We start from the raw sequence: 55,367 nt of genomic DNA, 5'->3' as shown, positions 1-55,367 counted from the left end.
TCCGGGTCGACATCCACCGTCGCCAGATAATCCGGCTTTTCCACCCCCGTGCCAACGTACAGAGCGACCGTGTAAAGCAGCTTCTCCCGCTGAGCCTGCATCGCCTCCTTGGGCGAGGCATAGCCCGGCCCGCAACAACCATTCTCCGCCATCGGATCCTCCCGGTTCCACGGTGCCGCGATTTACCTTACGTCATAGAGAAAGATCCCGCCAGTCGGCAGCATAGCCAACTGGCCGCGACGATGCGCCTTCTGTCGTCTCCCCGCCGCTTCCGCACGGCCGGCCTGTACCGACGCCGCGCCGCGGTTTAGAGCCACGGGGACCGCTGCGGCGAGTAAAGCAGTCTGAGGGGAGTCACGTGATGGAAGAAGGCCTGCGCACGAACGACGACGATCCGCGCTTGCGCCCGTCCGAACCACGCATCCACCCGTCGGCGGAGCTGAAGGAAACCCGTCTCGGGCGCTTCGTCGAGATCGGTCAGCGGGTGCTTTTGCGCGACGTCACGGTCGGCGACTTTTCCTATTTCGAACGCGGCGGCGAGGCGATCCACACCGACATCGGCAAGTTCTGCTCGATCGCCGCCAATGTCAGGATCAACGCGCTGGACCACCCGATGGAGCGGCCGACGACCCACAAGCTGAGCTACCGGCCGAACGAGTATTTCCGCTATCTGCCGATCGACGCCGACTGGCGCGAACACCGCAGCGCGAAGCGGGTCGCGATCGGCCATGACGTGTGGGTCGGTCATGGCGCGGTGGTGATGCCGGGGGTCCAGATCGGCGTCGGCGCGGTGATCGGCGCCAATGCGGTGGTGACCAAGGACGTCGCACCCTACGCCATCGTCGCCGGCGTGCCGGCAAGGCTGTTGCGCGCGCGGTTTTCCGCCGGGATCGCCGAGCGGCTCCGGCGCCTCGCCTGGTGGGACTGGTCACCGGAGGTGCTGTTTGCCGCAATCCCGGACATGCAGGCGCTGCCGATAGAAACCTTCCTCGACAAGTGGGAAACGGCCGACCTCGCCGCTCAGTCCGCCTCGTCGGCCACCAGGAAGTAAATCAGTGCCGCCGCCGGCATGGCGATGCCGATGACGCAGACGCCGACCCAGCCGAAGGCTTCGAGCACCGGGCTCGACAGGGCAGATCCGATCGCCCCGCCGAGGAAAAACGTCGTCATGTAGACGGCGTTGAGCCGGTTCCGGATGGTCGCGTCGAGCTGGTAGATTTCGCGCTGGCCGAAAACCAGATTGGCCTGCACGCCGAGGTCGATGAGGATGCCTGCGGCGACCAAGGCAGCCAGCGATACGCCGCCGAACAGCGCCGCGACGAAGGCGGCGATCACCGTCGCAATCGCCGCGATAGTGCCGATGCGGGTGTAGCCGCGATCGGCGAGCCGTCCGGCGACGGGTGCGGCGAAGACGCCGAGGACGCCGGCCAGCGTGAACAGCGCCACGCCACTCGGAGTGAAATTGTAGGGTGCGCGCAGAAGGATCACCGGCGCGGCGGTCCAGAACAGCGAAAACGCCCCGAACATCGCGGCATGGTAGATCCCGCGCCGGCGCAGCACCGGCTGGCGCATGAACAGCTTGCCGAGCGAGCCGATCAGCACGGCATAGCTCCGTTCGCCGTGGGGCTCGCGGCGCGGCAACAGGATCAGGCCAGCCAGGCCAAGCGCCGCGATCAGCCCCGCGGACAGGCCGAAGACGCCGCGCCAGCCGACATAGTCGGCGAGGAAGCTGGAGACCGGCCGGGCCAGCAATATGCCGCCGAGAAGCCCGCTCATGACATTGCCGACGACTTTGCCGCGCTCGGCGGCGGGCGCGAGATTGGCGGCGAGCGGCACCAGCATCTGCGCCGCCGTCGAGGTGATGCCGACGACCAGCATCATGGCGAACAGCATCGTCAGGCCCGGCGCCAGGGCCAGGCCGGCGAGGCTGACGACGTTCGCCGCCATCGTGACGAGGATCAGCTTGCGGTTCTCGATCAGGTCGCCGAGCGGCACCAAGAGGACGAGGCCGATCGCGTAGCCGATCTGCGCGACGGTGACGATCATGCTCTCGGTGGAGGGTGACAGGCCGGTGTCGTCGCCGATCAGCGCGACCAGCGGCTGGGCGTAATAGAGGTTGGCCGCGAGCGCGCCGCAGGCAAGCGCGAACAACACCGTCAACACGGTGCCGAGAGCGCCCTGGCCGGTGGCACCCGATTGCGCGGCATAGCTCGGTTGGGTCATGGACGATGAATTCTCCTGGAGCATCACGCGGGCCGGCGCTTCGCAGCGGCAACATAGGGCGGCATGGCCATACGATAAGCCCGACTGACGGATGGGATCGCCAATGCCCCCCGCTTGCCACCGCCTCGCCGGACCTTATGGTTGCCGGCAACAGCAAAACAGGATGACACGCATGCGCTTTACCGGAACCGACGCCTATGTGGCCGGCAAGGATCTGATGGTCGCGGTCAACGCCGCAATCACCCTCGAACGTCCATTGCTGGTCAAGGGCGAGCCGGGCACCGGCAAGACCGAACTCGCCTTCCAGATCGCCGAGGCGCTGGGGCTGAGGCTGATCCAGTGGACGGTGAAGTCCACGACGCGGGCGGCGCAGGGGCTTTACGAATACGACGCCGTCTCGCGCCTGCGCGACAGCCAGCTCGGCGACGAGAAGGTCAACGACATCCGCAACTATATCCGCCGCGGCAAGCTGTGGGAGGCCTTCGCCTCCGACGAGCGAGTCGTCCTGTTGATCGACGAGATCGACAAGGCCGACATCGAGTTTCCCAACGATCTCCTGCAGGAGCTCGATAAGATGGAATTCGATGTCTACGAGACCGACGAGACGGTCAGGGCCAGGCATCGGCCGATCGTCGTCGTCACCTCGAACAACGAAAAGGAGCTGCCGGACGCGTTCCTGCGCCGCTGCTTCTTCCACTACATCCAGTTTCCCGATCCCGAGACGCTGGCGAAGATCGTCGAGGTGCATCATCCCGGCATCAAGAAGGAACTGGTGCGCGCCGCGCTGACCCAGTTCTACGAGCTGCGCGAGCAGCCGGGCGTCAAGAAACGGCCGTCGACCTCGGAGGCGCTGGACTGGATTCGCCTGCTCGTCGCCGAGGACATCGAGCCCAAGGACCTCAGGGAGAGCCCGACCAGCGCCCTGCCGAAGCTCGCCGGCGCGCTGTTGAAGAACGAACAGGACGTGCATCTGTTCGAGCGATTGGCGTTTTTGGCGCGGCGGAAGGGGTGAGCATGACCATTACGGTCCGCCCGTTGGAAGCCACGGACGAAGCCGACTGGCGACGGCTCTGGACCGCCTATCTCCAATTCTACGGGACCACGATCACCGAGGAGGTCTACGCAACGACCTTCGCGCGATTGCTCGGCCAGGCGCTCTACGACCCATGCGGCCTACTGGCGGTCCGTGACGGCCAGATTGTCGGTCTCGTACACTACTTGCAGCATCGCCATTGTTGGCGCAGCGAGAACGTCGTCTATCTGCAGGATCTCTTCGCCGACCCGGCCGCACGAGGCCTGGGCGTCGGCCGAAAACTGATCGAAGCTGTCTATGCGGCGGCGGACGACGCCGGTTGTCCCGCCGTCTACTGGATGACGCAGGAGTTCAACTACACGGGCCGCCAGCTCTATGATCGAGTCGGGAGCAAAACGCCGTTCATCAAATATCAGCGCTGAGACCGACATGACAGCAACCCGCCTCCCCCTCTATCAGGTTGACGCCTTCACCGACCGGCTGTTTTCCGGCAATCCGGCGGCCGTGGTGCCGCTCGAATCCTGGCTGCCGGACGCAACGATGCAGGCGATTGCCGCCGAGAACAACCTCGCCGAAACCGCCTTCTTCGTGCCGGCCGGCGAGGCACGCTGGGAGCTGCGCTGGTTCACCCCGGCGATCGAGGTGCCGCTCTGCGGCCACGCGACACTGGCCACCGCGTTCGTCCTCACCGAATGCCTCGGGGAGACCGCGGCGACGCTGACCTTCGTCACACGGGAATCGGGCGAGCTCACGGTGACGCGGGGCGCTGACGGCTGGTATGTGATGCGCTTCCCGCGTCGTCACGAGGCCGGAACCGTCGACGCAATCGATATCGACAGGCTGGCCGACGCCCTCGGCGCCCGGCCGCAGGCGGTGGTCTCCTTCGCCGTCCCCGGCGACACCTCCTACCTCGCCGTCTTCGAGACCGAGGCCGAAATCGTCGGTCTGGCGCCGGACATAAGAGCGATCGCGGCTTTGCCACCGCGCAACGTCATCGCGACGGCGCCCGGCGACGCCGTCGACTTCGTCTCGCGCATGTTCGCGCCGAAGGCCGGCATCGACGAGGATCCGGTCACCGGCTCGGCCCATTGCTCGCTGGTGCCCTATTGGGCCGGGCGGCTGGGAAAAACCCAGTTCACGGTCCGGCAGGTGTCGAGCCGCGGCGGCGATCTGCGCTGCCGGCTGGACGGCGAGACCGTCGTCGTGGCCGGCCAGGGCGTGCTCTATCTCAAGGGTGAGATCTCTCTGCCAAGCTGAACCGCGCCGGTCCGCCTGACCGATCCGGACGGCGCCGTTCTCCAGAACTTCGTAAGGCGGCACATCAGGGTTGCGCAGCCCGGAATTGATGTGGATCAACGCCCTACCATTTGTTCGACGCTACATCATCGTTGCGGCCACGGTCTCGGCTTTCGGATGAGATTATGGTGTGTTTCCTGAACCGACGGCGTCCTTTGCAGATCCTGAAGGCGCGAGACGGTGCTTTTGCGATAATCTGAAAGGACTATGACGATGTCCCATGTCACCCTTGCCATGGCGGCCGTGGCCGTATCCATGGCACTCGCGCCCGCCGGCGCCATGGCTGCTGCCGGTCATTCCTCGGAGACGAAAGACGACGATCACGGCGCGTCCGCTCCGCTCGAACAGATGCGCGAAATGCATCAGGGCCATGAGCACGGTCACGATTTCGAGGCGATCGAGGAGATGCCGCCCGAACAGGTCAACCGCATGATGGGCTTGATGCGCGACATCGGCATCGCTCTTCCCCCGCTCGACGCCGAACGCGGACGCAAGCTGTTTGTCGACAAGGGCTGCGTCGTCTGCCATTTGGTCAACGGTGTCGGGGTCGAAGTCGGCCCTTCGCTCGACGCCGCCGAGATGCCGTCGCCGATGAACGCGTTCGAATTCGCCGCCCGCATGTGGCGCGGCGCATCGGCCATGACGGCAATGCAGGAGGCGGAATTTGGCGCGGTCATCGATTTGACCGGCCAGGAACTCGCCGATCTTGTCGCCTTCGCGCACGACGCCGAGGAACAGAAGAAACTGACGCTCGATCAAGTGCCGGAGAAATTCCGCGACAAGCTCGCCCAGTAGGACGCTCCTTCATCTTCGACCCGACCTCCACCAATGGCAAGGCCGGGCGGAGCACACGGTTTAGGCACGTCTCCGTCACGAGGCTGTTATTCCGCCGCCTCGACCGGCTGGGAGGCTTCGATCGCCTCCATCACCAGATCGGGCCGCCGCGCCAAAACGTTGAGCAGCACTCGCGCCGGGCCGGTCGGGTAGCGCCGGCCTTGCTCCCAATTGCGGAGCGTGGCCACCGGCACCCCGATCTTCAGGGCGAAATCGGCCTGCGTCAGCTTCAGCTTGCGCCGCAGCTTGGCGACGTCCGGCACCTCGATCGTGAAGGTGTGGACGGTGACATCGGAATCATCGCCCTGAAACCATTTCAACGCCTGTTCGAGGGACTCGACGAGATGGACGTCGGCCTCTTCCTGCGTTTCGATCCTCATCTTCTTTGACATGGCTCACAATCCGAACAGGCGTTTGATCTCGTTGATAGTTCGTATCAGCTTCATGATCTGTAGCAGGCGGCTGGCCTTCGGCGCCTCTGCGGGAGTTAGTCGCAGCAGCACCAGCCGCGAGCAATCGTCTGACAAAGCATAAGTAATCCGATTGCCGCTGAACTCCCAATCCCACAAGGAAGGTGACCCAGGTCGCTGACGACCGACAACCGGGTCTCCTTTCAGAAGGCGCAGCAGAGCCTCATGCTTTTCCGCATTCACGCCATACATCGCGCAATCAAGGAGAAAGCGTCGGGTTTCACCGACTTCAATATCCAACGCCATCCCCACCCCACATATACGCCACTGACGTATCGCGATCAACCGATCCGATCTTAGATCGCCGATTTCCGCGAAACAACGCCGCCGGCTGACAAGCGCCGCTCCCTGCCCTACCTTCCGGCCATGTTCCTGACCTTCTTCCTCAAGCTCAAGGCCGCCGGCGTGCCGGTCACGCTGCGCGAGCATCTCGCCTTTCTGGATGCGGTGACGGCCGATCTCGTCACCTACGACGTGGAGGGCTTTTATTATCTCGCTCGCGCCAGCCTCGTGAAGGACGAGCGTTTCATCGATCGCTTCGACCGTGTGTTCTCCGAAATCTTCAAGGGCATCGAGGCGGTGTCGGGCGAGGCCGGCGGCGTCGATATGCGCGAATTGCCCGAGGAATGGCTGCGCCGCCTGGCCGAAAAGCACCTCACCGACGAGGAGAAAAAGCTCGTCGAAAGCCTCGGCGGCTTCGACAAGCTGATGGAGACGCTGAAGCAACGCCTGGAAGAGCAGCAAGGGCGCCATCAGGGCGGCTCGAAATGGATCGGCACCGGCGGCACGTCACCGTTCGGCGCCTATGGATACAACCCGGAAGGTATCCGTATCGGCCAGAAGGAAAGCCGCCACCGCAAGGCGGTGAAGGTCTGGGACCGGCGCGAGTTCCGCAATCTGGACGACAGCGTCGAACTCGGCACGCGCAACATCAAGGTCGCGCTGAAGCGGCTACGCCGCTGGGTTCGCGACGGGGCCGAGGAGGAATTCGACCTTCCCGCCACGATCCGCTCCACCGCCGAGCACGGCTATCTCGACGTAAAGACCCGGCCCGAACGGCGCAACGCGGTCAAGGTGCTACTGTTTCTCGATATCGGCGGGTCGATGGACGACCATGTCCGGGCGGTCGAGGAGCTGTTTTCCGCCGCCCGCTCGGAGCTGAAGCACCTCGAATTCTTCTACTTCCACAATTGCCCGTATGAGCGGCTGTGGAAGGACAATCGCCGCCGCCATGCCGAGACGATTTCCACCATGGACGTGCTCCACACGTTCGGATCGGATTACAAGGCGGTGTTCGTCGGCGACGCCTCGATGAGCCCCTACGAGGTTGCCATGGCGGGCGGTTCGGTCGAGCACTGGAACCCCGAGCCGGGCTTCGTCTGGCTGCAACGCTTTACCGCCAAATGGCCGAAGACCGTCTGGCTGAACCCGGTCAAGCGCGAACACTGGGACTGGACACAGTCGATCCAGATGATCCGCGAGGCGACCGGCGACCGGATGTTCGAGATGACGCTGAAGGGCATCGAGGAGGCAACGCGCGAACTCGCGCGCTGACAGAGGCTTGCGTCAGACGAGAGCCGTACGGCACCGCGGCACGGCGGGCTGTTGGTGCAATGCCGGCCAACGATCTCGATCATCAGGATTTCATCTGGGCCGAGGAACGCAATAAGCGCCGCCTGCAAATGGCACAGCGCAAGCTGGGGCTCTGGCTTGGCATTTGCCAGCCACCTGCGGGCTCCGTTGTTTCTGGAAGCCTGCAGGCACCGCTACGGCCACGTCGGTCGCTTCTGGTGCCGGATCGTGACTTAGTCCTTAGCGCTTATACCAACCTGCGGTGATAGGGACCTATTCGATGGCGCTGGACGGGCTTGTCCGGCCAGGAGCGCCGCGCGGTTCGATGCGGCGCATCGGGCAAGCGGTGCGACGCCGTCCGGCAAGCCCGTACAGCCCACCGAAGGCCGGGCTCTCGCCGTGCCTGGCTTCGTCGCGGGCCTCGCCCGCTGCGCCGCATCGCGCGTCGTCCCGCTCCTCGCCACGCATCGGCGATCGTCCCGGTCGAATGGGTTCCTATCACCGCAGGTTGGTATTATGCCTCAACTTGGGCGCTTGGCATCAAGGTGCGCCAACCAACGAATGAAACTGCCAGCCTGCGAGATCATAAATATCGCTAACTCAAGCGGCGGCTGAGCCGGGTCTTCAGTACCAGGCTCGTGTCTGTAGAAATGGGCACCATCGATCCAGTCCACGAAAGACTGCAACTGCTTCTGAGCCATGTGGACCGCAGGTTTCTGTGAACCGTACACAGAGTCAATCAATGGCTGAAGATGCTTCCGCACCTCGCTGCCACTTAATTGATGCGCTGACGGAAACATTAGACGAAATAAAGCCTCGGACGCAAAGAAGGCTGACCGAAGCCCGCCTTTGCCGTCTACGGGCTGCTGATCAAGATAGAGGAATGCCGCGTCGAACGCAGCGCGGACCCCGTCGAAGCGGGCGTCTTTCAGTGTTGCTATCGTAGAAACCCGCATCCTCTCGAATTCGCTGTCTTGCGCGAAATGAACGCCACCTTCATCGTCGATTCGGTAGCGAACCTGCTCTTCTCGAAAGATTCTGCGAGCTTCATCTAAGAATTCACCGCGTATTTTCTCGAGAGCTTCCGAATCATAATGGTCAAGGCACTGATACCGGATAGTAACAGAGTCCAGAACGTCCCGAAGCTCGATCGACTGCATTATACGCGTCCAAGCGGAGGCATAGGCATAGCCTTCCAATTGAAGGCCGAGCTCACTGTTCATCAGGCTGCCGAATGTAGAGAGATCGTCTCCGATAGAGCAGTACAGCGACCTTAGTCGGCCCCGCATACGCTCGCTATCAGGGAGGAGGTCGGATTGACGCATGTACGTTTGGCTAAATCGCTGCCCGACTGGCTCTGTCATTGCCTCTCCCAAGCGCTTTAGACGTCGACGCGCGGAAACTATGAAAATCAAATGTAATCAAACATGGCGCGCGTCGGAATGCGACCGAGTGCCGGTCGTGAGCCGGGCTCGTCCACCGAAACCCACGACCAGCAGAAGCGCACGCTAACCGAGATCGCACGAGACCACACCGTGCAGGCCATCGGTGGCCTGACCATCCATTATGCGTGACGACAGCGCACCGGCAGTAGCAGACGCTGGCACTGGCCAACTCGTCCAAGGTGAAGGATGTCGTCATTCTCGACAGGCACCAAGTGCGCTGGCCCGCTCCGCACGGCGGGCCCTCCACCTATCTTGCATAATTTTCAGGCAGCCATAGCGCAGCGAACCGACATTCCCCATATCTCGCCGGACGCCAATTTGACGGGACATCACATGGTCAACCGCCTTCGCTTCGGTGCAATGCTTGCAAGCTTCTTCCTCGCTTTCTCCTTCGTCGCGGTCGACCATGCCGACGCGCGTCGCGGCGGCAGCTTCGGCAGCCGGGGCTTCCGCACATTCCAGTCGGCACCGACCACGACCACGGCGCCGAAATCCTTCGCGCCGGTCCAGCGCTCAATGACGCCGGGCCAGGCTGCCCAGCCGGGCGCAGGAACCGCTCAGAACGGCGCGACGACACGTCGGCCAGGTCTCTTCGGCGGCTTGGGCGGCGGTCTTCTCGGCGGACTGATGCTTGGCGGCCTGTTCGGCATGCTGATGGGGACAGGCTTCGGCGGCATGGGCGGCTTCCTCGCGCTGCTTGTCCAGGTGCTGTTGATCGCTCTTGGCGCGTCCCTGCTGATGCGGCTGTTTCGCAACCGAGCCGGCGGCGCCTATGCCGGCAATTCCGGTGCAGCGGAGCGGCGCGCCTACGAGGAGACACCGCGCCCGGCGGGACCGGGAAGCTTCCGCATCCCGTCGATCGGTTCAGGAGCCGGACTCGGCGCAGGCTCGGCAGCAGCATCGTCTGGCCCGGCCGACGAGATCGGCATCACCGACCGGGATCTCGATGCCTTCGAACAGAAGCTCCAGGAGATCCAGGCGGCGTTTTCACGTGAGGACTACGCCGCGCTGCGCCAGATCACTACGCCGGAAGTGATGTCCTATCTCGCCGAGGAACTCTCCGAGAACGCCACGTCGGGGCGCAAGAACGACGTGACGGCGGTCACGTTGCTGCAAGGCGATCTGGCCGAAGCTTGGCGCGAGGACGCATGCGACTACGCCTCCGTGGCAATGCGATTTGAATCGATCGACGTCATGCGTGATCGCCAGAGCGGTGCCGTCGTCGAAGGCGATCCGGAGCATCCGAGCGAAACCACGGAATTGTGGACATTCGTGCGCGAAAATGGCGGCGCGTGGAAACTGTCGGCGATCCAGGCCGACTGATCGACGAGCGGCCTGCTTCAGAAGCCGGCAGCCCGCGCCGCCGCCACCAGTCCCGTGCCGATCGCGACCACCGCGATCAGCGGCAGGCGCAACGACAGCACCAGACAGACCAGGATCGCGACGCGCTCCGGCCAACCACCGGTCACCAGGATCGGCGTGACGATCGTCGTCAGCACCGCCGCCGGAACAGCGTTGAGCGCCGCTTCCAGCCGAGGCGGCAACGACCCGAACCGGGCAAGCAGCAGATGCCCGCCGGCGCGCGTGAGGTAGGTAAGCACTCCCGCGAGGACGATGATCAGCCAGATATCAGGCATCGACGCCCTCGCGCCTCGGCCGCGCCGCCGGTTTGGCGACGGCGGCGAACAAGACCCCGGCGCCCCCGCCTATGGTGACGTGCCAGGGCGGGCCGACGGTCAGATAGACGAGGATCGAGGCCGCCGCGCTTGCCAGTGCCACCGGATAGAACAGACTGCGGGTGCGAAAGGTCATCAACAATGTCAGGAAATACACCGGCAGGATGAAATCCAAGCCGTATGCGAGCGGATCGTCGATCAGCGCGCCGAACAAAGCCCCCACCAGTGTCGCGGCGAGCCAGCCGAAATACAGCACTAGGCCATAGGCGAAATAGAACGTCTTGGTCAGTTTCTGGCCGCTCGCGCGCGCCTCGGCGGCGCCGAACATCGGGTCGACCAGAAGGAAGAACGCCGCCGCCTTCTGGGGCGCCGAAAAACGCGTCAGGTGTCTGCCCACGGATGCCGAATAGAGGACGTGCCGGAAGTTGAGCGCCACCACCGCCAGAAGCACGGACCAAACCGGCGCGCCGATGCCGATCAGTTGCAGAGCGGCGAGTTGCGAGGCGCCGGCATAGACGGTGGCCGAGAAGCCGATCGTCTGCCATAGCGTCAGACCCTCGCCAACGGCGATCGCACCGTAGAGCATGCCGAAGGGCAACGCAGCGAAAAGGATGGGCAGGAGCTGGCGCAGCGCGGCGCGGATCTCCGATCGGGCGGATTCGGTCACGGGGTTGCTCGGATTGATTCGTGGAAACACGGTCGCCGAGCGACCGCCTAATCAGTCTTGCTTATGCTTTGTCACATCGAACCGCGCAAGCGCGGCGGAAATCAACGGCGCGTTCGCTACCGCGTCTCGCCCAGCACCTCGCGGGGAAACTCCGCCAGGGCGATGGTCCAGCGCTCGAAGGCGTCGTCGAGCTGGCCACGCGTCATGCCGCCGACCGTCGACAGGTTCAGTTCGACCACGGGCAGATTGTCCGGCGTCAGATAGGCCTTGTTGAAAGGCTGGGTGCGGTTGAATCCGTTGATGGCATCAATGGCGACGTCCTGAACATCCCAGATCGCATAGAAGTTCATAATGGTGCAGCCGGTGTGGTCGTCCGCGCAATTTAGAAAGAACAGCTGATAGGCGACGCCATTGATCTCGCCGACGATCACGGGGTCCCCATTCTCGATGGTGGAAAGTTCCGCGTTGCCATAGCCCAGCGCGATCCCGACCATGGCGGACAGGTCGTCGGGCTGAACGATCTCGGAAATATCCGACTTTGCCGAGCCGGTGCGCGTGTCCGCGGCCACCGGCGCCTTCGTGGCGGGAAGGTCATTGTCGACGGACACAGCGATCGCGACAGGCGCCAAGCCCGCACCGACGAGGAAAATTGCGGCGGCAAGGCCGGTGCGCAGGCAGCGCGGCAGGCGGAATAGCATGAATCATCCTTGTCTGGAGCGCGCCCAATCTCGGCATTCGCCGGGCGCTCCGCAAGGTGCGGCGACGCATTGCCCCAGATTTCTCCGACCGCCCGTGGCAGCGGTGCATGACTGTAACGTCGCGCCGAGGCCCGGTCAGCCGCTCTCGCCGGTCTCCGCCCCATGGCTGCGCCCGATCCGCTCGAACCAGGCATCCTCGTCGAGCACCTCGACGCCGAGTTCGGCGGCCTTCTTGAGCTTCGAGCCGGCGCCGGGACCGGCGACGACCAGATCGGTCTTCTTCGATACCGACCCGGCGACCTTGGCGCCCAACGCCTCGGCCATCGCCTTCGCCTCGTCGCGGGTCATCTGCTCCAGCGAACCGGTGAAGACGATGGTCTGGCCGGAAACGGGCGAGGACGCGGCCGGCTGTTCGGCCGGTTCGATCGTCAGTTCCCGCACCAGATCCTCGACCAGACGCAGATTGTGCTCTTCGGAAAAGAACCGCGCCACAGCGGTCAGCACGGCCCCGCCGATCTCCTCCAGCGCGTCCATCTCGGCGCCCGCTTCCTCGTCACCCGCCGCCACCTTGAGCGCGGCGTCGTGGAACGCCTCGAAGGTGCCGTAGGCGCGCGCCAGCGTCTTCGCCGTCGCCTCGCCGACATGGCGGATGCCGAGCGAGAAGATTAGCCGGTCGAGCAGAATCGCCCTGCGTGCCTCGATCGCAGCGAAGAGGTTGTTGGCCGAGACTTCGCCGAAGCCTTCCTTGTCCTTCAGCTTCTTCAGGCCGCCGGCGTTCGTCTCGGCTATCTTGAAGATGTCGGCGGGTGTGCGAACGCGAAAATCCGGATCGTCGTAGAAAAAATCGATCTGCTTGTCGCCGAGCCCATCGATGTCGAAGGCTTTTCGTGAGACGAACAGCTTCAGATGCTCGCGCCGCTGGAACGGACAGGCGAACTCGCCGGTGCAGCGGCGCACGACACTCCGGGCGCCCGAGGCGGTTTCCTCGCGCACCACGGGGGTCTTCAATTCGCATGGGCAGACCGACGGAAATTCGAACGGCTCGGTGCCGGCGGGGCGCTTGTCGGCGACGATTCCCAGCACCTGCGGTATCACGTCGCCAGCCCGCTGGATCGTCACCATGTCACCGACGCGAACGTCCAGCCGTTCGATCTCCTCGGCATTATGCAGCGTGGCGTTGGAGACGACGACGCCGCCGACGGTGACCGGATCGAGCTTGGCGACGGGCGTCAGCGCGCCGGTGCGGCCGACCTGGATCTCGATCGCCCGCAACACCGTCGTCGCCTGCTCGGCCGGAAACTTGTGGGCGATCGCCCAGCGCGGCGAGCGCGAGACGAAGCCGAGGCGCTTCTGCAAGGCCAGATCGTCGACCTTGTAGACGACGCCGTCGATGTCGTAGCCGAGGCTCGCGCGGCTCTCCTCGATCCGGTGATAATGCTCGATCAGCCCCTCGATCGTGTCGAAGCGGCGCATCAAATCGGTAGTGGTAAAACCAAACCGGCCGAGGGCCGCGACGACTTCCATTTGGGTCTTGCCGGGCACATCGTTCGCCTCGCCCCAAGCATAGGCGAAAAAGCGCAAGGCGCGGCCACGGGTGATCCCAGCGTCGAGCTGGCGCAGCGAGCCGGCGGCGGCGTTGCGCGGATTGGCGTAGACCGGCTTTTCCTCCTCGGCCTGCCGAGCGTTGAGCGCGGCGAAGGCCGCGTGGCTCATATAGACCTCGCCGCGCACCTCGAAGATCTTAGGCGCATCGCCCTTCAGCCGGTTCGGAATGTCGTCGATGGTCCGGGCGTTGCGGGTCACGTCCTCGCCGGTGGTGCCGTCGCCCCGGGTCGCCGCCGAGACGAGTTCGCCCTTCTCGTAGCGCAGCGACAGCGACAGGCCGTCGATCTTGGGCTCGGCGGTGATCGCCAGGGCTGAGTCCTCGGCGAGCTTCAGGAAGCGGCGGACTCGCTTGGCGAAATCGGCGACGTCCTCATCCGAAAAAGCGTTGTCGAGCGACAGCATCGGCAACGCATGGCGGATCTTCTCGAACTTCTCCGACACCTCCGACCCGATCCGCCGCGACGGCGAGTCCGAGCGGATCAGCTCGGGAAACCGCGCCTCGATCGCATCATTGCGGCGGCGCAGCGCATCGTACTCCGCGTCCGAGACGTTGGGCGCGTCCTCGCGATAATAGCGCCCGTCGTGTTCGGCGATCTCGCGCGCCAGACGTTCGAGCTCGCTCGCCGCCTCCTGTTCATCGAGATCGTCGACCGGCTTGTCATTCATGGCGTCCGTGATTCCCTGCCCGTTCGATACGCGCCCGTCATAGCCATTCGGGCTGCGGCAGGTCGAGCGCCAACAGCCGCTCGGCGATCATCCTTCGCACCCACGGCAGTTGCGTCGCCAGCGGCATCGCGTAGCGCAGCAGATTGAGAATATTGGCCGACGGCGCGGCGATGACATCGGTCATTTGCCGCGTATCCTTCAGCACCCGCCGCACCGAGGGCAGCCGGCGCATCTCGTATTCGCTCTGACGCCCCTCGCTGGCGAGATAGGCGAGCCAGCCCGCATCCCAGATGCCCAGATTCATGCCGCGGCCGCCGACCGGCGAATGAACATGGGCGGCATCGCCAGCCAGGAACACCCGACCCTTGGCCATACGCTCGGCATGCCGGAAGCTGACCGAAAAGCGTGATTCCCAGGTAATCGAGGTAATGCCCTCGATTCCGGCCAGCAGCGCATCGGTGGACGGCGCGATGCCGACATAGCGGCCCGTGGTCGCACTGAGAGGCAGCAGCGCGACCGCTCCTCCGGTGCCGCCTTTTGCGCTCCTGAGATTGGCCCTGGCCGTCGATGCCTCGACCGGCCGCTCGAAGACCACGTCGGCCAGGGCGAACTCGGCCGGATAGCCATCGCCGCTCCAGGGAATGCCGACGTCCTCGCGCACCGCCGAATGAACGCCGTCGGCGCCAAGCACCAGATCGGCCGCCACGGTCTCGCCATTCGACAGGCTGACCCGCGGCGCGTGGGTATCGGCGAGCGCGACAAAGGCAGTGTTCCATTCGACCGAGACATCATGGGCCGCGAGCCACTCGATCATCAGCCGCTCGGTGCGCCCCTGCGGCAGCGTCAGGATGAAGTTGTGGCGCGTGCGCGCCGGCTTGGTCGAAATCCTGAACAGACGCCTGTCATCGAGAGAAATCTCGGCGTTCTCGATGTGGCCGCCCTCGGCGAGCAGCCGGTCGGTAATGCCGGAGGCGGAAAGAATGTCGAGCGTCGTCGGCAGGATGCCAAGCGCTCGCGACTGGGCCGCGTCCGTCGGCCCCTCCCCGGCGTCGATGATGCGGGGATAAAGGCCACGCCGACGGAACTCGACGGCCGCGGCAAGCCCCACCGGGCCCGCGCCGACGATGAGAACGCGGTCGGGCCTCGCCATCTTCAAGCTCCTGCGCCGATCAGACGTTCGGCGGCGGCGCGGGCCTCGTCGGTCACCGTTTCGCCGGCAAGCATGCGAGCGATCTCCTCCCGCCGTCCCGTCGCGCCGATCGGCGCGACGCGCGTTGCAACCCGGTCCTCGCCGGCATCGGCGGCGGCCTTGGAAATCAGAAGATGCGTCGCGGCGCGGGCCGCGACCTGCGGCGCGTGGGTGACGGCGAGCACCTGGACAGTCCCGGCGAGCCGCGCCAGGCGCCGGCCGATGGCGTCGGCGACGGCGCCGCCGACGCCGGTGTCGATCTCGTCGAAGACCAGCGTCGGCGCCGATCCCCGATCGGCGAGCGCGACCTTCAACGCCAGCAGGAAACGCGATAGCTCGCCGCCGGACGCGACCTTCATCATCGCCCCGGCGCGGGTGCCGGGATTGGTGCAAACGTAGAACTCGACCGTGTCGATACCGGCGGCCGAGGGCCGGTCCGGGTCGCTTGCCATCTCGACCAGAAACGCCGCGCGATCGAGCTTGAGGTCGGGGAGCTCGGCCATCACCGCGGCTTCCAGCAGCCGCGCGGCCTCCTGGCGCTGTTCGGACAGCGCGGCGGCGGCGCGATCGAACAGCGTCCGTTTTTCGGCCAGTTCGGCCTCGAGCCGCGCCAGACGCTCCTCACCAGCGTCGAGATCGGCCAGGTCGCCGATCATCTTTGCCGTGAGTTCGGGCAGCGCGTCGACGGGGACCGAGAATTTGCGGCCCGCCGCCCGGAGCGCAAACAGCCGCTCCTCGGTTTCTTCCAGTGCGCGCGGATCGAATTCGAGCGAGCGCAATGCCTCTTGCAAAGCCATCTGGGCATCCGACAGCGCATCGAGGGCCACATCGAGCCGTTCGATGGTGGGATCAAGCAGGCCCGGCAGTTGATCGCGCTTGCGGTCGAGACGCTTCAGGAGACCCGCCAGCGGCGGGATCGGTGACGCCGACCCGGACAGTTCTTCATGGGCATCGTTGACGTCCGTCACGATCTTCTCGGAGCGCATCATGATCTGGCGGCGTTCGGCGAGTTCGTCCTCCTCGCCGGCGATCGGAGCGAGATCGGACAGTTCCTCGACGGTGGCGCGAATATAGTCGGCCTCGCGCGCCGCGGCCTCAACCCTGGCGCGGTGCGCGCGCAGTTCCTGCTCAGTGCTCCGCCAGGCCGCGTGCGCGCCGGCCACCGCCGCCGCCTCGCGCTCGAGCCCACCGTACTGATCGAGCAGCGTGCGGTGCGCTTCCGGGTCGACCAGCGCCCGGTCGTCGTGCTGGCCGTGGATTTCGACGAGGGCCTGCCCGACCTGCCGCATTAGCGCAACGCTGGCGGGACGATCGTTGATGAAGCCACGGGTGCGACCGTCGGCGTTCTGGACGCGGCGCAGGATCACATCGCCGTCGTCATCGAAGCCGTTCTCGTCGAGCAGCGCGCGAACGCCGAGCCCGGCCGGCAGATCGAAGACGGCTATCACCTCGCCCTGCTTGGCGCCGTGACGCACCAGACCGCCATCGCCGCGCCCCCCGAGGGCGAGCGAAAGCGCGTCGAGAAGGATCGACTTGCCGGCGCCGGTCTCACCCGTGAGCACGGAGAGGCCTTCGCCGAGGGCAAGGTCGAGCCGTTCGATGAGAACGATGTCGCGGATCGAAAGGTGAACCAGCATGACCGGATCGTCGGTAATGAAGCGGCGCCCCAATGGCAACCGCGTTACCGAGATAGCGCATTCGGCGAGCGAGAGGATGGCGGCGGAAACGAAAAGGGCGACCGGTCGTTCAACCGGCCGCCCGACAAGCTAGAAACGGTCGACCCACAGAGCAACCGGACTGCCGGAGTCAGCCGCCGGCGATCTTCCGGCCGATGGTGCCAAACCAGGACGTTGCTCCGCCTTCGCGCGGCGCAAGGCCTTTGCTCTGCAGGAGCTGGTAGGAGTCGCGATACCAGGGCGAGTCCGGATAGTTCTGGCCGAGCACCGAGGCAGCGGCCTGCGCCTCGCGGGTCAGGCCCATGGCGTAATAGGCTTCGGTCAGGCGCGCGAGCGCCTCTTCGACCTGCCGCGATTCGGGATAGACATCGACGACGTTCTTGAAGCGGTTGATCGCGGCAACGTATTCGCGGCGTTCCAAGTAATAGCGCCCGACCTGCATCTCCTTGCCGGCCAGCTGATCGCGGGCGATTCGGACCTTGTTGCCAGCATCCTCGGCATAGACGGAGTCGGGATATTTCTCCATCACCTCGCGCATCGCAGCGGCCGCGCGGGCGGCTTCCTTCTGGTCGCGGGTGACGTCCGGGATCTGCTTATAATAGGCCAAGCCGATGATATATTGCGCGTAGGCGGCTTCCTCGCTGCCAGGGTAGAGCGACAGATAGCGCTTGGCCGAGTTGATGGCGGCCTCGTACTCGCCGCTGCGGTAGCTGGCGAATGCGTTCATCACCAGCGCCTTGCGGGCCCATTCCGAATAGGGATGCTGGCGATCGATGGCCTCGAATTTCTTCGCAGCCTCGCCCAGACGACCACCCTCGAGATTGGCCAGGCCCTGATTGTAGAGGACGTCCGGCGGCTCTGTCTGCGCGGCAAGCGCCAAAGCCTCGACATCGGTGTTGCCGGAGGACGCACAACCGCCGAGGCCGAGGGCGGCGATTCCAAGCGCCAGACCGAGGCCGAGCCGCCCCGTCCGCCAGCGACGCGTGATCTCAATGCTGTGCGGATTGCTCATTCGTGCCGATCCCCTGCCGTTCGAAGGCCTGTTTACGCCGTGCCCTCGACGCCAGCAACGTTGAAAGCCGAACCAACCCGTCTTTTTTATGACGCGGGGACCCGGACGAACCGTCACTTGACGTTATATTAAAGGGTCTGCGGACCGTAGGCAGGCGCGGCCACCGCAACGAGCGGCGCATGGCGAACCGGGTCGACGAGGCGTGAGGGCATCTCGACGATCTCATAGGCGCGATGGTCGGCGAGCAGTGCCTGCAGCGCCAACGCGTTGAGCTTGTGACCGCCGCGATAGGAGCGGTAGCAGCCGAGCACGCGCGCGCCGGCGAGGGCCTGGTCACCGACCGCGTCCAGCGCTTTATGGCGGACGAACTCGTCCGTGTAGCGGAGCCCGTCGGGATTGATGATCCGCCCGTCGTCGCCGATGACCACGGAATTATCGAGCGAAGAGCCGAGAGCATAGCCGGCGGCCCAGAGACGCTCGACATCCTTCATGAATCCGAAGGTGCGTGCCCGCGACAGATCCGCGGCGAAGCGATCGGCCGTGAGATCGGCGCAATAGGTCTGGCGCCCGATGATGGGGCTATCGAAATCGATCTCGATCTCGAATCGCGTGCCGTTATGCGGACGGTATTCGGCGCGGGCGCCGTTCATCTCGACGGTCACGGGCTTCAAAACGCGCAGGAAACGCCGTCTGGCGGCCTGGCTGATGATGCCCGATTCACGAATCGCGGCGATGAAGGCGGCAGCGCATCCGTCCATGATCGGCGTCTCATGCGCGTCGATCTGTACGACGACATTGTCGATGCCCATGGCATAGAGCGCCGCCATCAGATGCTCGATGGTCGCGACATGAGCGCCGCGCGGATCACCGACGACGGTGGAAAGATCCATCAGCGCGGCATTCGCCGAAATCGCCTTGATCTCGTGCAGAAGGTCGCATTTGTCGAACAGATGGAAGACGATGCCGGTATGGGCCTCGGCCGGGAGCAGGCTCAGCTGGACAGGAAGACCGCTGTGGACGCCTACGCCATCAAAGTCGACCCGCGAACCAAGCGTCTGCTGAAACATCAACACAATTGGCAACCTTTCCCGCCAACCATCAAACGAATATCAATTCGCTCTTCCTGGAGATTGGCACCCTCATCGGGAGACATCCCGTCGACGCCCATTGACACCCCTCCCCAGGAGAATCACGCCGTCGAGATGTCTAAAACACGCTGCAACACCTAGAACGGAGCCGTTCGCCAGCCAAATCACGGATTCTTACCCGTTGTTACCGTCGACGTAGTTAACAACCACTTAAATCGTATATTTTTCAAAAGGTTAAAGAAACAAAGGCCCGCCGGTTCCGCGGCGGGCCTTGTGTCAAACTGGTAACAGTGAGGGATCAGTTGGCTTGTCGGCGCAAAAACGCAGGAATCTCAAGCTGATCGTCATCACCAATGGGACGTGGCTGGGACGCTGGTCGGGCTGCTGATTCGGCCGCCACACGCCGGGGCGCATAGGGATTTGGCTCGACGACGGCCCGACGCGGGCTCTCGGCCGGGGTCTGTCGCATTTCAGCCGGATGGGCGTCCTCTTCGTCACGGCGCGACAAGCCCGTCGTCAGCCGGCGCAGCAACCCCATCGGGCCGCGGTCCTCACCATGGTGCTCGGCGGCGCGGCTTTCGATCTCGGCGCGGACCACCGGCGGAAAATCCTCCACCCGGGGCATGCGCGGCGCCGATTGCGCGGCGGTCGGAGCCAACGAGCTGACCTGGGCGATCTCGGCTTCGAGCGCGTCGGTGAAATCGTCTTCGATCTCTTCCTCGAACTCATCCGCTGCGACTGCGGCCGTGAGAACGGGCGCCGGCTCCGCGACTTCGACATGGGTCATCGCCGATTGAGCCTGCGGCACGGCACGCGGCGCGGCGGCTGGCACGGCGTGGCGGTCGGGGACGCGCCCGGCGAGGACCGTCTCGACCTTGTCGATACCGGTCGCGACCACCGAGACCCGGATGATCCCCTCCAGCGCTTCGTCGAAAGTGGCCCCAAGAATGATGTTGGCGTCCTGGTCGACCTCTTCACGGATGCGGGTCGCCGCCTCGTCCACCTCGAACAGGGTGAGATCGCGGCCACCGGTGATCGAGATCAACAGTCCCCGCGCGCCCTTCATCGACGTCTCGTCGAGCAGCGGGTTGGCGATCGCGGCTTCGGCGGCGGCCATCGCGCGGCCTTCGCCGGAGGCCTCGCCGGTACCCATCATCGCCTTGCCCATCTCGCGCATCACCGAACGCACGTCGGCGAAATCGAGATTGATCAGCCCTTCCTTAACCATCAGGTCGGTGATGCAGGCGACGCCCGAATACAGCACCTGATCAGCCATGCCGAAGGCGTCGGCGAAGGTGGTCTTGTCGTTGGCGATCCGGAACAGGTTCTGGTTCGGAATGACGATCAGCGTATCGACGTTCTTCTGCAGTTCCTCGATCCCCTCGTCGGCGATCCGCAGCCGGCGCTGGCCTTCGAAATGGAACGGCTTGGTAACGACGCCAACCGTGAGGATGCCCTTTTCCCGTGCGGCGCGCGCAACGACCGGCGCGGCGCCGGTGCCGGTTCCGCCCCCCATGCCGGCGGTGACGAAGCACATATGCGAGCCGAGGAGATGGTCGCAGACCTCGTCGATCGATTCCTCGGCGGCGGCACGGCCGACTTCCGGCTGCGAACCGGCACCGAGACCCTCGGTGACGGCGACGCCCATCTGGATGATCCGCTCGGCCTTGGACGAGCGCAGCGCCTGGGCGTCGGTGTTGGCGATCACGAACTCGACACCTTCGAGGCCGGCATTGATCATGTTGTTGACCGCATTGCAGCCGCCGCCGCCGACGCCGAAAACGGTGATGCGGGGCTTCAGCTCGGTGATGTCGGTCTTGTTCGGGTTCGTGCTCATAACCTGTTCCTCTATCGCAGTTTCGGGCCGTTTCGCCGCGCGGCCGTTCGCATTGTCAGTTGCTGCGGCGCGCGGCGCGCACCGTATGTTTTCGCGGCCGGCCGGCAGTCCGGCCGCGCTGTCTCAAAGGCTCCGCCGGAGCCAGGATCCGAAACGTCCCGTCCTGGTGTTCTGATCGAGCGCGAAAGCCGCGATCGACGATTGGCCGGTGTTCTCGCGATGGGCGACCTGCGGGTAGATCAGCAGGCCGACGGAGGTCGCGAAGGCTGGCCCCTTGTTGGATGGATTGAGCCCGGCAACCCCGACTGGTCGTCCGAGCCGAACATTGCGCTGGAGGATGCTGCGCGCCGTATCGCTCATGCCGGCAAGCTGGCTGGCGCCGCCGGTCAAGACCACGCGCTTGCCGATGACGTGGCCGAGCCCTGAGGCGGCCAGACGGTCGCGGACAAGCTCCAGGGTTTCCTCGACGCGCGGCCGGATGATCTTGGCGATCAGCGAACGCGCGACGGTGGATTTGGAGTCGTGTCCGCCCTCTTCCCCGAGCGGCACGACAGGCACCCTGTCGTCGTCCTGCATCAACTCGCTCAGAGTGCAGCCGTGCATGACCTTGAGCCGCTCCGCATCGGCTGGCCGGATCGACAGGCCGCGGGCGAGATCCATGGTGATGTGATTGCCGCCGAGTGCGACCTGATCGGCATAGACGAAGCGACCATTCTGGAAGATCGCGATGGTCGTCGCACCGCCCCCCATGTCGATGCAGGCCGACCCCATCGCCGCCTCGTCCTCGACCAATGTCGACAGCGCGCTGGCATAGGGCGTCGCCACAAAGGCCTCGACCATCAGTCGGGCGCGATTGATGACCGCCTCGAGATTGCGCAACGGCGTTTCCTCCGCGGTCAGCACATGCATGTCCGCGCCCAGCCGATTGCCGCTCATGCCGACGACCTTGTCGAGACCGCTCTCGCCGTCGATCGACAGATCGAAGGCGAGCGAATGCAACGCCACCCGGCGCTCCTCGAGCGGCAGCTTCGCGGCGAGACCGAGGACCTGCGAAACGTCGGTCTGGGAAACCTCGCCGACGATGTCGATCTCGGCGGCGCCGCGCAGGCTCTTGAGCCGGCCAGCCGTGACCGAGACGATGAGCGATTCGATGGTCAGTCCAGCCATCCGCTCCGCCGCGTCGACCGCGTGCCGGACCGACTGTTCCGCCGCGTCGAGATCGATGACCACGCCCGACTTGATGCCGTGCGAGCGCTGGTGACCGACGCCGATCACTTCGATCGTATGGGTCCGGCCGGGCAGCATTTCGCTGGCGACGCGCGGCGTCAGCCGAGCGATCAGGCAGGTCACCTTTTCCGAACCGACATCGAGCACCGAGATGACCCGCGAACGGCGCTTCGGCAGCGCCTTGATACGCGGAAGTTCGTCCCGGCCACGTTGAAACACACTCATACCGGGTCATCCTTCCGGCTACGCTTGAAAATTTTCTCTCGCTCCTTCAGAGCGGCATTGCGCCGAACCAGAGCGTCGGGCGTGAGCTTGATCACGATCCGGTCGGCGAGCCGCATGTCGACGGCGGCGATATCGCGCGACAAAAGCCCGTTCTCCCGATCCATCCGCGCCACCTCGGCGAGTGCCTCCACCGGATCATCCTCGGGGAGCTCGATCGCGATGCTGTTTTCGAGCCGCAAATCCCACCGACGATTTCCCACCCGAATATACGCCTTCACCCTTGCGCGAAGCTCGGGCAACACTTCCAGTTCGTCGAGGAGCGCAGCGGCGTGGGTGGCCGCGCCGATCCCGACGACAATAGGCAGATTGGCGAAGCGGCCGGGTTCAAAGGGGACGATCTCCTTGCCCTCGCGGTTGACCACGACGAACTCACGCCCCTTTTGCCAAACGGCGTAGGGACGATGTTCGGACAGGGTGATCCTGACCCGATCGGGAAAGATCTTGGCGACCGAGGCGCGGTCGACCCAAGGCATCGCTTCCAGTGTCTGGCGAGCCGCGGCCGGGTCGAGCGAGAACAGGCTCTGTGACCCGGTCTGCCAGAGCGCCTGCAGAACGTCGATCTCGGAAGTTTCCGAATTGCCCGTCACGTCGATCGCCTCGATCGGAAAGCCGAGCGGCTGAGCAATATTGTCGATGACGGTCACCGTATGGCCGCCCACCGACATGCCGTAGACCAGGGTCGAGCCGATCACCACGGCGGCAAGCGCCCCGAAACGCGGTATCGGCAGTCTCGCGACGCTGGTGGCGAGGCTGGAGGCCCGGCGCCCGGCGCGCAGCACACGCAAGGTCAGCTGGCTGGGCGTACCGGTCCGTACGTCGCCCTGGCGCCGGTTGGCGTTCAGCGATTGCATGAGGCGTCCTCCACCATCCAGGTCAGAAGCTCGGGGAAGGCATGGCCGGAGGCCGCGGCGATATCGGGCACCAACGAGGTCTCGGTCATGCCGGGCTGGGTGTTCACCTCCAGCCAGATCACCTCACCGCCCTCGCCGAACCGGTCGTCGTAGCGAAAATCAGAACGCGAAACGCCGCGGCAGCCGATCGCCTTGTGAGCGGCGAGCGACCATTCCTGAATGCGCCGCGCGACCTTGGCCGGAATCTTGGCCGGCACGACGTGGCTGGAGCCGCCGGGAACATATTTGGAATCGTAGTCGTAGAAGACGTGGCCCTCGGTGAGGATCTCGCAGACCTCAAGCGCCACGTCGCCCATCACCGCGCAGGTCAGTTCCCGTCCGGCGACGAAGCGTTCAACCATGACGATGTCGCCATAAGGCCATTCGTCACTGGTGAGTTCCTGCGGCGGATGAGCCTGATCTTCGCGCACGATGAGCACGCCGAAGCTGGAGCCCTCGGCCACCGGCTTGACCACGTAGGGCGGCGACAAGACGTGTTTGCTGGCGACGTCGAGGCGATGACACACCTTGGCTTCGGCTACCGGCACGCCCGCCGCCTTGGCGACGGTCTTTGCCAGTTCCTTGTGCATGGCGAGCGCCGAGGCGAGCACGCCGGAATGGGTATACGGAACCGCCAGATATTCGAGGATGCCCTGGATCGTGCCGTCCTCGCCATAGGGGCCGTGCAGGGCATTGAAGGCGACATCGGGCTTCAGCTTGACCAGTGCGTCGGCGACATCGCGGTCGACATCGAGGCGCGTCACCGCATAGCCGGCAGCCTGAAGCGCGTCGGCGCAGGCGTTGCCGGAAGCGAGGCTGACCGGCCGCTCCGACGAAAATCCACCCATCAATACCGCCACATGCTTGGCCATGAATCGCCCAATCCGTTCCTCAAACGAGGCTAGAGGCCATTCATCGCAGGCGGATGGTTAAGCGGCGGTTAACCGACTGTGGCAAAAGCAAGATTTTCGAAAGGAGATGGTTTCTGATAGCAACTGCCGACAGGCTCGGACCGCCTCACTCCCGTCCGAGAAACGGCTCCACAACATGCCCTTCGGCAAAGCGGCCGAGCCGCTTGATCTCCCAGTCGAGCCGGATGCCGGAGGTCTCGAGCACCCGCGCACGCACGGTCTCGCCGAGGCATTCCAGATCATGGCCGGTGGCAGTGCCGGTATTGATCATGAAGTTGCAGTGCAGTTCCGACATCTGCGCCCCGCCGACAACGAGACCGCGGCAACCGGCCTTGTCGACTTCCTTCCAGGCGGAGGTGCCCGGCGGGTTCTTGAAGGTCGAGCCACCGGTCTTTTCGCGGATCGGCTGGACCGTTTCGCGATGCTCCTGGACTTCGTCCATTTTCGTGCGGATGTCGTCCTTTTCCGCTGCATAACCGTCAAAGATCGCCGAGGTGAAGATCAGCTCGGGCGCCGCATCGGAATGCCGATAGGCATAGCCCATCTCGGCATTCGTCAGGACATGGACATTGCCCTTGCGATCGAGCGCGCGGACCTCGCGAACGCGCTCGCAGGTCTCGACGCCGTTGGCACCAGCGTTCATGCGAAGCGCCCCGCCGACAGCGCCGGGAATACCGTGATAGAAATGAAACCCGCCGATGCCGGCTTCCAACGCCGTCGCGGCCAGCCGCTTGTCGGGCGTCGCGGCGCCAGCGCGGATCGCGGTCTCGCCGATCGCCTCGGCGGTGCCGAAGCCTTTAGCGGACAAGCGGATGACGACGCCGGGCACGCTGCCGTCGCGCACCAACAAGTTGGAACCGATACCGACGACAAGGACGGGCACCTCGTCGGGCAAGGCCGCCAAAAACGCGGCGAGATCCTCCTCGTCCGCCGGTTGAAACAGCAGCTCTGCGGGGCCGCCGGCCCGAAACCAGGTGATCTTGTCCATGCCCGCGCCTGGCGTCAGCCTGCCGCGAACACCGCTGAGCCGATCGCCGAGCCCTGCCAGCATTGTCTCGCCATCCATCAGCTGCCGCCTCCGTTGAGTGCGGCCAACTCCTTCGGCAGCGCATAGGCCCACTGGGTGATTGAGCCGGCGCCAAGGCAAACGACCATGTCATCCGACTTGGCTATCCCATGGATCAACGGCGCAAGGTCCTCTGGCCCACCAATCAGGCGGGCGTCGCGGTGTCCGCCAAGCTTGAGACGTTCGACCAGGATTTCCGAGCTGACAAAACCGATCGGTTCCTCGCCTGCGGCGTATACCGGCGCAATGATCACCGTGTCGGCGTCGTTGAAGCAGGCGGCGAAATCAGGGAACAGCGCCTGCAGCCTCGAATAGCGATGCGGCTGCACGACGGCGATGACCCGCCCCTTCGCCGAGGCTCGCGCCGCTGCCAGAACAGCGCGAATCTCGACCGGGTGGTGGCCGTAGTCGTCGTAGATGTCGACGCCGCCGACATTGCCCGTATGGGTGAAGCGGCGCTTGACGCCGCTGAAGCCATCAAGTCCCTTGCGGATCGCGTCCGCCGGGATGTTCAACCGATGCGCCACTGCGATTGCGGCCGTCGCGTTGGAAACGTTATGGCGGCCCGGCATCGGCAGGACGAGGTTCTCGATCTGCTCGGCGGCCCCGGTCACCCGATCGCGAATGGTGATGTCGAAGCGGGATTTCGGGCCTTCGACCTGCAGGTTCTCGAACCGCACGTCCGCCTGCGGGCTCTCGCCATAGGTGATCACCCGGCGATCCTCGATCTCGGAGATCAGCGTCTGCACCACCGGGTGGTCGATGCACATCACCGCAAAACCATAGAACGGCACGTTCTCGACGAATGTCCGAAACGCCGCTCGGACGGCGTCGAAGGTGCCATAATGGTCTAGATGCTCGGGATCGATGTTGGTGACGACGGCGACATCGGCCGGCAGCTTCAGGAAAGTGCCGTCGGATTCGTCCGCCTCGACGACCATCCAGTCGCCCTCGCCCATTCGCGCATTGGTGCCGTAGGCGTTGATGATACCGCCGTTGACGACGGTCGGGTCGAGACCGCCGGCGTCGAGCAGCGTCGCCACCATCGAGGTCGTGGTGGTCTTGCCATGGGTGCCGCCGATGGCGATCGCCTGGCGGAAGCGCATCAGTTCGGCCAGCATCTCGGCGCGCCGGACGATCGGCAGCAGCCGCTCGCGGGCCGCTTCGAGCTCCGGATTCGAGCGCTTAATCGCGGTTGAGACAACCACCACCTCGGCGAGGCCCAGATTTTCGGCGGCGTGGCCGACGGCGACATGGACGCCCAGATCGCGCAGGCGCTGAACGTTGGCGTTTTCGCTCTGGTCGGAACCTTGGACGGTGTAGCCGAGATTGAGCAGCACCTCGGCGATGCCGCTCATCCCAATACCGCCGATCCCGATGAAGTGGACCGGTCCGATGTTCGGCGGCATTTTCATGGCCGCATCCCCCTGTATTATAAAGAATTTCGGTTCAATCGCCGGCCCGGGGCATAGCCGCAACGAGGTCGGCAAGCAACCGCGCCGCATCGGGAATACCCGTCGCCTTCGCCGCCGCGGCCATGGTTGAAGCCCTTTGCGGATCGCTGGCAATCTCCGCGATGAGGCCGGCCAGCCGGTCGGCGGAAAGCTCCGCCTGCCGCACGACCAGCGCGCCGCCCTCGGCCTCGATCTTGGCGGCATTCGCGGCCTGATCATGGTCGAGGGCATAGGGATAAGGCACCAGGATCGCTGGTCGCCCGATCACCGCCAATTCGGACACCGTAGAGGCGCCCGAGCGGCTGATCACCAGATGCGCGGCGCCCAGTCGTTCGGCCATGTCGGTGAAGAACGGCGCGACGGTCGCCGGAATGTCGCGCTCTTCATAGAAGCGTCGTACGCTCGCCTCGTCGTCGCTGCGCGCCTGCTGGGTGACGACCAGCCGCTTTCGCAGTTCCTCGGGCAGGCGTTCGATGGCTGCGGGAATGCGCTCGGAAAAGAACTGCGCGCCCTGGCTTCCCCCGAAGACCACCAGGTTGAACCGCCCATCCGGCTCGGCCGGCCGGTATGGCGTCTTCGCGGCCTCCAGGATCGGCGGGCGTACCGGATTGCCGGTCACGGTGATCTTTGCGGCGATCGCCGGATCGGCCTTGTCCTGCGGAATCCCGGCGGCGATGCGATCGACGCGGGAGCCGAGGAAGCGGTTCGCCCGGCCCATCACCGCGTTCTGTTCATGGATCAGCGTCGGCCGGCCGGCGCGGAGCGCTGCCATCAGCGGCGGCACCGTCGGATAACCGCCGAATCCGACGACGACCGCCGGTCGCAGACGACGCACCAGATCGCCGGCTTCGCGGAAGCCGCGCCACAGCGTCCACAGGGCGGATGCGACCTTGAGCGGGTTTTTCGACGCGAAGGTTGCCGAGCGCACCCGATGCACGGTCTTGACCGGAAAACGCTCGGCGAAACGGCCGGCGCGGTCGTCGGTGACGAGATGAACCTCGAAGCCGCGCGCAACGAGCTCATGCGCCAGGGCTTCGGCCGGAAAGAGATGGCCGCCGGTGCCGCCAGCGGAAAGAAGGATCGTTGTCATTGCGGAAAAAGGTCGCCTTTCGGATCTGATCTGCCGGCGTGTCGCTCCTAAGGCCCTCTTAGGCCAACGGCCGCGTCGGCAATTCGCTGGCACAATGCAAGATCGCACCGCCCGTTCCAGACATGATGAAAGAAACCCGAACGCCTTCCTCTCAGCCGCGTTGCCGGTCTACTGCCGTCTCACGCGGCGTGCAACTGGAAGGTCCGCTCCATTAGCCGGTCGGTATGCGAGCGGTTCTCCGGCCGACGACGCGTCAGCGCAAGGATGAACCCCGCCGAGATGGCGATCGCCAGCATCGACGAGCCACCATAGGAAATGAAGGGCAGCGTCATGCCCTTCGCCGGCATCAATTGCAGATTCACCGCCATGTTGATGATCGATTGCAAGCCAATGAGCAGCACCAGGCCGGAAATCGCCAGCCGATCGAAGATGTCGCGCTGGGCAAGCGCCGAGGATAGACCTCGGATCACGATAAAGGCGAAAATCGAGGCCACCAGCATGCAGGCGATAATGCCGAATTCCTCAGCAAGAACCGCAAAGGCGAAATCCGTGTGGCTATCGGGGAGCATGCGTTTGACCGTGCCCTCACCCGGACCCCGGCCAAACCAGCCGCCGCGCATGATCGCCTCGCGCGCGGTGTCGGTCTGGAAGGTGTCGCCCTCGCCGGTCATAAACCGGTCGATGCGACTGGCGACGTGGGGAAACGCGATATAGGCAAGCAAAGAGCCACCGAAGGCGACGCCCCCGAGCAGCGCGATCCACAACCATGGCATGCCGGCCATGAAGAACAAGCCGCCCCAGGCGGCCGTCGCGAGTATGGTCTGGCCGAGGTCGGGCTGCGCCACGAGCAGCGCGACGACCACGAGAAGCAGGATCAGCGCGAACAGATTGCCCGGAATCTCGGGGCGGCGTTGCTTCTCGGCGAACAGCCAGGCGCAGATCACTACAAAGGCCGGCTTCATGAATTCCGACGGCTGGATGTTGAGCGGACCGAAATCGATCCAGCGGCGCGAGCCCTTGATCTCCATGCCGACGAACAGCGCCAACACCATCAGCATGAGCGACGCCGCCAAAATCAGCAACGAGGCGCGGCGCACGCCCCGCGAGCTCAGCAGCGAACAACCGAACATGACCAAAGCCGTTGGGATGAGGAAGGCGGCATGACGCTTGACGAAGTGGAAGGGTTCGACGCCGATGCGCTCGGCGACCGGGGGGCTGGCGGCGAAGGAAAACACCAGGCCGCCGACCAGAAGTATCAGGAAGGCCGCCAAAAACCAGCGATCGACTCCCCACCACCACTCGCTGATCACGCCTCGTTTGACCCGGCTCGTCATGCTTCCCCCTTGTGCGCCATCTCGATGCCCGCGAGCGCGCCCACCGCCTCGCGGAACGCATCGCCCCGCACTTCGAAATTGCGAAACTGGTCGAAACTGGCGCAGGCCGGGGACAGGAGTATGACGCTCTCCTGCCCGGAGGCGCCTTCGCTCGCCTCGGCGTCGGCCGCCGCGTGTTCGACCGCGATGGCAAGCGTACCGGAGATTTCGTAAGGAATTCGTTTACCAAGAGTCGCGGCAAAGGCGGGCGCCGCCTCGCCGATCAGATAGGCCTTGGCGATCCGTGGAAAAAACGGCGCCAGCGCCGCGATGCCGCCGTCCTTCGCCAGCCCCCCGGCGATCCAGTAAATGCGAGGGAAGGCCGCGAGCGCCGGCGCGGCGGCCTCGGCGTTGGTGGCCTTGGAATCATTGACGAAGAGAACCCGGCCGCGACGCCCTACCTCCTCCATGCGGTGCGCCAGCCCCGGGAAACTTTCGAGACCCGCGCGAATTTCCGCGTCCGACAATCCGACAGCGGTGAGGGCAGCAACCGCCGCGGCGGCGTTCTGGGCATTATGGCGACCGCGCAGGGACCCGATCGCGGAAAGGTCGAAGAAGGCCTCCTCAGTTCCCCTCAAGCGGCGCCGGAGAATCCGGCCGTCGAAGTCGACCCCACAGCCTTGGAATTCCCCTTGCGAAATCCGCACAACGGTCCTGCCATCGGATTCCAGTTCGTCGGCGATCTGCCGACACGGCGCGTCATCGACGCCGACGACGGCCAGACCGGAACCGGCGACGAGGCGGGCCTTGATCGCGGCGTAATTGCCCATCGATCCATGCCGGTCGAGATGGTCCGGCGTCAGGTTGAGCAGGATGCCCACAGAGGGCTCCAGCGTCGGCGCCAGGTCGATCTGATAAGATGAGCACTCGACGACGTAATTGCGCGAGGGCGCCGGCGGATCGAGCGTCATCACGGCGACGCCGATATTGCCGCCGAATTGCGTGTCCCGCCCGCTCCAACGCAGGCAGTGGGCGATCAGTGCGGTGGTCGTCGACTTGCCGTTGGTGCCGGTGATCGCGATGAAGGGCGATGTCGGCGCGATCGCGCGGCGCTCGCGGCTGAACAGCTCGATGTCGCCGATCACCTCGACACCGGCGGCGCGGGCAAGTTCCACGGTCCAGTGGGGCTTGGGATGAGTGAGCGGCACACCGGGCGATAGGACAAAGGCGCTAAAACGCGACCAATCGGCGTCGCGCAGATCGCCCGTTGGGATTGCCTCGGCGCGCGCGGCTTCGACACTCGCCGGATTGTCGTCGAAGGCGACAACGTTTGCGCCACCCTCGACCAAAGCGCGTGCCGTCGCGCGGCCAGAGCTGCCGAGCCCGAACAGGGCGACCGATTGTCCGGAAAAGGAACGCGCCGGGATCATCGCCTCACCGCAGTTTCAGGGTCGACAGGCCGACGAAGGCCAACATGAACGCGATGATCCAGAAGCGCACGACGACCTGGCTTTCGGTCCAGCCGAGCTTTTCGAAATGATGGTGGATCGGCGCCATCAGGAAGACCCGCTTCCCGGTCAGCTTGAACGAGGCGACCTGGATGATCACCGACAGCGCCTCGATGACGAACAGGCCGCCGATGATCGCCAGCACCAGTTCATGCTTGGTCGCGACGGCGATCGTGCCGGTCATCCCGCCGAGGGCGAGCGAGCCGGTGTCGCCCATGAAGATCGCCGCCGGCGGCGCGTTGAACCACAGGAAGCCGAGTCCGGCGCCGATGACCGCGCCGCAGAGCGGCGCCAGTTCGCCGGTGCCGACGACATAGTGGATCTGCAGATAATTGGAAAAGTTCACATTGCCGGCGATATAGGCGATGAGGCCGAAGGCGGCGGCCGCGATCATGATCGGCACGATCGCCAGTCCGTCCAGCCCGTCGGTCAAGTTCACCGCGTTGGCGGATCCGACCACGACGAAAGCCGCGAAGCCGACATAGAACCAGCCGAGATCCAGAAGAAAGGATTTCACGAAGGGGAAAGCCAGCGACGTGGCGAAACTGCCGGTTCCCGCATAGACGATCAGGACCGACGCCGCGATCGCGATCAGGAATTCCAGGGCCAGGCGAGACTTGCCGGAAAAACCCTTGTCGTTCTGCCTCGTCACTTTCAGATAGTCGTCGTAAAACCCGATCGCCCCGAAGCCGACCGTGACCAGCAGCACCGTCCAGACGTAGAGGTTGCTCAGATCCGCCCACAGCATCGCCGAGACAAGAAAACCCGAAAGAATCATCAGCCCGCCCATAGTTGGCGTGCCGGCCTTCTTGAAATGGGTCTGCGGGCCGTCGGCGCGGATCGGCTGGCCTTTGCCCTGCCGAATGCGCAAATTGGCGATGATCGCCGGGCCGAACAGAAACACCACGATGAAGCCGGTGATCATCGACGCACCGGTTCGGAACGTGATGTAACGAAAGACATTGAAGAGTGGGAAGTCGGCGCCGAACTGGCCGAGATAAGCGATCATCGGGCAGCTCCAGCCGGGTCGATCTTGTCAGGGACCGGCGCCGCGCCGGTGGATGTCTGCGGCGGATAGGTCGTCAGCATCCTATCCACCAAGGCGGTGAAGCCGATGCTTTTCGAGGCCTTTACCATAACGACGTCGCCAGCGCGGATCATCGCCAACAGGCTCGCCAGGAGTTCGTCGACACTGGCATGCCATTCGCGGTCGACCCGACCTTCCAGCACGTCGTCGAGCGCCTTCATCTCATCCCCGGCGAGAAAGACCCGATCAACGCCCGCCTCGGCGATCGGCGCGACGAGATCGGCGTGCTGCGCTGGCGCGTGCGCGCCCAGTTCCAGCATGTCACCGAGGACGGCGATGCGGCGGCCACCCTCCCCGACCGTCGCGACCTTCAAGACATCGAGCGCGGCTCGCATCGAGGCCGGGTTGGCGTTGTAGCTGTCGTCGATGAGTTCGATCGAACCGCCGCCCGGCATCGGCAGCCGCGAGCGCGCGCCGCGTCCCTTGACCGCGTGCCAGCTCGACAGCGCCGCCGCCACCGTCTGGACATCCGCGCCCGCAAGCTTGGCCGCGCCGAGCACGGCGAGGATATTCTGTGCCATATGCCGACCGCTGGAGGTCAGATGCAACCGGACCGGTTCGCCACCGATGACCGCCTCGATCGCCGCGCCCTCGGCCGTCGGTTCGAAGCGGGCCAACGCGAAATCGGCGCCGCTCGCCTCGCCGAAGGTCGCGATCGCGGTGACGCCCGCCTTGCGGGCCATGGTCGCCAGCGGTCCACAATGGGGATCATCGGCATTGAGGATCGCAGTGCCGCCCGTGACGAGCCCTTCGAAGATCTCGGCCTTCGCCTCGGCGATCTCCTCGAGATCGCGGAAGTGGCCGAGATGAGCCGGGGCGATCAGCGTGATGATCGCCAGTTGCGGCCGTACCAGCTTGACCAGCGGACGGATTTCGCCGGCATGGTTCATGCCGATCTCGAAGATCGCGAAGCGACTGTCGGCCGGCATCCGGGCCAGGCTCAGCGGCACGCCCCAATGATTGTTGAACGACGCCGCGCTCGCATGGACGCGGCCAACCGCCGAAAGGCCGTGGCGCAGCGCATCCTTGGTGGTCGTCTTGCCGACGCTGCCGGTCACCGCGATGATCTTCGCGCTCGAACGGGCGCGGGCGGCCTCGCCCAGGCGTGACAGGGCCTGCAACACGTCGTCGACGACCAGCAACGGTGACTGAACGCTGCCGAGCGCCGGCAATTTGTGCTCGGCGACCACGTGCAGAGCAGCGCCGGCTTTCGTCGCCGCCGTCAGAAAGTCATGGCCGTCGAACCGCTCGCCCTGGATGGCGAAGAAGGCCTCTCCCTCACCGAGCGTCCGGGTATCGATGGAAATGCCGGAGATCGAGGCTGGCAGGTCGCCGACCGGCCGCGCGTTCATCGCCGCGATCAAGGCGGATGTCTCCCAAAGCGCTTCGCTCATCGGCCCGCCTCCGAGATCGCCGCTCGAACCTCTTCATGATCGCTGAAATGGTGGGTGACGTCGCCGACGGTCTGGCCAATCTCGTGCCCCTTGCCGGCGACCACGACCGTATCGCCGGCATGCGCCTGCCGGACCGCCTCGCGAATGGCCGCGCGGCGGTCGGCGATTTCCATCGCGCCGGGGGCCGCCGCCATGATCGCTGCCCGGATCGCCGCCGCGTCTTCCGAGCGCGGATTGTCGTCGGTGACGATGACCACATCGGCCAGTCGCGCGGCGATTTCGCCCATCATCGGGCGCTTGGCCCGATCGCGGTCGCCGCCACAGCCGATGACCGCGACGACACGGCCGGTGGTGAAAGGGCGCACCGACGCCAGCACGTTCTCGAGCGCGTCGGGCTTGTGCGCGTAATCGACGAAGACAGGAGCCCCCTCAACCGTCGTACCGGCCAGATCCAGCCGGCCGGATGCGCCCTTCAGGGTCTCCAACGCGGCCAGCGCGGCACCTGTCGCAACGCCGGTGGCGATCGCGAGCCCGGCGGCCACCAGGGCGTTGGACATCTGGAACTCGCCCGCCAGCGGCAGGACGATGCGATGGATACGACCCTCGGCCTCGATTTCCGCGACCTGGCAATGCCGCTGGTGCTCGAGCCTTTTCAATGTGAGAAAGCCGCCGTTTCGCCCGACGGTCAACACGTTCGCGCCGACACCTGTTGCGACCTCGATCGCCCGGCCTGACCAGCGGTCGTCGGCGAAGATCACTGCCGGAGCCCCCTTCGGCAGGAGGGTCGTAAACAGCCGCATCTTGGCGCCGAAGTAGGACTCGGCGTCGGGGTGATAGTCCAGATGGTCATGGCCGAGATTGCTGAACCCCGCCGCCGCGAGCCGGACACCGTCGAGTCGGCGCTGATCGAGGCCGTGGCTCGACGCTTCCATCGCCGCGTGGGTAACGCCTTCGGCCGCCAGGTCGGCCATCAGCTTCGCAAGCGCGACCGGATCGGGCGTCGTCAGCGTGCCGTATTCGTCGCGGCTCGGCGAAACGACGCCGGTCGTGCCGATCGAAGCGGCGGCGATCCCCTGGCTGGCCCAGATCTGGCGGACGAAGGTGGTGATCGAGGTCTTGCCGGCCGTGCCGGTGACGGCGACGACCTGCTCGGGCTGCGCGCCATAGTACCTGGCGGCCATGACGGCGATGGCGTGACGCGGATCGTCAGCACGCAGGATAGGCAGGCGTGATTCGATCGCCGCGTCGTTCGCCGCGAGAATGGCGACCGCGCCGCTCGCCTCGGCCGCGGCGACGAATCGCGCGCCATCGGCCCGGGTTCCCGACAAAGCCGCGAACAGAAATCCGTCGCCGACGCTGCGGGAATCAGCCGACAGTCCGGCGATCTCCGGATCGTCTGCACCGCCGGTCATGGCCAGGCCGTCTGCGAGTTGGGATAGCTTCATTCACCAATATCCGCGCTGTACCGAATGGCCGGCGCATCCCTCGCCGACTCGTCGGACTTCTATAACTTGCGGGCCGCTTGGTGAAGGTCGGTTTGGACGTTCACAGTTGCTAATAGGAGACGAGCAGCGACTTTCCGTCCTCGCCGAAATCCGGACGGACCTTCAACAGCGTCGCCGAACGGCGAATGATGTTGGCGACCGTCGGCGCCGCGTTCATGCCGGCCGTGGCGTAAACTTGACCTTCCTCCGCCTTCGGCTCGTCGACGACGACGAGAACGACGTAGCGTGGCTTGTCGATCGGAAAGGCCGACAGGAAGGCGTTGAATTTCTTGGTGTCGGAGTAGCGGCCGTTGACCACCTTGTTGGCCGTGCCGGTCTTGCCGCCGACCTTGTAGCCGGGCACGTCGGCTCGGTTGCCGGAACCGCGTTGGTCGGCGACGTTGAGGCGGAAGAGATAGCGCATCTGGTCGCTGGTTTTTTCGGAAACCACCCGTGTTGCAACGGCCTCCGCCTCTTCGCGGGTGCGGGGCAGGAAGGTCGGCGGGATCAGTTTGCCGCCGTTCATCAGCGCGGCCGCGGCCACCGCTGTCTGGAGCGGCGTCGTCGAGACGCCGTGACCGAAGGAAATCGTGATCGAGTTGATCTGCTTCCATTCCTTGGGTTGGGTCGGAGACGCCACTTCCGGGAGTTCGGTCCGCATCTTGCTGAGCAGGCCCAGCCGGGTCAGGAACTCCTGGTGAGCCGCGACGCCGACGACCTCGGCCTCCTTGGCCGTGCCGATATTGGATGAATAGATGAAGACTTCCGGAACGCTCAGCACGCGGCGCTTGCCGTGGAAGTCAGTGATGGTAAAGCCGCCGATACGGATCGGTTTCGTCGCGTCGAAGGAATCGGTGATCTTCACCTTGCCGGAGTCGAGCGCCATCGCGGTGGTGAAGGTTTTGAAGGTCGACCCCATTTCGTAAAGGCCCGCCGACATGCGGTTCATGCGATCCTTTTCGAGCGCCTGCTTCGGCTCGTTGGGGTCGTAGTCGGGCAGCGAGGTCATGGCGATGACTTCGCCCGTCTCGACATCCAGAACGACGCCGCCGGCCGCGATCGCCCGGTAGCGCTTCATGGCCGCCGCGACCTCGTCGCGCACGATGTGCTGGACGCGCAGATCGATCGACAGCCGCATCGGCTGCAAATCGGTGTCGACGGCCAGGCCGGTGTTCTGCAACGCGCGGTAGCCCGCGTCGTCGACGTATTTCTCCATCCCGGCAATGCCCTGATTGTCGACATTGACAGTCCCAACGATGAAGCCCGCCGTGCTGCCGCCGGGATAGAAGCGGCGTTTTTCGGTGCGAAATCCGATGCCGGGAATGCCGAGGTCGAGGATCGCTTGCTGCTGGCCCGGCGTCAGCTCGCGCCGTAGCCAGATGAAGCCGGCCTCGCTGGCCAACCGGCGATAAAGCCATTTGGGATCGAGATCGGGCAGGACCGAGAGCAACAGTTCGCTCGCCTCGTCCGGATCGATGATGCGCCGGGGCTCGGCGAACAGCGATGCGGTCTTGATGTCGGTGGCGAGCACTTCGCCGTTGCGGTCGACGAGATCCGGCCGGGCGGCCATGATCAGGTCGCTTGCGCCTCTGGACGAAGCCGTTTCGGCCGGCGCGACACCCCACATGACGAGACGGCCGCCGATGACGCCATAAACGGCCACGAAGAGGCCAATGGCGATGGTGAAGCGGCTGCGATTTGTCGGGGCGACGCGGCGGCGGCCCTGACGAGCGAAGACATCGAGCTCGGAAGCCGCCGGCACCGGTGCCGTCGGTATGGCCCGTTTGAAGGGATTTGCGATGCGCATCACCGGACCACCGTTTCCGAGTTGTCGGCATAGCCGCCGAGCGTGTTGGTCTGATCGGGAAGGAAGTTCACCGGCCGGGCAGGCAATTGATCGGGCTCGACGATCTGATCCGGCCGCATCGGCTGCAGCTTGAGATCCGACGCGAAGGCGTCGACCAGGCGCTGGAGCCGGCTCGGCTGATCGAGCAGGCTCCAGTCGGCCTCGAGCAGGGCGATGGTCTCACGCTCCAGCGCGATCCGGCGCTCGACCTTGGCGACCTCCGCCTCGAGCAGTTCAGCCTCGTGCTTGATCTTGTAGGTCCAGGCCGCGGCGGAAATCATGACCGCGATGAGAACGATGTCGAGGGTCTTCAACATGGCTGTCAGTCTCCGGTCTGAGGAAGGTCGGCGAGCGATGGCAGGGCGGCGAAAGCGAGCGCGTCGTTCTCGCCGCGCGGCGCCTCGGCAGTCCGCACGCCGTGGCGCAGCTTCGCCGAACGGGCGCGCGGGTTGCGCGCCGCTTCCGCATCGGAGGCGGCCAGCGCCTTGTTGCGGGCCTCGAAAGTCTGCGTGGCGGGAGCGATGTCCGGCAGGTGTCGCGATCCCGACGGCGGCGACGAGCGATCGCGCAGGAAGCGCTTGACGATGCGATCCTCGAGCGAATGGAAGGTCACGACAACGAGACGACCGCCGGGCTTCAGCACCCGCTCGGCCGCGACCAATGCGCGAGCGAGCTCGCCCAGTTCGTCATTGACGAAGATACGTAGCCCTTGAAAACTGCGGGTTGCGGGATCGATCCGGTCCTTGGGCGAGCGCCCCACTACCCGACCGATGACCGCGGCAAGATCGAGGGTCCGGGTGAACGGCTTTTCCGCCCTGCGCGCCTCGATCGCCCGCGCAACGCGCCCCGCCTGCTTCTCTTCGCCCAGGAATCCGAGAACGCGCGCCAGATCGCCCAGCTTCAGCCGGTTGACGACGTCGGCGGCGGTCGGCCCGGACGCGCCCATGCGCATATCGAGGGGACCGTCCTTCTGGAAGGAAAAGCCGCGCTCGGCTGCGTCGATCTGCATCGACGAAACGCCGACGTCGAGCACGATGCCATCGACCGCGCCGCTATGATTTTCAACGATCGTCTCGAGGTCGCCGAAGCGGCCCTCGACCATCGTCATCCGGCCGCTGTAACCTTCGGCGAGCCTGCGTCCGGTCGCCACCGCCGAAGGGTCCCGGTCGATGGCCACGACACTGGCGCCGCGATCCAGAATGGCGCGCGTATAGCCGCCCGCGCCGAAGGTGCCGTCGACGATCGTCTCGCCCGGCTGCGGGGCAAGTGCCGCCAGAACCTCGTCGAGAAGCACCGGAACATGACGAGCCGGTCCGCCAACGACAGGATCCTCGCCCCCGCCGTTGCCCGCCATCATTCCGGTGATCCCGCTGACGTGCCGACCGAACCACGCGCCGCCAAAAGACGCGCCCTCGCTTCGGCCCGGTACGCCTCGAACCGCGACGGCTCCCAAAGCTGGAAGAAATCGCGGGCACCCACGAAGGCCACCTGATCGGTGATCCCCGTATGCGAACGAACGAAGTCGGTCATGGTGATCCGCCCCTCGCTGTCGAATTTCAGATACATCCCGTCGCCGAAAGCGAAGACCGACAAATCCTGAAACGTTTCGCTGAACGGGCTGGTCGCATCCATCTGCCGCTCGAAACGCTCCAAGAGATCGGGACCGCCGACATCCATCACCGGCTGACCGAGACTGCGCATGGCAAACAGCTCGCGAATGCCGCGCGTCGCGATCACCTGCCGAAACGCGGCCGGCACCGACACGCGCCCTTTGGCGTCGACGTTGTTCACCCAGTTGGAGAGAAACCGGTCCATCAGTTCGCGAATGCTTTGAAGCGACCGGTTCGCATTCCATCAAAACCCCCGCTCGTCCGCCGCCCACCGACACAGCTCCGCCACGGCGAAGGGTGCCATACAGCACTCGTCGCGAGCCTCGGCTCGTCCGCGGCCCGGCCTGCGATGTTCGAAATGGGGCACTGACCGAGCCCCTAATGATGGATTACCGGATAGCATGGGCACTCTTGGGCGTCAATGGGATAGACCGACACAGCGCCTGTTGAAAGACATGCCAAATTTTTAGACAATCACTCTTAACGTCCTATTAATATTGATATTTTTGGAACTTCAGGCATTGCCCCCACAGCATCACCGCAGTCGTGTGACGGGCCTCCGGGGTGGGGGCCAGGGTCTCACGAAGGCAGCGAAAACAAAGGATTGCAGACAAATGCACGCGCAGTGTGGGCGCGTCCCAAAATTCAACCGGAGCAGTTCGATCGCGACTGCCGGAAGCGGCGCTGAATTCGCCAGAAACGTAGAAAAGAAAGAGCCAGTCGGCCTGTAAGCCGGGTTCTGTAGGCGGCAAAGCCGCCTGGCGACCATTCCTCTGGGACGGTCCTTGCGAACCGCCTCAAGCAACCCACCCGGACGACCGGCCCGGAGAAGGGCTGGCGATGTCACCCGAAGGCGAACCGCCGCGTCGTCCCTATTCGGCCTTGCTCCCGGTGGGGTTTACCGTGCCGCTGCCGTTGCCGGAAGCGCGGTGGGCTCTTACCCCACCGTTTCACCCTTACCCCGCCAATACTGCGGCTCCGCTGCCGAGGCTCTTGCGCCGGTCGAGCCGCACTATAGGCGGGGCGGTCTGTTTTCTGTGGCACTTTCCCTGGGGTCGCCCCCGCCGGACGTTATCCGGCACCGTTTCTCCGTGGAGCCCGGACTTTCCTCCCCCGCCGTCTTTCGACGTATGACGGGAGCGGTCGCCCAGCCGACTGGCACGCCGTAGGTGTCCGCGCGAGGAACGGAAGTCAATGGGAAAGACAGAAGGCGTTGCCGGAATGCTGGCGACGACGCCACCCTGTTCAATTTTCAAGCGCCCCTCAAACGCAAAACACCCGGCGCCCCCACGCCGGATGTTTTCCATTTCGAAGCGATGAGGAAGCCGCGGCTTACGCCCGCGCCATCTCCACCTTGACCTTCGAGCAATAGCGCTTGGACACCGGGTTCATCCGCTTCGCGTAATGGCCGGCATTGTATTTGAGGATCGTGCCGCAGGTGGTGCCGCCGCCGCGCTTCACCGCGCCGGCCAGGTAGCGCATGCCCCATTTGATGTTGGTATCGGGATTGTAGAGCGCCTTCGTGCTGCCCTTGTAGCCCATGCCGCGCGCCGTCGCCGGCTTGATCTGCATCAGCCCGACCTCGCCGGCGGCGCCGGTCACCTTGGCGCGGTAGCGGCTTTCGACACTCACCACGGCATGCGCCAGAGCGATCGGCACGCCATTGGCCTTGGCATGTTTGGCGATGATCGCGGCATAGGGCCGCTCGGAAAGGCGCTCCAGCGAGGCCACCTGAACCCCGGCGGTCTCGGCGTGTTCGGACTCGGTCTGATGAGCGAAGATGGCAGTGGTCTGGCCGAGGAAAATCGTCGCGGCGAGCGCCGCGGCAGTCAGTCTAAGCATGAATACCCCAAATTGATCGAAGGCCGCCCAACCCCTTGTGCAGGCGGCTTTTACCCCTCGCCACAAATGCATCGCGGCTTCGGCGAGCCGTGGTGTGCAGCGCAATATGATCGGGAATGTGGCATTGCTGTCACGCAACATTTCATATTGAAATATTGCGTCCCGGATCAGGCGACGCTCGGTGCCCTAGCATCCCGGTCGAAGGGTGAGCGGGGCAAAGCCGTCAGCAACCGATGCAGGGTCTCGATCGTCGAAGCGTCGGCGACACCGTCGACCCGTTCGGGACGAAAATGACGCTGGAAGGCGACCGTCGCGAAATGGGTCGTATCCTCGAATACGCCGTCGATCGGCACCGCGTAACCGTAGGCGGCCAGCAGCGACTGATAGGCGCTGACTGGCTCGCCCCGATCACCCCGGCCGAAGAATCGGCCACCGCGCAACGGAGCCGGCACGACGAAGTGTCCGATGCCCGCAAAAAAAAGTTGATCCCAAGGGAACTTTTCGCCGGGATCTGATTTCCGTGCGGGCGCAATGTCGGAGTGTGCCAGCACGAATTCAGGCGGAATCGGCCAGCGGCCGACACATTCCCTGCATAATTCGATGACGGAGGCGATCTGCGCGGCGGGAAAATCCGGGTAGCCGTTGCCATGACCGACATTGACGATCTCGATGCCGATCGAACGGGAATTGACGTCGCCGCGTCCCCGCCAACTGCCTTCGCCGGCGTGCCATGCGCGTTGCTCGTCGGGCACCATCTGGACGACGCGGCCGTCCTCATGCACGAGATAGTGGCACGACACCCCGCTTTGCGGATCGCACAGCCAACGCACCGCGCCCTCGCCCGTGCCCATCCCGGTATAGTGGAGGATCAGCATGTCCGGGCCGCCCGACAACCGGCGTTCGGTGTGGTTGGGCGACGGCCGGATCTCGTCGATGCGCGCGGTGTCGGGTTTCAAGCCGCGGTCTTTCCCGAGATGGAGTGATAAGCGGCGTTGATCGCCTTCATCCGTTCAGTTGCGATGAACATGAACTCGTCCGGTACGCCGCGGGCGGACAGCCGGTCGGGATGATTCTCGCGCACCAGCGACAGATAACGCGCCCGGGTCTCCGCCGGGGGCGCGTCAGGATCGAGCCCGAGCACCGCATAGGGGTTCTCGGCACCCAGGATATGGCGGTTCTTGATCCGGGCGAATTCCTGCTCAGTCAGACCGAAGATCCGGCCGATCTCGGCGAGGAACGCCAGTTCGCGCTCATGCACCAGGCCATCCGCCTTGGCGATGTGGAACAGGCCGTCGAGGACATCCGCCAGCAACTGGCAATCCCCGTCCTCGTCACGGCACAACGCCCGCAGACGCGCGGCATAGATCTCGAAGCCGGCAATGTCCTCCTTGGCAATGTCATAGAGGCGAAAGACATTGCGCATTTCCTCGGGCGGAATTTCAAGTATCTGCCGGAACGCGGTGATTTCCTGCTGGGAGACGATGCCGTCGGCTTTCGCCATCTTGGCGGACAGGGCGATCACCGCGACACCGAAGGCGACCCGGCGGCGGGTCTCCCGGTCGCCGCCGAACAACGCCCGGATGCTTTCCAGAATCGCCTCGAGACTGGCTCGGCCACCGGCCGGGATTGCCTGGAGCAGGGTATTCAGGTTGGATAATATCTGCATTGCGGAGGCTCGCCGCCCTTTGTCGATTCGCAATTATCGGCGATCGCTCCCGGCGAGGCAAATGCCACACCGCACCCTGCCGCCATCAAGGCCGAGATCGCTCGTGACCCTGTAAATGACGCCGGCAAGCTTCGGTCAAGCTCACTTTGATCTGATCGGAGTGAGATTGCGCAAATTTCGTCCTGGATTGCGTCGGTGCGCCCCGATCGGCTTGGCAGCCGTCCGCGTCCATTGCCAGACTCGCGAACGCCTACGCCGGCGCCACTTGCGATTTGCCCCAACCCGCCATCATGATGGCCCCCTCGAACCGATCCGAGCCGACGATGAAGCCTTTTTTTCAAACCCACCCGGCCCCATCGACCCGAGCGCGCCGCGGTCTGGGCAGGCGGGCGCTTGTCCTGGCCGGCATAGCGGCGGCGCTGCTGGTCGGCGGCTGCCGCTCCACCGCCCTCGACGTCAAGGAGCTCGGCCTCACTGGCATGGCCGCTGAGTCGGCCTATCAATACCCGGTCCACGGCATCGACATCTCGAAATATCAAGGCGCGATCGACTGGGACGCGGCCCGCGACAGCGGTGTCGCCTTTGCCTGGCTGAAGGCGACCGAGGGCGGCGACCGGGTCGACGAACGGTTTGCGGAAAACTGGCGGAAAACCCGGGCGGTCGGCATACCGCGCGGCGCTTATCATTTCTGGTATCATTGCCGGCCGGGCATCGAGCAGGCACGGGCCTTCATCAACGCCGTCCCAAAAGATCGCCTGGCGCTGCCGCCGGTGATCGACATCGAATGGACGCCCTTCTCGCCGACCTGCACCAAGCGCCCGCCCCGCGAGGAGCTGGTCCGCGAGGTAACGGCAATGGCCGATGCCCTCGAACGCCATTATGGGCAGCGCCCGCTGCTCTACATCCCGATCGACGTGCATCGCGACCGGCTGGTCGGCGCCTTCCCGCGCCATGAGGTCTGGGTGCGAGCAGTGCGGGATCATCCCGACAACGTCTATGAGAACCGCCGATTCCGGTTTTGGCAATACACCGAGAAGGGCACCGTGCCGGGCATAAAGGGCGAGGTCGACCGCAACGCCTTTGCCGGCACCCGCGAGGATTGGAAAAAATGGCTGGAAGCGAATCTCTCGCGCTGACCTTCTTCAATCCGCCATCTTGAATGGCTAATCGGCGTGCGCCCTCGCCGTCTTTAGAGAAAAGGATCCCCGCGATGCTTCGAGCCCGCCGTCTTGCCCTGACCCTGACCTTGCTCCTCTCGGGCACCAGCCTCGCGGCGGCGCAGCAGTGCGGCGGCGACTTTTCGCAGTTCCTCGACGGGGTCCGGGCCGAAGCACTCGCAAAGGGCCTGTCTCCGGCTGCCGTCGATACGGCGCTCGCCGGCATGCGAATCGACCAGAAGGTGCTCGCCGCCGACCGGGCGCAGGGCGTCTTCGCCCAGGATTGGCAGCAATTCGCCACTCGCATGGTCAATGGTCACCGGCTGACCCAGGGCAAGGCGAACCTTCAAAAATACGCCAGCGTCCTTGCCCAGGTGGAGGCAGAGACGGGCGTTCCCGGTCCGGTGATCGCCGCCTTCTGGGGGTTGGAGACCGACTACGGCGCTGTGCTCGGCAATTTCGACACGCTGGCGGCTCTGGCGACGCTCGCCCATGACTGCCGGCGGCCGGAGTTGTTCCGCCCGCATCTCATCGGCGCGATCGAGATCGTCGATCGCGGCTACCTCACCCCGTCGGAGATGAAGGGCGCCTGGGCCGGCGAGATCGGCCAGACCCAGCTTCTGCCGGAGGAATATATCGCCTTCGGCACCGACGGCGACGGCAATGGCCGCGTCGATCTGCGCAAGGATGCCGCGGACGTCCTCGTCACCACCGGCAAATACATCCAGTCGCTCGGCTGGCGCGGCGGCGAGCCGTGGCTGGAAGCCGTGCGAGTGCCGGCAGCTTTCCCCTGGGACCGTGCCGCCCTCGTCAACAAGGAACCGCGCTCCAGCTTCGCCGCGCTCGGCGTCGCCAAGGCCGATGGTTCGCCGCTACCCGCCGACGAGCTGCCAGCGGCGCTGATCCTGCCGATGGGGCGCGGCGGCCCGGCCTTCCTCGCCTATCCGAACTTCGACATTTATCTGAAATGGAACAAGTCGCTGGTCTACTCGCTGACCGCGGCGTATTTCTCCACCCGCCTCGCCGGTGTCCCGCCGATCGACATGGGCCATCCGCAGCCGGGCCTCGACCTCGATCAGACCAAGCGACTGCAGCAGCGACTCGTCGAGCTCGGCCATGATGTCGGCGGCGTCGACGGCATCCTCGGCGAAAACACCCGCTCGGCCGTGCGCCGCGAGCAGCAGCGGCTCGGTCTTCCGGCGGACGGTTGGCCGACGCGGGATCTCCTCTCGGCGCTCTGAGGCTCGTCCGGGTCGCGGGTTCCTTATTCCCGGCGACCCGGCTTCTTATTTTTTCGCCGATGCTCTCGACGACCTTTTTCGGCCCTCCCCACTAGACGACCGGTCTAATCGACCCAATATGTCGGCCATGACCGATACCCGAACGCATCTTCTGACCGTTGGAAGAGGGCTCGCCGCCCAGCGGGGATTCACGGCCGTGGGACTTCAGGAACTTCTGAAGGCGGCCGCGGTGCCGAAGGGGTCGTTCTACCATTACTTCCCCTCCAAGGAGGCCTATGGCTGCGCACTACTCGAGAGCTTCGTGAAAGGCTACAAGGCCGATCTCACCCAGACCCTCGACAACACCGCCCTGTCGGCGAAGGATCGCCTGCTGGCATATTTTTCCGACTGGCGGCTGAAACAATGCAGCTCCCGGTCGGAGGATCGGTGCCTAGTGGTCAAGCTGTCCGCCGAGGTCGCCGACCTGTCGCCCGGCATGAGCGCGATCCTGCAGGACGGGGTCGGTGCCATCGTGGCCAAATTGGCCTCGGCTCTACGCCAAGGCGTCAGCGACGGGTCGATCGGCCCGACCGACGATCCGGAAGCCCTCGCCACGACTCTTTACCAGATCTGGCTCGGCGCGAGCCTCATGGCAAGCCTGGCACGGGACGGCTCTCCTTTCGATGTCGCCATGGCGGCGACCGAGAGGCTGATCCGTCGGCCCTGAAATTGTCTCGCGCCGGACGAACAACCGCGCGCCCTCCCTTACATTCCAATCGAAAGTTGATCATGCCCCAAACCGACAACGCCAACCGCCGTATCGTTCTCGCCGAACGCCCCAAGGGCGAGCCAACCGACAGCACGCTCAAGCTCGAAAGCATGGCCATCCCCGCTCCCGCGGATGGCCAGATGCTGTTGCGCACCGAGTTCCTGTCGCTCGATCCCTATATGCGCGGCCGGATGAGCGACGCGCCCTCCTATGCCCCGCCGGTCGCGGTCGGCGAGGTCATGGTCGGCGGCACGGTGTCAAAGGTCGTCGAATCCAAACTGAAGGGTTTCGACACGGGCGACTGGGTGCTCAGCTTCAATGGCTGGCAGGACTACGCGTTGTCGGACGGCCAAGGCCTAACGGCGCTGGGCCGCGATCCCAAGCATCCATCCTGGGCGCTCGGCATCATGGGCATGCCCGGCTTCACCGCTTGGGCGGGGCTCACCCAGATCGGTGCGCCGAAAGAAGGCGAGACCCTCGTCGTCGCCGCGGCAACCGGCCCTGTGGGCGCTACGGTCGGCCAGATCGGCAAGCTCATGGGCTGCCGCGTCGTCGGCATTGCGGGTGGTGCTGAAAAGTGTGCCTACGCCGTCGACACGCTCGGCTTCGACGCCTGCATCGATCACAAATCCGGGGATTTCGCCGAACAGCTGAAAGCCGCGACGCCTGACGGCATCGACATCTATTTCGAGAATGTCGGCGGCAAGGTCCTCGACGCGGTCGTGCCCCTGCTCAATATCGGCGCCCGGATACCGGTCTGCGGCCTGGTCTCGCAGTACAACGCCACCAGCCTGCCCGACGGGCCGGACCGGATGAACTGGCTGATGGGTCAGATCCTGCGCAAGCAGCTGACCGTGCGCGGCTTCATCATCTTCAACGACTTCGTCCACCTCTATCCCGAATTCGCCAAAGCGATGAGGGCGTGGATCGAGGCGGGAAAGATTCACTACCGCGAAGAGATCATCGACGGTCTTGAAAACGCTCCGCAGGCTCTCTTCGGCCTGCTCAAGGGCGAAAATTTCGGCAAGCGGGTGATCCGCGTCGGCAACACGAAATAATCAGTCTCAAGGATAAGCACATGAACATTCTGATGGTCCTCACCTCCCACGACACCCTCGGCGACACCGGCGAGAAGACCGGATTCTGGCTGGAGGAGTTCGCCGCGCCCTATTACGTGCTGCGCGACGCCGGCGCGAAGATCACACTTGCTTCACCGAAGGGCGGCCAGCCGCCGCTCGACCCGAAGAGCGATGCCCCCGATGCCCAGACCGAAGCGACGGAACGCTTCAAGAAGGACGACGCCGCACAACAGGCGCTGGCCTCGACCGCCAAGCTCGCCGACATCGACGCGGCGGAGTTCGACGCGGTCTTTTATCCGGGTGGCCACGGCCCGCTCTGGGATCTCGCCGAGAGCGCCGACAGCAAGCGCCTGATCGAAGCGTTCGCCGCCAGCGATCGCCCGGTTGGCGCCGTCTGTCATGCCCCGGCGATCTTCCGCCACACCAATGGCATGGACGGCAAGCCGCTGGTCTCCGGCCGCCGCGTGGCGGGATTCACCAACACCGAGGAAGAGGCCGTCGGCCTCACAAACGTGGTGCCCTTCCTGGTGGAGGATATGCTCAAGGCGAATGGCGGCCTCTACGAAAAGGGCGCCGACTGGGGCTCCTACGTGGTCGTCGACGGCAAGCTGGTGACCGGCCAGAACCCGGCATCCTCCGAAGACGCGGCGAAAGAGCTGTTGAATCTCCTGAAATAATCCGAACCGCCGCCCTCCATTGGCCCTTCTTGGGCGTTGGAGGGCGGCGTCCGGCTGAAATGACGGGTGGCGTTTCGATTGGTCCGTCCGAGGTATCGATGATTGTTACCGTCATCGGGAACCAATTGCTGCAATGCAGCATTCCTTCTTCGCATTCACCGCACTCGCGTTCTTCTCCCAAACCGGAGGCACCGGGCTGCGCGCTCCTCCCCACAGGATTTCAATCCATGAAACCACTTTCCAAGGCCACCATGATGGAGGCGACCCGTCTGACCCGAAACGGGCAACTCCAGGAAGCGATGGCCCTTCTGCAAGGGTTGAGTTCGGACGAGGCCTCGTCGGCCGCGGGTTTCGACGCACAGCACGACAAGGATCGCCGGCCTGCAGGTGACCCAGCTTCCGTCATCGACATCACCCCGCCCGCCGTGACTTCAAAAACCCGGACCGCATCACCTTCCCCGGACAGAGACCCGCGGAACGAGTCGAGAAAATCCGAGATCCCGCAGGTGCTGCGTGGATTTCTCGACCGGATCGGGACGCAAGGGTTCGAGGGTCTCGGCGGTTCGCCGGTCGCTCCCGACACAGGTCCCTTGCCCGAGGGTGCCCGATTTTCCGCCCGCACCTACGCCAACGCGGCGGGAAGCCGCGACTACAAGATCTATGTCCCGAGCGGATATGATGGGCAGGCGGTGCCACTCGTCGTCATGCTGCACGGCTGTACCCAGTCGCCCGACGACTTCGCCGCTGGCACGCGGATGAACGAGCTGGCCGAGGAGCAGACCTTCCTGGTGGCCTACCCCGCCCAGTCCCGCTCGGCCAACACCTCCAAATGCTGGAACTGGTTCAATGCGGGCGATCAGGAGCGCGATCGCGGCGAGCCGTCGCTGATCGCCGGAATCACCCGACAGATCATCGACGAATTTTCCGTCGAGCCGGAATGCGTCTACGTCGCCGGCCTGTCCGCTGGTGGCGCCGCGGCGGCGATCATGGGAGCGACCTATCCCGAGCTGTTCACCGCCGTCGGCGTGCATTCGGGCCTCGCCCGCGGGGCCGCGCGCGACATGGGGTCCGCCTTCGCCGCCATGCGCAACGGCGCTGCCCCCAACTCCCAGACGTCGCCGTCCGGCGGCTTCGTCCCGACCATCGTCTTCCATGGTGATCGCGACGCTACCGTGCATCCCGTCAATGGCGAGCATGTGATTGAACAGGCGAAGGCCGCCGCCGGAGTCCAGACCGAAATTCGCCAGGGCGAAGCCCCCGGCGGGATACGATATACCCAGACGGTCCACGCCGACGACCAACGAGGGTCTTCGCTTGAACATTGGGTCCTGCATGGCGCCGGCCACGCATGGTCCGGCGGCAGTCCCGCCGGAACCTATACGGAGCCGAAAGGCCCCGACGCCAGCCGCGAAATGCTGCGGTTCTTCCGCGAGCAAGCCGGGGCAACGCGCGGCTGAACGCCACGACGGAGCGGTACGCTAAAAACCATGCAGGATGCCGGGCGCAACCAGTGGCGCCCGGTTTCCCGTCATACCAAGAGGCCTACTGACGACCCGGCCTGCCGCCCATTGGTGACATGAAGACCTGCATTTCCTCGATCGTGACCTTGCCATTCGCGTCGGCGTCGACCGCCTTGAAGAACCGCGCATGCACGGCCTGGACCTCATCGAGTGACAAAGCGCCATCGCCGTCGGTATCGAGCAGGATCATCATCATCCGCATCATATGAGCGCCGCCCATGCGGGAACCCATCATACCGCCCCGCATGCCCCACCGCTCGTCGTCGCTCTCCGAGCGCTGCCGCCCCGGCCGCATTTTGCTGTCGTCCTCCTCCGCACGTTCCGACCGCTGCCCGCCCGGACGCATCATGTCGTCGTCCTGCTGCTGCATCATCTTGCCTGTTCGATCCTGCTGTCCGGCGGCGCCATGGTTCTGGTCGCCTTTGGCGGCCATGGCGCTGCCGGCCAGGATCAACGCGGATGTCGTCAACGCCATTATCGACTTGAACATCGGTGGTCTCCCTTTGATCGCCGGCACGGCCGGCATCAAGCCTCGTTGCCGGGCACTGTCACGCGCTAAACCGAGTCTGAGGTTCGTCCGAGACCGCGATTGGCGACATAGGCGATGATGACGTTATCGGCTTTGTGGCCTGCCGCGGCATTGACGCAAATCAAAGCTTCACGCGATGCTGTAATCATCCAGCGGCGCCCTTGACCCTCCAGTAGGGACAAGGTCTATGTCCCGCCGCATTCCAAGCGGCGTTATGCGCCGGCAATCTTGTAACGGCGGTTCGATGCTCACCCTTCCCACTCTCGGCGTCCTGACCTATCCGCAGATCGACCCGGTCTTTCTCGATCTCGGACTGGTCCAGTTGCGCTGGTACGGCCTGTCCTATGTCGCCGGCATTCTCTGCGGCTGGCTTTACGGGCGCTATCTCGTCGGCAACACCAAGCTCTGGCCGAACGGCGTCTCGCCGATTACCAAGACCCATATCGACGATTTGATCCTGTACCTCACCCTCGGCATCGTCATCGGCGGGCGATTGGGCTCCGTGTTCTTCTACGATTTCGAACGATACGCCGCCGAACCGCTGGCCATCTTCAAGGTCTGGGAGGGTGGCATGGCCTTCCACGGCGGCCTCATCGGGGTCTTCGTCGCCATGCTGATCTTCTGCCGGGTCTATAAGGTGCCAGTATGGAGCCTGATCGACGTGGTCGCCGCATCGGTGCCGTTTGGGCTATTCTTCGGACGCATCGCCAACTTCATCAATGGCGAGCTGTGGGGCGCCCCGACGAGCGTCTCCTGGGCGATGGTGTTCCCCGACGCCCCCGATGCGCTGCCCCGGCACCCGAGCCAACTCTACGAGGCGGCACTTGAGGGCATCGTGTTGTGGCTGATCCTCAGGATTGCCACCCATCACTTCAAGATGCTCGGCCGTCCCCGCTTTGTCGGAGGATTGTTTCTGTTCGGCTATGGCTGCGCCCGCATCTTCGTGGAGCTGTTCCGCATGCCGGACGTGCAGCTCGGCTATCTGTACGGCGGCTGGCTGACCATGGGCATGGTGCTGTCGATCCCGATGCTTCTGATCGGCATCTGGGGCATGGCGACCGCCAAGCCGCGCGCCTACGAGCCGCGTTCCGTGGAGGACGCGGGAACCGGCGCCGCACAATCTTGAACCCGCTCGCCCGCAAGATCGCGGAGTTGATCCGCATCGAGGGGGCGATCGGCCTCGATCGCTATTGGGACTTGGCGCTGTTCGACCGCGAGCACGGCTATTACGCCGCGCGCGAGCCGTTCGGCCGGACCGGCGATTTCATCACCGCGCCGGAGATCAGCCAGATGTACGGCGAACTGATCGGCGCCTGGATCGCCGCGGCGTGGCGCGAACACGGCTCCCCAGCTTCGTTCCTGCTCGCCGAGATCGGGCCGGGACGCGGCACGCTGATGGCCGACATCCTGCGCACCTTGCGGTCGGTCGCCCCGGACTGCCTCAAGGCCGCCAAGGTCCGATTGGTGGAAACCAGCGACCGGCTCGCCGCCGAGCAGATGACGACGCTCGACCGGTTCGATCTGCCGATCCGCAGGGTCAGACGGATCGCGGATCTGGAACGGGAGCCACTGCTTCTCGTCGCCAACGAACTCTTCGACGCACTCGCCATCCGCCAATTCGTCTTCGACGGCGAGAGCTGGCGCGAGCGCTGCGTCGCCGTTGCCGATAGCGGGCGGTTCGAGTTCGTGCTGTGCCAGGCAAGGTCGGAAACGCCTGGCAAGATCGCCGCGACTTTGCCGCACCCGCCGATGGCCGGCGCGGTCCTCGAAGTCTCGCCGGCGCGCGAGACCCTGGCGGCGGCCATCGCCCAGCGCCTGGCCGAGGACGGCGGTGCCGGGCTGTTCATCGACTACGGCCATGCCGCGACCGGCTTCGGGGACACGCTACAGGCGATCCACGGCCATGCCTTCGCAGATCCGCTCGACCGGCCGGGCGAAGCGGACCTCACCAGCCATGTCGATTTCGCGCGGATCGCTGCGCCGTTTCGACATGCAGGGCTCGCAGTCTCTGCCGCCGCGCCCCAGGGTGAATGTCTGCTCGCCCTTGGTCTCCTCGAACGCGCCGGCACTCTCGGCAGTGGAATGGACGAGGCGGGGCAGGAGGAAATCCGGGCCGCGGTGGCGCGGCTGGCAGGCACCAGCGAGAAAGAGATGGGGATTCTTTTCAAGGTATTGTCAGCGTCTTCTCGCCCATTGTCTTTACCGCCTTTCGGGCTGGCCGGGGTCGATTGACGCCGCATTGACTTCGCCCGAACCCTCCACCACCATCCCGCGCCATGTCCGATACCCGAGCAAGCCCCGCTACTCCCCTCGCCGATACGGCGATCATCCGCTCGGACCGCCTGACCGGTGCCGGGTGCGTCAGCCATGCCTTTTTCACGCGCCTCGGCGGGGTATCGGAAGGCATCTATGAGGGTCTGAACGTCGGTGCCGGCTCGAACGACCGGCGCGAAGATGTCGAGGAAAATCGCGCCCGAGCGGCCGCCACGCTGGGCGCGACACCGGACAATCTCGCGACCCCTTGGCAAGTCCATTCCGGAGAAGCCGTCGTGGTCGATGGACCGTTCACGGGGGAACGACCACGCGTCGACGGCATCGTGACCAGCCGCCCCGGGCTCGCCATCGGCGTCGTGACCGCCGACTGCGGCCCGGTGCTCTTCGCCGACCCGAGGAACGGCGTGATCGGCGCCGCCCATGCCGGCTGGCGCGGGGCGCTCGGCGGCGTCCTCGAAGCCACGGTCGCGGCGATGGAGAGGGCCGGCGCGGACCGGGACTCGATCGCGGCCGTGCTGGGACCGACGATCACGCAGCCCAACTACGAGGTGGGCGTCAACATGATGACCGAGTTCCTCGACGGCGACGCGACGAGAGAGCGTTTCTTCCTCGGCGGAGCGTCGCCCGATAAACGCCAGTTCGACCTGCCGGGCTTCATCCTGGCGCAATTGCGGGCCAGCGGCGTCGCCGCGAGTTTCGTCGGCACCTGCACTTACGCCGACCCCGACCGTTTCTTTTCCTACCGGCGCACCACCCATCGCGGCGAGCCCGACTACGGCCGCCAGCTATCCGCCATCGCTCTGAGAGGCTGACCGATGCTGCATTTCGGACGGGACGAATTCGAGGCCCGGCGGGACAGGCTGATCCTCGAAATGGGCGAGCAAAAGCTGGATGCGATGATGCTGTTTGCCCAGGATTCGATGTATTGGCTGACCGGCTACGATTCGTTTGGCTTCTGCTTCTTCCAGAGCCTCGTGGTGAAGGCGGACGGCGAGATGCGCCTTTTGACCCGCTCGGCCGATCTTCGCCAGGCTCGCCATACGTCGATTCTCGATGCGATCACGGTCTGGCGTGACCGAGGGAGCGCCGATCCCGTCATCGATCTGCGCGACATGCTGGACGAGATGGGTTTGCTCGGGGCGCGCATCGGCGTCGAATGGGCAACCCACGGGCTTACCGCCGCCAACGGCCAGCAGGTTGCGGAACGGCTCGGCTCGTTCGCGTCGCTGAAGGACGCCTCGACGCTTATCCCGATGTTGCGGGCAGTCAAGAGCCCGGCCGAGATCGACATGGTCCGCGAAGCCGCGCGCCTCGCCGACGACGCCTTCGACGCCGCCCGGCCGCTGATCCGGCCGGGGGCGGACGAGGCCGAAATCCTCGCGGCAATGCAAGGCGAGATCCTTCGACAGGGAGGCGACTACCCCGCCAACCCCTTCATCGTCGGGTCCGGCCGCGACGCCCTGCTCTGCCGCTACAAATCCGGTCGGCGAAAGCTTGACGAAGCGGACCAGCTGACCCTCGAATGGGCCGGCGTCAAGGCCCAGTACCACGCGGCATTGATGCGCACCGTGATCGTCGGCCGGCCCACCGACCGGCACCTCGAACTGCATGCCGCCGCCCGGGAGGCGCTGGAAGCGGTGGAAGCGACCATGCAGCCCGGTCATACGTTCGGCGATGTCTTCGACGCCCATGCCGCCGTCATGGAGGCGCACGAGCTGGCCCGCCACCGGCTGAGCGCCTGCGGCTATTCGCTCGGCGCGCGCTACGCCCCATCCTGGATGGACATGCCGATGTTCCATTCCGGTAATCCGGCTGTCATCGAGCCGGGCATGACTCTGTTCGCCCACATGATCATCATGGATTCCGATAGCGAGACCGCCATGACGCTCGGGCGCACCTATCTGACGACGACGGCCGAGCCGGAGCCGCTATCGCGCTTGCCGCTCGATCTTATCGTTCTGTAAAGCACAACAATCGAATCGCGCGCATCGACCGGGCCAAAGTGCCATTTTCGAGGGTTTTTTAAGATTTCCCTGCAAGAGGTTGCTGACGTTCGACTGGTGGAAACGCCAGACCTGACAACGGCAAGGGAACAGCTCCCGTGAAAACCCGCAACGCCCGTCGCGCGCCGGTCATTGCCGTCAGCCTTTCCGCGGTCCTCACCGCCTGTACCGGCGTCGACGGCACCATCGGCATGGGACAGAATGGCCCGGTGCCGAGTATCGACATCGGTTCGACAAGCATGCTCGGAGCGCCAGTGGGCTCGATGTCCGCGGCAGCCGGCGATAGCATATGGGCACCGCCGCCCGCGCCGCTGGCCCAGTATCCGGTCGCGGCTTATCCCGCCGCCGCCTCTCCGGCCGCAGCCTATCCGCCTGCCGCGTCCGAGCCGCTCACGCCCCGGCGTGCCGCGGTCGCGTCCGCGCCGCTCGCTCCTCCTCCCACAACGCTCGCATCCGAGCCACTCGCCCCGCCGCCGACTCAAGTGGCCGCCACCCCACCGCCTGCGGCTATGCCCGCCTCCGCCACCGCCGCAGTCCGAACCACGGGCGAAATCCAATTCCTGCCACTTGTCGGGGCGCCTCAGGACAAGGCCGAATTGCTCGCCCGCGCGCTCTCCGACACGGCGGCGGCGCAAGGCCTGCGGATCCGGCCCGCCTCGGAATCGGTCGCGGATGTTCGGCTCAAGGGCTATTTCTCGGCGTTCAACGACGGCTCCACGACCACGCTCGTCTATGTCTGGGACGTGCTCGACGCCAACGACCAGCGCATCAAGCGCATCCAGGGCCAGGAGACCATTCCCGGCAAGACGGACGACCCCTGGGCCGCGGTCGATCTGACCACCTTCCAGACCGTCGCCAGGCGGACCCTCAGCGAGGCCTCAGAATTGGCGCCCCGCGCCGGCTGAGCACCATCTCACCTTGCGTGCCGCTTGGGTGATTCTTGCCGCACCGCGAAGCCGTGCGGGTTGACGATTGGCGCGATGTTGTTATGAGCCCCTCCATCGATCGGCCTCGCCACGGACACCGCCCGGAAACGGCACGCCATAGCGCTTGCCCAATCGGTGGTCCGATTACCGGAAAGAACGCGATGAAACTGTTCAGCGGCAATTCCAATCGCGTTCTCGCAGAAGCCATCGGACGCTACCTGGAATTGCCTCTCGGCGACGCCATGGTCCGACGTTTCGCCGATCAGGAAATCTTCGTCGAAATCCAGGAGAATGTGCGCGGCGAGGATGTCTTCATCGTCCAGTCGACGGCCTATCCGGCCAACGACCATCTCATGGAACTGCTGATCATGATCGATGCCCTGCGCCGGGCCTCGGCCCGCCGCATCACCGCCGTAGTCCCCTATTTCGGCTATGCCCGGCAGGACCGGAAGGCCGGCGGCCGCACGCCGATCTCCGCCAAGCTGGTCGCCAATCTGATCACCGAGGCGGGCGCCGATCGCGTCATGACGCTGGATCTCCATGCCGGGCAGATCCAGGGCTTCTTCGACATCCCGACTGACAATCTCTTCGCGGTGCCGCTGATCGCGCGCGACGTGAAGGCGCATCAGGATCTGTCGAATTTGATGGTCGTCTCGCCGGACGTCGGCGGCGTCGTGCGCGCGCGGGCGCTGGCCAAGCGCCTCGACGCACCGCTTGCCATCGTCGACAAGCGCCGCGACCGGCCCGGCGATTCGGAGGTGATGAACATCATCGGCGACGTCACCGGCCGCAACTGCATCCTGATCGACGACATCATCGATTCCGGCGGCACGCTGTGTAACGCCGCCGACGCGCTGGTGAAGGCCGGCGCCAACAGCGCGTCGGCCTACATCACCCACGGCGTCCTGTCGGGCGGGGCCGCCGCCCGCATCACCGCCTCGAGCCTTAAGGAACTGGTGATCACAGATTCGATCCAGCCGACCAAGGCGATCCTTGCCGCCCACAACATCCGGGTCGTGACCACCGCGAACCTTCTCGGCGAGGCGATTGCCCGCACCGCATCCGAGGAATCGGTCTCCAGCCTGTTCGACTGAGAGGCTGCCAGCGCCGGCGCCGGCGCGATCGTTCAGCGCCCGATCGCATCTGGCCGCGCGGCGATTTTCGGCGTAATATTATCAGCCTGCCCCCTGAAACCGGGAGCCAGGCCATGCTCAACCGCCTCGACAAAATCAGTGTCCGGCAGGTGCTCCTCGCCTGCATCGGCCTTGTCGTGATCCTGTTGGCCATTGGCCTGGCAACCCGCGAGAACGTCGCAGACAAGCCGTATCTGACCATCGCCGGCTCCGGCTTCATCTTCAATTACCGTGTCGCGGACGCCTATTACGGTTTCACCGCCATCGTCGAGAAGCCGGTGCGAAACTATTCGCGCATCGATGCGTCATACCGGCCAGCGTTTGATCTGACTCGGTTGTGATTTTCTTATTTTCGCTGCGCGTGATTCCCTGTCCCGGCGAAGGGAGCGGGCGAGCGATGGCATTGAAGATCACCGAGGA

At 65.0% G+C, this 55,367-nt stretch carries 57 protein-coding genes and 1 other RNA gene (1 of these 58 running past the window's edge); 22 read left to right on the top strand and 36 right to left on the bottom strand.

The window, feature by feature from the left end:
• Positions 1–152, bottom strand: partial view of a selenium-binding family protein gene (locus tag VQ045_RS07450; protein WP_331829666.1) — the 5' portion only. It extends 1,204 nt beyond the left edge of the window; the window shows 152 of its 1,356 coding nt (coding positions 1–152); it begins with the start codon at positions 150–152; the stop codon falls past the left edge of the window.
• Between the two features lie 209 nt (positions 153–361).
• Between VQ045_RS07450 and VQ045_RS07445 the strand changes: the two genes are divergently transcribed.
• Positions 362–1,051 carry a DapH/DapD/GlmU-related protein gene (locus VQ045_RS07445; RefSeq protein WP_331829665.1) on the top strand — a complete coding sequence of 230 codons (690 nt, stop codon included), beginning with the start codon at positions 362–364 and terminating at the stop codon, positions 1,049–1,051.
• Here VQ045_RS07445 and VQ045_RS07440 read toward each other — a convergent pair.
• Complete coding sequence (locus VQ045_RS07440) at positions 1,021–2,223, bottom strand: MFS transporter (RefSeq protein ID WP_331829663.1); 1,203 nt, start codon at positions 2,221–2,223, stop codon at positions 1,021–1,023. The two genes, VQ045_RS07445 and VQ045_RS07440, sit on opposite strands and share 31 nt — an antisense overlap.
• Before the next feature lie 172 nt (positions 2,224–2,395).
• On the opposite strand from VQ045_RS07440, the gene VQ045_RS07435 reads away from it, so the two are divergent.
• The 4 genes from VQ045_RS07435 to VQ045_RS07420 all read left to right on the top strand — a co-directional run bounded on the left by VQ045_RS07435 (position 2,396) and on the right by VQ045_RS07420 (position 5,347).
• Positions 2,396–3,235, top strand: coding sequence for an AAA family ATPase (locus VQ045_RS07435; protein ID WP_327647002.1), 840 nt, complete (start codon positions 2,396–2,398; stop codon positions 3,233–3,235).
• Positions 3,236–3,237: 2 nt separating this feature from the next.
• Complete coding sequence (locus VQ045_RS07430) at positions 3,238–3,678, top strand: GNAT family N-acetyltransferase (RefSeq protein ID WP_327623059.1); 441 nt, start codon at positions 3,238–3,240, stop codon at positions 3,676–3,678.
• Positions 3,679–3,685: 7 nt separating this feature from the next.
• Positions 3,686–4,513 (top strand): PhzF family phenazine biosynthesis protein, encoded by an 828-nt coding sequence (locus VQ045_RS07425; RefSeq protein ID WP_331829662.1) that lies wholly within the window; start codon positions 3,686–3,688, stop codon positions 4,511–4,513.
• Positions 4,514–4,765: 252 nt separating this feature from the next.
• Positions 4,766–5,347, top strand: a complete 582-nt coding sequence (locus VQ045_RS07420) for a c-type cytochrome (protein ID WP_331829660.1) — start codon at positions 4,766–4,768, stop codon at positions 5,345–5,347.
• Between the two features lie 86 nt (positions 5,348–5,433).
• Here the strand turns inward: VQ045_RS07420 and VQ045_RS07415 are convergent, their stop codons facing one another.
• Both VQ045_RS07415 and VQ045_RS07410 read right to left on the bottom strand, forming a co-directional pair.
• Positions 5,434–5,778: a helix-turn-helix domain-containing protein gene (locus VQ045_RS07415; RefSeq protein ID WP_327623056.1), complete on the bottom strand. Its 345-nt coding sequence runs from the start codon at positions 5,776–5,778 to the stop codon at positions 5,434–5,436.
• A gap of 3 nt (positions 5,779–5,781) precedes the next feature.
• Entirely contained in the window at positions 5,782–6,096 is a 315-nt protein-coding gene (locus VQ045_RS07410; RefSeq protein ID WP_327647007.1) for a hypothetical protein, read from the bottom strand.
• A 126-nt stretch (positions 6,097–6,222) separates the two neighbouring features.
• Between VQ045_RS07410 and VQ045_RS07405 the strand changes: the two genes are divergently transcribed.
• Together VQ045_RS07405 and VQ045_RS07400 are read left to right on the top strand one after the other, a co-directional pair.
• Positions 6,223–7,410, top strand: coding sequence for a vWA domain-containing protein (locus tag VQ045_RS07405; RefSeq protein ID WP_327623054.1), 1,188 nt, complete (start codon positions 6,223–6,225; stop codon positions 7,408–7,410).
• A 59-nt stretch (positions 7,411–7,469) separates the two neighbouring features.
• On the top strand, positions 7,470–7,694 hold the full coding sequence (locus VQ045_RS07400; protein ID WP_331829659.1) for a hypothetical protein: 225 nt from the start codon (positions 7,470–7,472) through the stop codon (positions 7,692–7,694).
• 7 nt (positions 7,695–7,701) lie between these two features.
• On the opposite strand, the gene VQ045_RS07395 is transcribed toward VQ045_RS07400, so the two are convergent.
• Positions 7,702–7,896: a hypothetical protein gene (locus VQ045_RS07395; protein ID WP_331829658.1), complete on the bottom strand. Its 195-nt coding sequence runs from the start codon at positions 7,894–7,896 to the stop codon at positions 7,702–7,704.
• A 53-nt stretch (positions 7,897–7,949) separates the two neighbouring features.
• Positions 7,950–8,651: a hypothetical protein gene (locus tag VQ045_RS07390; protein ID WP_331829657.1), complete on the bottom strand. Its 702-nt coding sequence runs from the start codon at positions 8,649–8,651 to the stop codon at positions 7,950–7,952.
• A 219-nt stretch (positions 8,652–8,870) separates the two neighbouring features.
• On the opposite strand from VQ045_RS07390, the gene VQ045_RS07385 reads away from it, so the two are divergent.
• Both VQ045_RS07385 and VQ045_RS07380 read left to right on the top strand, forming a co-directional pair.
• Positions 8,871–9,002 carry a hypothetical protein gene (locus VQ045_RS07385; RefSeq protein WP_331829656.1) on the top strand — a complete coding sequence of 44 codons (132 nt, stop codon included), beginning with the start codon at positions 8,871–8,873 and terminating at the stop codon, positions 9,000–9,002.
• Positions 9,003–9,206: 204 nt separating this feature from the next.
• A complete protein-coding gene (locus VQ045_RS07380) occupies positions 9,207–10,196 on the top strand; it encodes a Tim44 domain-containing protein (RefSeq protein ID WP_331829655.1) in 990 nt (329 codons plus the stop codon).
• Between the two features lie 17 nt (positions 10,197–10,213).
• Here the strand turns inward: VQ045_RS07380 and VQ045_RS07375 are convergent, their stop codons facing one another.
• The 29 genes from VQ045_RS07375 to VQ045_RS21970 all read right to left on the bottom strand — a co-directional run bounded on the left by VQ045_RS07375 (position 10,214) and on the right by VQ045_RS21970 (position 41,777).
• The gene (locus VQ045_RS07375) at positions 10,214–10,510 is read right to left on the bottom strand and encodes an AzlD family protein (RefSeq protein WP_331829654.1); all 297 of its coding nucleotides are present in this window, start codon (positions 10,508–10,510) and stop codon (positions 10,214–10,216) included.
• Positions 10,503–11,216: an AzlC family ABC transporter permease gene (locus tag VQ045_RS07370; RefSeq protein ID WP_331829653.1), complete on the bottom strand. Its 714-nt coding sequence runs from the start codon at positions 11,214–11,216 to the stop codon at positions 10,503–10,505. The genes VQ045_RS07375 and VQ045_RS07370 overlap by 8 nt, the downstream gene beginning before the upstream one ends.
• 116 nt (positions 11,217–11,332) lie before the next feature.
• Positions 11,333–11,914 carry a YbjN domain-containing protein gene (locus VQ045_RS07365; RefSeq protein WP_331829652.1) on the bottom strand — a complete coding sequence of 194 codons (582 nt, stop codon included), beginning with the start codon at positions 11,912–11,914 and terminating at the stop codon, positions 11,333–11,335.
• A gap of 135 nt (positions 11,915–12,049) precedes the next feature.
• Positions 12,050–14,185 (bottom strand): NAD-dependent DNA ligase LigA, encoded by a 2,136-nt coding sequence (ligA, locus tag VQ045_RS07360; protein ID WP_331829651.1) that lies wholly within the window; start codon positions 14,183–14,185, stop codon positions 12,050–12,052.
• Positions 14,186–14,222: 37 nt separating this feature from the next.
• Entirely contained in the window at positions 14,223–15,335 is a 1,113-nt protein-coding gene (locus VQ045_RS07355) for an FAD-dependent oxidoreductase (protein WP_327623048.1), read from the bottom strand.
• 2 nt (positions 15,336–15,337) lie between these two features.
• Positions 15,338–17,011, bottom strand: coding sequence for a DNA repair protein RecN (gene recN, locus VQ045_RS07350; protein ID WP_331829649.1), 1,674 nt, complete (start codon positions 17,009–17,011; stop codon positions 15,338–15,340).
• Between the two features lie 169 nt (positions 17,012–17,180).
• A complete protein-coding gene (locus VQ045_RS07345) occupies positions 17,181–18,062 on the bottom strand; it encodes an outer membrane protein assembly factor BamD (RefSeq protein WP_331829648.1) in 882 nt (293 codons plus the stop codon).
• Positions 18,063–18,190: 128 nt separating this feature from the next.
• The gene (gene lpxC, locus VQ045_RS07340; protein WP_331829690.1) at positions 18,191–19,129 is read right to left on the bottom strand and encodes a UDP-3-O-acyl-N-acetylglucosamine deacetylase; all 939 of its coding nucleotides are present in this window, start codon (positions 19,127–19,129) and stop codon (positions 18,191–18,193) included.
• Positions 19,130–19,448: 319 nt separating this feature from the next.
• The gene (ftsZ, locus tag VQ045_RS07335; RefSeq protein WP_331829647.1) at positions 19,449–20,987 is read right to left on the bottom strand and encodes a cell division protein FtsZ; all 1,539 of its coding nucleotides are present in this window, start codon (positions 20,985–20,987) and stop codon (positions 19,449–19,451) included.
• Between the two features lie 123 nt (positions 20,988–21,110).
• The gene (gene ftsA, locus VQ045_RS07330; protein ID WP_331829646.1) at positions 21,111–22,439 is read right to left on the bottom strand and encodes a cell division protein FtsA; all 1,329 of its coding nucleotides are present in this window, start codon (positions 22,437–22,439) and stop codon (positions 21,111–21,113) included.
• Positions 22,436–23,350, bottom strand: a complete 915-nt coding sequence (locus VQ045_RS07325) for a cell division protein FtsQ/DivIB (protein ID WP_331829645.1) — start codon at positions 23,348–23,350, stop codon at positions 22,436–22,438. Before VQ045_RS07325 ends, ftsA begins: the two co-directional genes overlap by 4 nt.
• A complete protein-coding gene (locus tag VQ045_RS07320) occupies positions 23,338–24,261 on the bottom strand; it encodes a D-alanine--D-alanine ligase (RefSeq protein WP_331829644.1) in 924 nt (307 codons plus the stop codon). The genes VQ045_RS07325 and VQ045_RS07320 overlap by 13 nt, the downstream gene beginning before the upstream one ends.
• Positions 24,262–24,406: 145 nt before the next feature.
• Positions 24,407–25,366: a UDP-N-acetylmuramate dehydrogenase gene (gene murB / locus VQ045_RS07315; RefSeq protein WP_331829642.1), complete on the bottom strand. Its 960-nt coding sequence runs from the start codon at positions 25,364–25,366 to the stop codon at positions 24,407–24,409.
• Complete coding sequence (murC, locus tag VQ045_RS07310) at positions 25,366–26,781, bottom strand: UDP-N-acetylmuramate--L-alanine ligase (RefSeq protein WP_331829641.1); 1,416 nt, start codon at positions 26,779–26,781, stop codon at positions 25,366–25,368. Before murC ends, murB begins: the two co-directional genes overlap by 1 nt.
• Positions 26,782–26,815: 34 nt before the next feature.
• The gene (murG, locus tag VQ045_RS07305; protein WP_331829640.1) at positions 26,816–27,910 is read right to left on the bottom strand and encodes an undecaprenyldiphospho-muramoylpentapeptide beta-N-acetylglucosaminyltransferase; all 1,095 of its coding nucleotides are present in this window, start codon (positions 27,908–27,910) and stop codon (positions 26,816–26,818) included.
• 179 nt (positions 27,911–28,089) lie between these two features.
• Positions 28,090–29,244 carry a putative lipid II flippase FtsW gene (ftsW, locus tag VQ045_RS07300; RefSeq protein ID WP_331829639.1) on the bottom strand — a complete coding sequence of 385 codons (1,155 nt, stop codon included), beginning with the start codon at positions 29,242–29,244 and terminating at the stop codon, positions 28,090–28,092.
• On the bottom strand, positions 29,241–30,653 hold the full coding sequence (gene murD, locus VQ045_RS07295) for a UDP-N-acetylmuramoyl-L-alanine--D-glutamate ligase (RefSeq protein ID WP_331829638.1): 1,413 nt from the start codon (positions 30,651–30,653) through the stop codon (positions 29,241–29,243). Before murD ends, ftsW begins: the two co-directional genes overlap by 4 nt.
• Before the next feature lie 4 nt (positions 30,654–30,657).
• Complete coding sequence (gene mraY / locus VQ045_RS07290; RefSeq protein WP_327647629.1) at positions 30,658–31,740, bottom strand: phospho-N-acetylmuramoyl-pentapeptide-transferase; 1,083 nt, start codon at positions 31,738–31,740, stop codon at positions 30,658–30,660.
• Positions 31,737–33,212: a UDP-N-acetylmuramoylalanyl-D-glutamyl-2,6-diaminopimelate--D-alanyl-D-alanine ligase gene (locus VQ045_RS07285; protein WP_331829637.1), complete on the bottom strand. Its 1,476-nt coding sequence runs from the start codon at positions 33,210–33,212 to the stop codon at positions 31,737–31,739. Before VQ045_RS07285 ends, mraY begins: the two co-directional genes overlap by 4 nt.
• A complete protein-coding gene (locus tag VQ045_RS07280) occupies positions 33,209–34,657 on the bottom strand; it encodes a UDP-N-acetylmuramoyl-L-alanyl-D-glutamate--2,6-diaminopimelate ligase (RefSeq protein ID WP_331829636.1) in 1,449 nt (482 codons plus the stop codon). Before VQ045_RS07280 ends, VQ045_RS07285 begins: the two co-directional genes overlap by 4 nt.
• Positions 34,658–34,766: 109 nt before the next feature.
• Positions 34,767–36,503: a peptidoglycan D,D-transpeptidase FtsI family protein gene (locus VQ045_RS07275; protein ID WP_327647657.1), complete on the bottom strand. Its 1,737-nt coding sequence runs from the start codon at positions 36,501–36,503 to the stop codon at positions 34,767–34,769.
• Complete coding sequence (ftsL, locus tag VQ045_RS07270) at positions 36,503–36,859, bottom strand: cell division protein FtsL (protein WP_327623031.1); 357 nt, start codon at positions 36,857–36,859, stop codon at positions 36,503–36,505. Before ftsL ends, VQ045_RS07275 begins: the two co-directional genes overlap by 1 nt.
• 5 nt (positions 36,860–36,864) lie before the next feature.
• The gene (gene rsmH, locus VQ045_RS07265) at positions 36,865–37,899 is read right to left on the bottom strand and encodes a 16S rRNA (cytosine(1402)-N(4))-methyltransferase RsmH (protein WP_327647632.1); all 1,035 of its coding nucleotides are present in this window, start codon (positions 37,897–37,899) and stop codon (positions 36,865–36,867) included.
• Positions 37,896–38,357 carry a division/cell wall cluster transcriptional repressor MraZ gene (gene mraZ, locus VQ045_RS07260; RefSeq protein WP_327623029.1) on the bottom strand — a complete coding sequence of 154 codons (462 nt, stop codon included), beginning with the start codon at positions 38,355–38,357 and terminating at the stop codon, positions 37,896–37,898. Before mraZ ends, rsmH begins: the two co-directional genes overlap by 4 nt.
• Positions 38,358–38,864: 507 nt before the next feature.
• Positions 38,865–39,311: RNase P RNA component class A (rnpB, locus tag VQ045_RS07255), an RNA gene on the bottom strand.
• A gap of 173 nt (positions 39,312–39,484) precedes the next feature.
• Positions 39,485–39,994: a lytic transglycosylase domain-containing protein gene (locus VQ045_RS07250; protein ID WP_327623028.1), complete on the bottom strand. Its 510-nt coding sequence runs from the start codon at positions 39,992–39,994 to the stop codon at positions 39,485–39,487.
• 167 nt (positions 39,995–40,161) lie between these two features.
• Entirely contained in the window at positions 40,162–40,950 is a 789-nt protein-coding gene (locus VQ045_RS07245) for a peptidoglycan recognition protein family protein (protein ID WP_331829635.1), read from the bottom strand.
• On the bottom strand, positions 40,947–41,660 hold the full coding sequence (locus tag VQ045_RS07240; RefSeq protein ID WP_327647635.1) for a J domain-containing protein: 714 nt from the start codon (positions 41,658–41,660) through the stop codon (positions 40,947–40,949). Before VQ045_RS07240 ends, VQ045_RS07245 begins: the two co-directional genes overlap by 4 nt.
• A gap of 33 nt (positions 41,661–41,693) precedes the next feature.
• A complete protein-coding gene (locus VQ045_RS21970) occupies positions 41,694–41,777 on the bottom strand; it encodes an MJ0042-type zinc finger domain-containing protein (protein WP_442879833.1) in 84 nt (27 codons plus the stop codon).
• Between the two features lie 206 nt (positions 41,778–41,983).
• Here VQ045_RS21970 and VQ045_RS07235 point away from each other — a divergent pair, with 206 nt between their 5' ends.
• The 6 genes from VQ045_RS07235 to VQ045_RS07210 all read left to right on the top strand — a co-directional run bounded on the left by VQ045_RS07235 (position 41,984) and on the right by VQ045_RS07210 (position 48,019).
• The gene (locus VQ045_RS07235) at positions 41,984–42,796 is read left to right on the top strand and encodes a glycoside hydrolase family 25 protein (RefSeq protein ID WP_331829634.1); all 813 of its coding nucleotides are present in this window, start codon (positions 41,984–41,986) and stop codon (positions 42,794–42,796) included.
• A 74-nt stretch (positions 42,797–42,870) separates the two neighbouring features.
• A complete protein-coding gene (locus tag VQ045_RS07230) occupies positions 42,871–44,058 on the top strand; it encodes a lytic murein transglycosylase (RefSeq protein WP_331829633.1) in 1,188 nt (395 codons plus the stop codon).
• Between the two features lie 127 nt (positions 44,059–44,185).
• Positions 44,186–44,764, top strand: coding sequence for a TetR/AcrR family transcriptional regulator (locus VQ045_RS07225; protein WP_331829632.1), 579 nt, complete (start codon positions 44,186–44,188; stop codon positions 44,762–44,764).
• 62 nt (positions 44,765–44,826) lie between these two features.
• The gene (locus VQ045_RS07220) at positions 44,827–45,864 is read left to right on the top strand and encodes an NADP-dependent oxidoreductase (RefSeq protein WP_331829631.1); all 1,038 of its coding nucleotides are present in this window, start codon (positions 44,827–44,829) and stop codon (positions 45,862–45,864) included.
• Between the two features lie 20 nt (positions 45,865–45,884).
• A complete protein-coding gene (locus tag VQ045_RS07215) occupies positions 45,885–46,562 on the top strand; it encodes a type 1 glutamine amidotransferase domain-containing protein (RefSeq protein WP_331829630.1) in 678 nt (225 codons plus the stop codon).
• A 227-nt stretch (positions 46,563–46,789) separates the two neighbouring features.
• Positions 46,790–48,019 carry an extracellular catalytic domain type 1 short-chain-length polyhydroxyalkanoate depolymerase gene (locus VQ045_RS07210; RefSeq protein ID WP_331829629.1) on the top strand — a complete coding sequence of 410 codons (1,230 nt, stop codon included), beginning with the start codon at positions 46,790–46,792 and terminating at the stop codon, positions 48,017–48,019.
• Between the two features lie 85 nt (positions 48,020–48,104).
• On the opposite strand, the gene VQ045_RS07205 is transcribed toward VQ045_RS07210, so the two are convergent.
• Positions 48,105–48,536: an EF-hand domain-containing protein gene (locus VQ045_RS07205; protein WP_331829628.1), complete on the bottom strand. Its 432-nt coding sequence runs from the start codon at positions 48,534–48,536 to the stop codon at positions 48,105–48,107.
• A 319-nt stretch (positions 48,537–48,855) separates the two neighbouring features.
• Between VQ045_RS07205 and lgt the strand changes: the two genes are divergently transcribed.
• The 7 genes from lgt to VQ045_RS07170 all read left to right on the top strand — a co-directional run bounded on the left by lgt (position 48,856) and on the right by VQ045_RS07170 (position 55,288).
• Entirely contained in the window at positions 48,856–49,737 is an 882-nt protein-coding gene (gene lgt / locus VQ045_RS07200; protein ID WP_331829627.1) for a prolipoprotein diacylglyceryl transferase, read from the top strand.
• Positions 49,734–50,843: a class I SAM-dependent methyltransferase gene (locus VQ045_RS07195; protein WP_327623017.1), complete on the top strand. Its 1,110-nt coding sequence runs from the start codon at positions 49,734–49,736 to the stop codon at positions 50,841–50,843. The genes lgt and VQ045_RS07195 overlap by 4 nt, the downstream gene beginning before the upstream one ends.
• A 44-nt stretch (positions 50,844–50,887) precedes the next feature.
• Entirely contained in the window at positions 50,888–51,697 is an 810-nt protein-coding gene (gene pgeF, locus VQ045_RS07190) for a peptidoglycan editing factor PgeF (protein WP_331829625.1), read from the top strand.
• 3 nt (positions 51,698–51,700) lie between these two features.
• Complete coding sequence (locus VQ045_RS07185) at positions 51,701–52,849, top strand: M24 family metallopeptidase (protein ID WP_331829624.1); 1,149 nt, start codon at positions 51,701–51,703, stop codon at positions 52,847–52,849.
• Positions 52,850–52,986: 137 nt separating this feature from the next.
• Positions 52,987–53,793, top strand: coding sequence for a hypothetical protein (locus tag VQ045_RS07180; RefSeq protein WP_331829623.1), 807 nt, complete (start codon positions 52,987–52,989; stop codon positions 53,791–53,793).
• Between the two features lie 182 nt (positions 53,794–53,975).
• On the top strand, positions 53,976–54,908 hold the full coding sequence (locus VQ045_RS07175; RefSeq protein WP_327623013.1) for a ribose-phosphate pyrophosphokinase: 933 nt from the start codon (positions 53,976–53,978) through the stop codon (positions 54,906–54,908).
• 113 nt (positions 54,909–55,021) lie between these two features.
• On the top strand, positions 55,022–55,288 hold the full coding sequence (locus tag VQ045_RS07170) for a hypothetical protein (protein ID WP_331829622.1): 267 nt from the start codon (positions 55,022–55,024) through the stop codon (positions 55,286–55,288).
• Positions 55,289–55,367: the final 79 nt, after the last annotated feature.

Source organism: Aurantimonas sp. E1-2-R+4, from assembly GCF_036549515.1.
Classification (GTDB): Bacteria; Pseudomonadota; Alphaproteobacteria; order Rhizobiales; family Rhizobiaceae; genus Aurantimonas; species Aurantimonas coralicida_A.
Note: the sequence above shows the minus strand (reverse complement) of the source record. Positions and strands in the feature narration are given on the sequence as shown.

What these genes read in the sequence shown, in the direction of transcription:
- VQ045_RS07420 (WP_331829660.1), top strand. Translation starts at nt 4,766, where the DNA reads ATGTCCCATGTCACCCTTGCCATGGCGGCCGTGGCCGTATCCATGGCA.
- lgt (WP_331829627.1), top strand. Translation starts at nt 48,856, where the DNA reads ATGCTCACCCTTCCCACTCTCGGCGTCCTGACCTATCCGCAGATCGAC.
- VQ045_RS07175 (WP_327623013.1), top strand. Translation starts at nt 53,976, where the DNA reads ATGAAACTGTTCAGCGGCAATTCCAATCGCGTTCTCGCAGAAGCCATC.
- murB (WP_331829642.1), bottom strand. Translation starts at nt 25,366, where the DNA reads ATGGATGGCGAGACAATGCTGGCAGGGCTCGGCGATCGGCTCAGCGGT.
- VQ045_RS07170 (WP_331829622.1), top strand. Translation starts at nt 55,022, where the DNA reads ATGCTCAACCGCCTCGACAAAATCAGTGTCCGGCAGGTGCTCCTCGCC.
- VQ045_RS07445 (WP_331829665.1), top strand. Translation starts at nt 362, where the DNA reads ATGGAAGAAGGCCTGCGCACGAACGACGACGATCCGCGCTTGCGCCCG.
- VQ045_RS07225 (WP_331829632.1), top strand. Translation starts at nt 44,186, where the DNA reads ATGACCGATACCCGAACGCATCTTCTGACCGTTGGAAGAGGGCTCGCC.
- ftsZ (WP_331829647.1), bottom strand. Translation starts at nt 20,987, where the DNA reads ATGAGCACGAACCCGAACAAGACCGACATCACCGAGCTGAAGCCCCGC.
- rsmH (WP_327647632.1), bottom strand. Translation starts at nt 37,899, where the DNA reads ATGATGGCGGGCAACGGCGGGGGCGAGGATCCTGTCGTTGGCGGACCG.
- VQ045_RS07405 (WP_327623054.1), top strand. Translation starts at nt 6,223, where the DNA reads ATGTTCCTGACCTTCTTCCTCAAGCTCAAGGCCGCCGGCGTGCCGGTC.
- mraZ (WP_327623029.1), bottom strand. Translation starts at nt 38,357, where the DNA reads ATGGACCGGTTTCTCTCCAACTGGGTGAACAACGTCGACGCCAAAGGG.
- VQ045_RS07345 (WP_331829648.1), bottom strand. Translation starts at nt 18,062, where the DNA reads ATGAGCAATCCGCACAGCATTGAGATCACGCGTCGCTGGCGGACGGGG.
- murG (WP_331829640.1), bottom strand. Translation starts at nt 27,910, where the DNA reads ATGACAACGATCCTTCTTTCCGCTGGCGGCACCGGCGGCCATCTCTTT.
- VQ045_RS07185 (WP_331829624.1), top strand. Translation starts at nt 51,701, where the DNA reads ATGCTGCATTTCGGACGGGACGAATTCGAGGCCCGGCGGGACAGGCTG.
- VQ045_RS07440 (WP_331829663.1), bottom strand. Translation starts at nt 2,223, where the DNA reads ATGACCCAACCGAGCTATGCCGCGCAATCGGGTGCCACCGGCCAGGGC.
- ftsA (WP_331829646.1), bottom strand. Translation starts at nt 22,439, where the DNA reads ATGAGTGTGTTTCAACGTGGCCGGGACGAACTTCCGCGTATCAAGGCG.
- VQ045_RS07220 (WP_331829631.1), top strand. Translation starts at nt 44,827, where the DNA reads ATGCCCCAAACCGACAACGCCAACCGCCGTATCGTTCTCGCCGAACGC.
- VQ045_RS07355 (WP_327623048.1), bottom strand. Translation starts at nt 15,335, where the DNA reads ATGGCGAGGCCCGACCGCGTTCTCATCGTCGGCGCGGGCCCGGTGGGG.
- VQ045_RS07280 (WP_331829636.1), bottom strand. Translation starts at nt 34,657, where the DNA reads ATGAAGCTATCCCAACTCGCAGACGGCCTGGCCATGACCGGCGGTGCA.
- VQ045_RS07215 (WP_331829630.1), top strand. Translation starts at nt 45,885, where the DNA reads ATGAACATTCTGATGGTCCTCACCTCCCACGACACCCTCGGCGACACC.
- VQ045_RS07235 (WP_331829634.1), top strand. Translation starts at nt 41,984, where the DNA reads ATGAAGCCTTTTTTTCAAACCCACCCGGCCCCATCGACCCGAGCGCGC.
- VQ045_RS07385 (WP_331829656.1), top strand. Translation starts at nt 8,871, where the DNA reads ATGCGACCGAGTGCCGGTCGTGAGCCGGGCTCGTCCACCGAAACCCAC.
- VQ045_RS07435 (WP_327647002.1), top strand. Translation starts at nt 2,396, where the DNA reads ATGCGCTTTACCGGAACCGACGCCTATGTGGCCGGCAAGGATCTGATG.
- VQ045_RS07375 (WP_331829654.1), bottom strand. Translation starts at nt 10,510, where the DNA reads ATGCCTGATATCTGGCTGATCATCGTCCTCGCGGGAGTGCTTACCTAC.
- ligA (WP_331829651.1), bottom strand. Translation starts at nt 14,185, where the DNA reads ATGAATGACAAGCCGGTCGACGATCTCGATGAACAGGAGGCGGCGAGC.
- VQ045_RS07430 (WP_327623059.1), top strand. Translation starts at nt 3,238, where the DNA reads ATGACCATTACGGTCCGCCCGTTGGAAGCCACGGACGAAGCCGACTGG.
- VQ045_RS07400 (WP_331829659.1), top strand. Translation starts at nt 7,470, where the DNA reads ATGCCGGCCAACGATCTCGATCATCAGGATTTCATCTGGGCCGAGGAA.
- ftsL (WP_327623031.1), bottom strand. Translation starts at nt 36,859, where the DNA reads ATGTTGAAGACCCTCGACATCGTTCTCATCGCGGTCATGATTTCCGCC.
- VQ045_RS07325 (WP_331829645.1), bottom strand. Translation starts at nt 23,350, where the DNA reads ATGCAATCGCTGAACGCCAACCGGCGCCAGGGCGACGTACGGACCGGT.
- VQ045_RS07380 (WP_331829655.1), top strand. Translation starts at nt 9,207, where the DNA reads ATGGTCAACCGCCTTCGCTTCGGTGCAATGCTTGCAAGCTTCTTCCTC.
- VQ045_RS07390 (WP_331829657.1), bottom strand. Translation starts at nt 8,651, where the DNA reads ATGAACAGTGAGCTCGGCCTTCAATTGGAAGGCTATGCCTATGCCTCC.
- VQ045_RS07320 (WP_331829644.1), bottom strand. Translation starts at nt 24,261, where the DNA reads ATGGCCAAGCATGTGGCGGTATTGATGGGTGGATTTTCGTCGGAGCGG.
- pgeF (WP_331829625.1), top strand. Translation starts at nt 50,888, where the DNA reads ATGTCCGATACCCGAGCAAGCCCCGCTACTCCCCTCGCCGATACGGCG.
- VQ045_RS07425 (WP_331829662.1), top strand. Translation starts at nt 3,686, where the DNA reads ATGACAGCAACCCGCCTCCCCCTCTATCAGGTTGACGCCTTCACCGAC.
- VQ045_RS07210 (WP_331829629.1), top strand. Translation starts at nt 46,790, where the DNA reads ATGAAACCACTTTCCAAGGCCACCATGATGGAGGCGACCCGTCTGACC.
- recN (WP_331829649.1), bottom strand. Translation starts at nt 17,011, where the DNA reads ATGCTGGTTCACCTTTCGATCCGCGACATCGTTCTCATCGAACGGCTC.
- VQ045_RS07365 (WP_331829652.1), bottom strand. Translation starts at nt 11,914, where the DNA reads ATGCTATTCCGCCTGCCGCGCTGCCTGCGCACCGGCCTTGCCGCCGCA.
- VQ045_RS07395 (WP_331829658.1), bottom strand. Translation starts at nt 7,896, where the DNA reads ATGCGTGGCGAGGAGCGGGACGACGCGCGATGCGGCGCAGCGGGCGAG.
- murC (WP_331829641.1), bottom strand. Translation starts at nt 26,781, where the DNA reads ATGAAAATGCCGCCGAACATCGGACCGGTCCACTTCATCGGGATCGGC.
- VQ045_RS07240 (WP_327647635.1), bottom strand. Translation starts at nt 41,660, where the DNA reads ATGCAGATATTATCCAACCTGAATACCCTGCTCCAGGCAATCCCGGCC.
- lpxC (WP_331829690.1), bottom strand. Translation starts at nt 19,129, where the DNA reads ATGTTTCAGCAGACGCTTGGTTCGCGGGTCGACTTTGATGGCGTAGGC.
- mraY (WP_327647629.1), bottom strand. Translation starts at nt 31,740, where the DNA reads ATGATCGCTTATCTCGGCCAGTTCGGCGCCGACTTCCCACTCTTCAAT.
- VQ045_RS07230 (WP_331829633.1), top strand. Translation starts at nt 42,871, where the DNA reads ATGCTTCGAGCCCGCCGTCTTGCCCTGACCCTGACCTTGCTCCTCTCG.
- VQ045_RS07275 (WP_327647657.1), bottom strand. Translation starts at nt 36,503, where the DNA reads ATGCGCATCGCAAATCCCTTCAAACGGGCCATACCGACGGCACCGGTG.
- murD (WP_331829638.1), bottom strand. Translation starts at nt 30,653, where the DNA reads ATGATCCCGGCGCGTTCCTTTTCCGGACAATCGGTCGCCCTGTTCGGG.
- VQ045_RS07415 (WP_327623056.1), bottom strand. Translation starts at nt 5,778, where the DNA reads ATGTCAAAGAAGATGAGGATCGAAACGCAGGAAGAGGCCGACGTCCAT.
- VQ045_RS07285 (WP_331829637.1), bottom strand. Translation starts at nt 33,212, where the DNA reads ATGAGCGAAGCGCTTTGGGAGACATCCGCCTTGATCGCGGCGATGAAC.
- ftsW (WP_331829639.1), bottom strand. Translation starts at nt 29,244, where the DNA reads ATGACGAGCCGGGTCAAACGAGGCGTGATCAGCGAGTGGTGGTGGGGA.
- VQ045_RS07250 (WP_327623028.1), bottom strand. Translation starts at nt 39,994, where the DNA reads ATGCTTAGACTGACTGCCGCGGCGCTCGCCGCGACGATTTTCCTCGGC.